This window comes from Stenotrophomonas sp. AC248 (genome assembly GCF_979258185.1).
Genome location: NZ_OZ409840.1, coordinates 793,590 through 848,972 on the forward strand (window position 1 = coordinate 793,590; position 55,383 = coordinate 848,972).

At 67.5% G+C, this 55,383-nt stretch carries 53 protein-coding genes and 5 tRNA genes (1 of these 58 cut by a window edge); 33 read left to right on the forward strand and 25 right to left on the reverse strand.

Annotated features, from left to right (window positions below):
- Positions 1-480, forward strand: partial view of a peptide-methionine (S)-S-oxide reductase MsrA gene (msrA, locus tag ACZ0AE_RS03525; protein ID WP_038692475.1) — the 3' portion only. It extends 171 nt beyond the left edge of the window; only the last 480 of its 651 coding nucleotides appear in the window; its start codon lies beyond the left edge, outside the window; the stop codon is at positions 478-480.
- A gap of 172 nt (positions 481-652) precedes the next feature.
- Here the strand turns inward: msrA and ACZ0AE_RS03530 are convergent, their stop codons facing one another.
- The 5 genes from ACZ0AE_RS03530 to ahpC form a co-directional block, all read right to left on the reverse strand.
- A complete protein-coding gene (locus ACZ0AE_RS03530; protein ID WP_463600414.1) occupies positions 653-1,615 on the reverse strand; it encodes a transaldolase in 963 nt (320 codons plus the stop codon).
- A gap of 46 nt (positions 1,616-1,661) precedes the next feature.
- Positions 1,662-2,069 carry a nucleoside diphosphate kinase regulator gene (rnk, locus tag ACZ0AE_RS03535; RefSeq protein ID WP_038690393.1) on the reverse strand — a complete coding sequence of 136 codons (408 nt, stop codon included), beginning with the start codon at positions 2,067-2,069 and terminating at the stop codon, positions 1,662-1,664.
- A gap of 139 nt (positions 2,070-2,208) precedes the next feature.
- Positions 2,209-3,159: a DNA-binding transcriptional regulator OxyR gene (gene oxyR / locus ACZ0AE_RS03540; protein ID WP_038690391.1), complete on the reverse strand. Its 951-nt coding sequence runs from the start codon at positions 3,157-3,159 to the stop codon at positions 2,209-2,211.
- An 86-nt stretch (positions 3,160-3,245) separates the two neighbouring features.
- On the reverse strand, positions 3,246-4,838 hold the full coding sequence (gene ahpF, locus ACZ0AE_RS03545; RefSeq protein WP_463600415.1) for an alkyl hydroperoxide reductase subunit F: 1,593 nt from the start codon (positions 4,836-4,838) through the stop codon (positions 3,246-3,248).
- A gap of 150 nt (positions 4,839-4,988) precedes the next feature.
- Positions 4,989-5,552, reverse strand: coding sequence for an alkyl hydroperoxide reductase subunit C (gene ahpC, locus ACZ0AE_RS03550; protein WP_038690387.1), 564 nt, complete (start codon positions 5,550-5,552; stop codon positions 4,989-4,991).
- A 419-nt stretch (positions 5,553-5,971) separates the two neighbouring features.
- On the opposite strand from ahpC, the gene prmC reads away from it, so the two are divergent.
- From prmC to pip, 3 genes are read left to right on the forward strand one after another with little or no spacing between them, the layout of a single operon-like run.
- Positions 5,972-6,826 (forward strand): peptide chain release factor N(5)-glutamine methyltransferase, encoded by an 855-nt coding sequence (gene prmC / locus ACZ0AE_RS03555; protein WP_463600416.1) that lies wholly within the window; start codon positions 5,972-5,974, stop codon positions 6,824-6,826.
- Between the two features lie 54 nt (positions 6,827-6,880).
- Positions 6,881-7,234: a DUF5713 family protein gene (locus ACZ0AE_RS03560; RefSeq protein WP_038690384.1), complete on the forward strand. Its 354-nt coding sequence runs from the start codon at positions 6,881-6,883 to the stop codon at positions 7,232-7,234.
- A gap of 41 nt (positions 7,235-7,275) precedes the next feature.
- Positions 7,276-8,220, forward strand: coding sequence for a prolyl aminopeptidase (pip, locus tag ACZ0AE_RS03565; protein ID WP_463600417.1), 945 nt, complete (start codon positions 7,276-7,278; stop codon positions 8,218-8,220).
- Between the two features lie 29 nt (positions 8,221-8,249).
- Here the strand turns inward: pip and ACZ0AE_RS03570 are convergent, their stop codons facing one another.
- On the reverse strand, positions 8,250-9,134 hold the full coding sequence (locus ACZ0AE_RS03570; RefSeq protein WP_463600418.1) for a LysR family transcriptional regulator: 885 nt from the start codon (positions 9,132-9,134) through the stop codon (positions 8,250-8,252).
- Between the two features lie 107 nt (positions 9,135-9,241).
- Here ACZ0AE_RS03570 and ACZ0AE_RS03575 point away from each other — a divergent pair, with 107 nt between their 5' ends.
- Positions 9,242-10,693 carry an MFS transporter gene (locus ACZ0AE_RS03575; RefSeq protein WP_463600419.1) on the forward strand — a complete coding sequence of 484 codons (1,452 nt, stop codon included), beginning with the start codon at positions 9,242-9,244 and terminating at the stop codon, positions 10,691-10,693.
- Entirely contained in the window at positions 10,690-11,340 is a 651-nt protein-coding gene (locus ACZ0AE_RS03580; protein ID WP_463600420.1) for a DUF7716 domain-containing protein, read from the forward strand. Before ACZ0AE_RS03575 ends, ACZ0AE_RS03580 begins: the two co-directional genes overlap by 4 nt.
- 37 nt (positions 11,341-11,377) lie before the next feature.
- On the opposite strand, the gene ACZ0AE_RS03585 is transcribed toward ACZ0AE_RS03580, so the two are convergent.
- From ACZ0AE_RS03585 to ACZ0AE_RS03600, 4 genes are read right to left on the reverse strand one after another with little or no spacing between them, the layout of a single operon-like run.
- Positions 11,378-12,172: an N-formylglutamate amidohydrolase gene (locus ACZ0AE_RS03585; RefSeq protein WP_463600421.1), complete on the reverse strand. Its 795-nt coding sequence runs from the start codon at positions 12,170-12,172 to the stop codon at positions 11,378-11,380.
- Positions 12,165-12,716: an NUDIX hydrolase gene (locus ACZ0AE_RS03590; RefSeq protein WP_463600422.1), complete on the reverse strand. Its 552-nt coding sequence runs from the start codon at positions 12,714-12,716 to the stop codon at positions 12,165-12,167. The genes ACZ0AE_RS03585 and ACZ0AE_RS03590 overlap by 8 nt, the downstream gene beginning before the upstream one ends.
- Positions 12,713-13,666 (reverse strand): 5'-3' exonuclease, encoded by a 954-nt coding sequence (locus ACZ0AE_RS03595; RefSeq protein ID WP_038690375.1) that lies wholly within the window; start codon positions 13,664-13,666, stop codon positions 12,713-12,715. The genes ACZ0AE_RS03590 and ACZ0AE_RS03595 overlap by 4 nt, the downstream gene beginning before the upstream one ends.
- 1 nt (position 13,667) lies before the next feature.
- A complete protein-coding gene (locus ACZ0AE_RS03600) occupies positions 13,668-14,243 on the reverse strand; it encodes a nitroreductase family protein (protein ID WP_038690373.1) in 576 nt (191 codons plus the stop codon).
- Positions 14,244-14,574: 331 nt separating this feature from the next.
- Between ACZ0AE_RS03600 and ACZ0AE_RS03605 the strand changes: the two genes are divergently transcribed.
- Positions 14,575-16,887: a DUF1631 domain-containing protein gene (locus tag ACZ0AE_RS03605; protein WP_463600423.1), complete on the forward strand. Its 2,313-nt coding sequence runs from the start codon at positions 14,575-14,577 to the stop codon at positions 16,885-16,887.
- 111 nt (positions 16,888-16,998) lie between these two features.
- Positions 16,999-18,084: an NAD(P) transhydrogenase subunit alpha gene (locus ACZ0AE_RS03610; RefSeq protein ID WP_463600424.1), complete on the forward strand. Its 1,086-nt coding sequence runs from the start codon at positions 16,999-17,001 to the stop codon at positions 18,082-18,084.
- 173 nt (positions 18,085-18,257) lie between these two features.
- Here ACZ0AE_RS03610 and ACZ0AE_RS03615 read toward each other — a convergent pair whose 3' ends face one another.
- The 3 genes from ACZ0AE_RS03615 to ACZ0AE_RS03625 are packed head-to-tail and all read right to left on the reverse strand — an operon-like array spanning position 18,258 to position 19,632.
- A complete protein-coding gene (locus ACZ0AE_RS03615) occupies positions 18,258-18,683 on the reverse strand; it encodes a DUF3106 domain-containing protein (protein WP_038690367.1) in 426 nt (141 codons plus the stop codon).
- A gap of 2 nt (positions 18,684-18,685) precedes the next feature.
- Positions 18,686-19,021: a hypothetical protein gene (locus ACZ0AE_RS03620; RefSeq protein ID WP_463600425.1), complete on the reverse strand. Its 336-nt coding sequence runs from the start codon at positions 19,019-19,021 to the stop codon at positions 18,686-18,688.
- Positions 19,018-19,632, reverse strand: coding sequence for an RNA polymerase sigma factor (locus ACZ0AE_RS03625; protein ID WP_463600426.1), 615 nt, complete (start codon positions 19,630-19,632; stop codon positions 19,018-19,020). Before ACZ0AE_RS03625 ends, ACZ0AE_RS03620 begins: the two co-directional genes overlap by 4 nt.
- A gap of 78 nt (positions 19,633-19,710) precedes the next feature.
- On the opposite strand from ACZ0AE_RS03625, the gene ACZ0AE_RS03630 reads away from it, so the two are divergent.
- Together ACZ0AE_RS03630 and ACZ0AE_RS03635 are read left to right on the forward strand one after the other, a co-directional pair.
- A complete protein-coding gene (locus tag ACZ0AE_RS03630) occupies positions 19,711-20,019 on the forward strand; it encodes an NAD(P) transhydrogenase subunit alpha part 2 (RefSeq protein ID WP_019182396.1) in 309 nt (102 codons plus the stop codon).
- A complete protein-coding gene (locus tag ACZ0AE_RS03635) occupies positions 20,016-21,470 on the forward strand; it encodes an NAD(P)(+) transhydrogenase (Re/Si-specific) subunit beta (RefSeq protein WP_463600427.1) in 1,455 nt (484 codons plus the stop codon). The genes ACZ0AE_RS03630 and ACZ0AE_RS03635 overlap by 4 nt, the downstream gene beginning before the upstream one ends.
- 228 nt (positions 21,471-21,698) lie before the next feature.
- Here the strand turns inward: ACZ0AE_RS03635 and ACZ0AE_RS03640 are convergent, their stop codons facing one another.
- The gene (locus ACZ0AE_RS03640) at positions 21,699-22,118 is read right to left on the reverse strand and encodes a hypothetical protein (RefSeq protein ID WP_038690360.1); all 420 of its coding nucleotides are present in this window, start codon (positions 22,116-22,118) and stop codon (positions 21,699-21,701) included.
- 118 nt (positions 22,119-22,236) lie between these two features.
- Here ACZ0AE_RS03640 and sufT point away from each other — a divergent pair, with 118 nt between their 5' ends.
- The 3 genes from sufT (at position 22,237) to ACZ0AE_RS03655 (ending at position 26,143) form a co-directional block, all read left to right on the forward strand.
- On the forward strand, positions 22,237-22,788 hold the full coding sequence (gene sufT, locus ACZ0AE_RS03645; protein WP_038690358.1) for a putative Fe-S cluster assembly protein SufT: 552 nt from the start codon (positions 22,237-22,239) through the stop codon (positions 22,786-22,788).
- Between the two features lie 57 nt (positions 22,789-22,845).
- The gene (locus ACZ0AE_RS03650; protein WP_038690356.1) at positions 22,846-23,943 is read left to right on the forward strand and encodes a branched-chain amino acid aminotransferase; all 1,098 of its coding nucleotides are present in this window, start codon (positions 22,846-22,848) and stop codon (positions 23,941-23,943) included.
- 454 nt (positions 23,944-24,397) lie between these two features.
- The gene (locus ACZ0AE_RS03655; RefSeq protein WP_038690355.1) at positions 24,398-26,143 is read left to right on the forward strand and encodes a S8 family peptidase; all 1,746 of its coding nucleotides are present in this window, start codon (positions 24,398-24,400) and stop codon (positions 26,141-26,143) included.
- A gap of 299 nt (positions 26,144-26,442) precedes the next feature.
- Here the strand turns inward: ACZ0AE_RS03655 and ACZ0AE_RS03660 are convergent, their stop codons facing one another.
- From ACZ0AE_RS03660 to wrbA, 4 genes are all read right to left on the reverse strand, one after another.
- Positions 26,443-27,357: an IS110 family RNA-guided transposase gene (locus tag ACZ0AE_RS03660; protein ID WP_463600333.1), complete on the reverse strand. Its 915-nt coding sequence runs from the start codon at positions 27,355-27,357 to the stop codon at positions 26,443-26,445.
- 625 nt (positions 27,358-27,982) lie between these two features.
- Positions 27,983-28,468 carry an asparaginase domain-containing protein gene (locus tag ACZ0AE_RS03665; RefSeq protein WP_038690351.1) on the reverse strand — a complete coding sequence of 162 codons (486 nt, stop codon included), beginning with the start codon at positions 28,466-28,468 and terminating at the stop codon, positions 27,983-27,985.
- Between the two features lie 103 nt (positions 28,469-28,571).
- Positions 28,572-28,907 (reverse strand): DUF2069 domain-containing protein, encoded by a 336-nt coding sequence (locus ACZ0AE_RS03670; RefSeq protein WP_128095670.1) that lies wholly within the window; start codon positions 28,905-28,907, stop codon positions 28,572-28,574.
- A complete protein-coding gene (gene wrbA / locus ACZ0AE_RS03675; RefSeq protein ID WP_038690347.1) occupies positions 28,904-29,494 on the reverse strand; it encodes an NAD(P)H:quinone oxidoreductase in 591 nt (196 codons plus the stop codon). Before wrbA ends, ACZ0AE_RS03670 begins: the two co-directional genes overlap by 4 nt.
- A gap of 83 nt (positions 29,495-29,577) precedes the next feature.
- On the opposite strand from wrbA, the gene ACZ0AE_RS03680 reads away from it, so the two are divergent.
- Both ACZ0AE_RS03680 and ACZ0AE_RS03685 read left to right on the forward strand, forming a co-directional pair.
- A complete protein-coding gene (locus tag ACZ0AE_RS03680; protein WP_038690345.1) occupies positions 29,578-30,852 on the forward strand; it encodes a YihY family inner membrane protein in 1,275 nt (424 codons plus the stop codon).
- The gene (locus ACZ0AE_RS03685) at positions 30,849-31,418 is read left to right on the forward strand and encodes a TlpA family protein disulfide reductase (protein ID WP_463600428.1); all 570 of its coding nucleotides are present in this window, start codon (positions 30,849-30,851) and stop codon (positions 31,416-31,418) included. Before ACZ0AE_RS03680 ends, ACZ0AE_RS03685 begins: the two co-directional genes overlap by 4 nt.
- Positions 31,419-31,714: 296 nt before the next feature.
- Here the strand turns inward: ACZ0AE_RS03685 and ppk2 are convergent, their stop codons facing one another.
- Genes ppk2 through hemA form a run of 5 tightly spaced genes read right to left on the reverse strand, consistent with a single transcriptional unit; the run spans position 31,715 to position 36,953 of the window.
- Positions 31,715-32,494 (reverse strand): polyphosphate kinase 2, encoded by a 780-nt coding sequence (gene ppk2 / locus ACZ0AE_RS03690; RefSeq protein WP_463600429.1) that lies wholly within the window; start codon positions 32,492-32,494, stop codon positions 31,715-31,717.
- Positions 32,495-32,544: 50 nt separating this feature from the next.
- Positions 32,545-32,883, reverse strand: a complete 339-nt coding sequence (locus ACZ0AE_RS03695; protein ID WP_463600430.1) for a hypothetical protein — start codon at positions 32,881-32,883, stop codon at positions 32,545-32,547.
- A gap of 23 nt (positions 32,884-32,906) precedes the next feature.
- Positions 32,907-34,604, reverse strand: a complete 1,698-nt coding sequence (locus tag ACZ0AE_RS03700; RefSeq protein WP_463600431.1) for an O-linked N-acetylglucosamine transferase, SPINDLY family protein — start codon at positions 34,602-34,604, stop codon at positions 32,907-32,909.
- Positions 34,605-34,606: 2 nt separating this feature from the next.
- On the reverse strand, positions 34,607-35,692 hold the full coding sequence (gene prfA, locus ACZ0AE_RS03705; protein WP_038690336.1) for a peptide chain release factor 1: 1,086 nt from the start codon (positions 35,690-35,692) through the stop codon (positions 34,607-34,609).
- Positions 35,670-36,953 (reverse strand): glutamyl-tRNA reductase, encoded by a 1,284-nt coding sequence (gene hemA / locus ACZ0AE_RS03710; RefSeq protein ID WP_463600432.1) that lies wholly within the window; start codon positions 36,951-36,953, stop codon positions 35,670-35,672. The genes prfA and hemA overlap by 23 nt, the downstream gene beginning before the upstream one ends.
- A gap of 64 nt (positions 36,954-37,017) precedes the next feature.
- Between hemA and ACZ0AE_RS03715 the strand changes: the two genes are divergently transcribed.
- The 8 genes from ACZ0AE_RS03715 to ychF all read left to right on the forward strand — a co-directional run bounded on the left by ACZ0AE_RS03715 (position 37,018) and on the right by ychF (position 43,947).
- On the forward strand, positions 37,018-38,715 hold the full coding sequence (locus ACZ0AE_RS03715) for a tetratricopeptide repeat protein (RefSeq protein ID WP_038690332.1): 1,698 nt from the start codon (positions 37,018-37,020) through the stop codon (positions 38,713-38,715).
- Positions 38,712-39,374, forward strand: a complete 663-nt coding sequence (gene lolB, locus ACZ0AE_RS03720; RefSeq protein WP_447592067.1) for a lipoprotein insertase outer membrane protein LolB — start codon at positions 38,712-38,714, stop codon at positions 39,372-39,374. The genes ACZ0AE_RS03715 and lolB overlap by 4 nt, the downstream gene beginning before the upstream one ends.
- Complete coding sequence (gene ispE, locus ACZ0AE_RS03725) at positions 39,371-40,240, forward strand: 4-(cytidine 5'-diphospho)-2-C-methyl-D-erythritol kinase (protein ID WP_463600433.1); 870 nt, start codon at positions 39,371-39,373, stop codon at positions 40,238-40,240. The genes lolB and ispE overlap by 4 nt, the downstream gene beginning before the upstream one ends.
- Before the next feature lie 9 nt (positions 40,241-40,249).
- Positions 40,250-40,326: transfer RNA gene (locus ACZ0AE_RS03730), tRNA-Gln, on the forward strand.
- Positions 40,327-40,459: 133 nt separating this feature from the next.
- Entirely contained in the window at positions 40,460-41,419 is a 960-nt protein-coding gene (locus ACZ0AE_RS03735) for a ribose-phosphate diphosphokinase (RefSeq protein WP_038692467.1), read from the forward strand.
- Positions 41,420-41,528: 109 nt separating this feature from the next.
- The gene (locus ACZ0AE_RS03740) at positions 41,529-42,143 is read left to right on the forward strand and encodes a 50S ribosomal protein L25/general stress protein Ctc (protein WP_038690326.1); all 615 of its coding nucleotides are present in this window, start codon (positions 41,529-41,531) and stop codon (positions 42,141-42,143) included.
- 81 nt (positions 42,144-42,224) lie between these two features.
- Entirely contained in the window at positions 42,225-42,803 is a 579-nt protein-coding gene (pth, locus tag ACZ0AE_RS03745) for an aminoacyl-tRNA hydrolase (protein ID WP_463600434.1), read from the forward strand.
- 52 nt (positions 42,804-42,855) lie between these two features.
- Positions 42,856-43,947, forward strand: coding sequence for a redox-regulated ATPase YchF (gene ychF / locus ACZ0AE_RS03750; protein ID WP_038690322.1), 1,092 nt, complete (start codon positions 42,856-42,858; stop codon positions 43,945-43,947).
- 99 nt (positions 43,948-44,046) lie between these two features.
- On the opposite strand, the gene ACZ0AE_RS03755 is transcribed toward ychF, so the two are convergent.
- Positions 44,047-45,084 (reverse strand): NAD(P)/FAD-dependent oxidoreductase, encoded by a 1,038-nt coding sequence (locus tag ACZ0AE_RS03755; RefSeq protein WP_463600435.1) that lies wholly within the window; start codon positions 45,082-45,084, stop codon positions 44,047-44,049.
- Between the two features lie 314 nt (positions 45,085-45,398).
- Here ACZ0AE_RS03755 and ACZ0AE_RS03760 point away from each other — a divergent pair, with 314 nt between their 5' ends.
- A complete protein-coding gene (locus tag ACZ0AE_RS03760) occupies positions 45,399-46,712 on the forward strand; it encodes a hypothetical protein (protein WP_463600436.1) in 1,314 nt (437 codons plus the stop codon).
- 665 nt (positions 46,713-47,377) lie between these two features.
- On the opposite strand, the gene ACZ0AE_RS03765 is transcribed toward ACZ0AE_RS03760, so the two are convergent.
- A complete protein-coding gene (locus ACZ0AE_RS03765) occupies positions 47,378-50,128 on the reverse strand; it encodes a TonB-dependent receptor plug domain-containing protein (RefSeq protein ID WP_463600437.1) in 2,751 nt (916 codons plus the stop codon).
- A gap of 198 nt (positions 50,129-50,326) precedes the next feature.
- On the opposite strand from ACZ0AE_RS03765, the gene ACZ0AE_RS03770 reads away from it, so the two are divergent.
- From ACZ0AE_RS03770 to nusG, 9 genes are all read left to right on the forward strand, one after another.
- Positions 50,327-51,298 carry a cyanophycinase gene (locus ACZ0AE_RS03770; protein WP_463602056.1) on the forward strand — a complete coding sequence of 324 codons (972 nt, stop codon included), beginning with the start codon at positions 50,327-50,329 and terminating at the stop codon, positions 51,296-51,298.
- A 122-nt stretch (positions 51,299-51,420) separates the two neighbouring features.
- Positions 51,421-52,434 (forward strand): isoaspartyl peptidase/L-asparaginase family protein, encoded by a 1,014-nt coding sequence (locus ACZ0AE_RS03775; RefSeq protein WP_463600438.1) that lies wholly within the window; start codon positions 51,421-51,423, stop codon positions 52,432-52,434.
- A 138-nt stretch (positions 52,435-52,572) separates the two neighbouring features.
- Positions 52,573-52,658: transfer RNA gene (locus ACZ0AE_RS03780), tRNA-Tyr, on the forward strand.
- A gap of 28 nt (positions 52,659-52,686) precedes the next feature.
- Positions 52,687-52,760, forward strand: a tRNA-Gly gene (locus tag ACZ0AE_RS03785).
- A gap of 47 nt (positions 52,761-52,807) precedes the next feature.
- A tRNA-Thr gene (locus tag ACZ0AE_RS03790) sits at positions 52,808-52,883 on the forward strand.
- Between the two features lie 40 nt (positions 52,884-52,923).
- A complete protein-coding gene (gene tuf / locus ACZ0AE_RS03795) occupies positions 52,924-54,114 on the forward strand; it encodes an elongation factor Tu (RefSeq protein WP_038690301.1) in 1,191 nt (396 codons plus the stop codon).
- A gap of 100 nt (positions 54,115-54,214) precedes the next feature.
- Positions 54,215-54,290, forward strand: a tRNA-Trp gene (locus tag ACZ0AE_RS03800).
- A gap of 44 nt (positions 54,291-54,334) precedes the next feature.
- On the forward strand, positions 54,335-54,742 hold the full coding sequence (gene secE, locus ACZ0AE_RS03805) for a preprotein translocase subunit SecE (protein WP_038690313.1): 408 nt from the start codon (positions 54,335-54,337) through the stop codon (positions 54,740-54,742).
- Between the two features lie 10 nt (positions 54,743-54,752).
- A complete protein-coding gene (nusG, locus tag ACZ0AE_RS03810; protein WP_017356001.1) occupies positions 54,753-55,313 on the forward strand; it encodes a transcription termination/antitermination protein NusG in 561 nt (186 codons plus the stop codon).
- Positions 55,314-55,383 lie beyond the last annotated feature (70 nt).

Consider the following 55,383-nt stretch of genomic DNA (forward strand, 5'->3'; position numbering starts at 1 on the left):
GCCGAGCGCAAGTTCTGGACGCTGCCGGGCGTGTACGCCACCTCGGTGGGCTATGCCGGCGGTTCCACCCCGAACCCGACCTACGAAGAGGTCTGTTCCGGCATGACCGGGCACACCGAGATCGTGGAGGTGGTGTTCGACCCGGCCATCATCTCGCTGGGCCAGGTGCTGCAGGTGTTCTGGGAGAACCATGACCCCACCCAGGGCATGCGCCAGGGCAACGACACCGGCACCCAGTACCGCTCGGCCATCCACGCCACCAGCCAGGCCCAGTTCGATGCGGCCCTCGCCAGCCGCGACGCGTACCAGCAGCGTCTGGAGGATGCCGGCCTGGGCGCGATCACCACCGAGATCGTGTTCCCGGCGCCGACGTACTTCTACGCCGAGGACTATCACCAGCAGTACCTGGCCAAGAACCCGAACGGGTACTGCGGCATCGGGGGTACGGGGGTGAGTTGCCCGATTGGTGTGGATGCGTGAGCGATGCGGTAGAGCCGACCGTTGGTCGGGTGCCCTTGCAGTGACGTGGGGGTAGCCGACCAACGGTCGGTGGGAGCAGCCGACCAACGGTCGGCTCTACCCCGTTGTTGAGGGTTGAGAAACCAAAAGGCCCCGCAGTGCGGGGCCTTTTGTCGTCCGCGAACCGGCGCGCTTACAGGCGCTCGCGGATGGTCTGGCGCAGCGCTTCCAGGTCCTTGGCGAACGCGTCGATACCGGTGGCCAGTTTCTCGGTAGCCATCGGATCGGCGGCCAGATCGGCTGCAAAGCGGGCCGCGTCAATCGCCGCCACCTGCACCGGCTCGGCTGCACCGGCCACCAGCTTGCGCGGCAGCGCACCGTGGTCGGCGTCCAGCTTCTCCAGCAGGTCCGGCGAAATGGTGAGCCGATCGCAACCGGCCAGCGCCTCGATCTGCGCGGTCGAACGGAACGATGCGCCCATCACCACCGTCGGCGAACCGCGGCGCTTGAACTCGGCGTACACCCCGCGCACGAACACCACGCCCGGGTCGGCATCGATGTCGGCCGGGGCCTGGCCGTTGGCCACGTACCAGTCCAGGATGCGACCGACGAACGGCGAAATCAGGAACGCGCCGGCTTCACTGCAGGCCAGCGCCTGGGTCGGGTTGAAGATCAGCGTCAGGTTGCAGTCGATACCCTCGGCCTGCAGCACCCGCGCCGCCTCCACGCCCGCCCATGTCGCTGCGATCTTGATCAGCACCTTGCTGCGCGGCACGCCGGCGGCGTCGTACATGGCAATGAACTGGCGCGCCTTGGCCACCGTCGCGGCGGTGTCGTGGGCCTGGTCGGCGTCCACCTCGGTGGACACCCGGCCCGGCACCAGCGAACTCAACAGCGTGCCCACGCCCACCGTCAGGCGGTCGGCCACGGCGTGCACGATGGTCTCGCGCTCGCCGGCCTGCTCGCGGCCCCAGGCCAGTTCGCGCTCGATCAGGTCCGCATACATCGGCAGGTCCAGCGCTTTCTTCACCAGGGTCGGGTTGGTCGTGCAGTCGACCGGCTTCAGGCGCTTGATCGCCTCATAGTCGCCGGTATCGGCTACCACGACGGACAGATCACGCAGCTGGCTGAGCTTGGACGGAGAAACGGTGTTCATTGCGACTCCTGGTACGAAAACGGGAACCTGCGCGGCGGCAGGAAGGTCAGGCGTGGGGCTGGTTGTGGACGGCGGTCACGCGCAGGCGCAGTTTGCGGCCACCCGGGGCGTCCCAATCCATGGTCTGGCCGACCGACAGGCCCAGCAGGGCGGTACCCACCGGCGCAAGGATGGACACCTTGCCCTGTTCAACATCGGCTTCGCGCGGATAGACCAGCGTCAGCACGTGCTTTTCGTTCTGCAGCTCATCTTCGCATTCCACGCGCGAATGCATCATGACGGTGCCGTCGGGAATCTGGTCCGGCGCCACCACCGTGGCACGGTTGAGCTCCTTGGCCAGCGCCACGGCGGCCGGGGTCTGGCTGACGGCGGGGGATTCAAGCATGGCGTCCAGACGATCCATGTCGTGGCTGGAAACGATGATCGACGGGGGAAGTCCGCTGGAAGTGGACATGTAAAGCTCCTTGCGAGTAATGATGGCCCATGCAAAAGGCGGCGCCTGCTGGCGCCGCCTGGGTTCTATTGTGCTGCCTATCGAAGACGGATGCGACCCGTGCGGTGCAGGGACCGATGCAGCCGGTTCATCCGGCCTGTCAGGCGTTGCCGCGCGCTGTCAGGGGCACGCCGGAATCGGCGTTGTCCAGGGTGAACAGCTCCTGCGGCAGGCGTTTGAACTGCTGCGCCAGCTGCTGCAGGAAACCGGTCATCGCCGAACTGCGCCGCCATGCCATCGCGATGCGGCGGCTGGGCCGGTCGTCGCCTTGGAAATCGAGCAGGCGGATGTTTTCCGAACGCGGCACCGGCGGCTTCACCGACAAGGTCGGCAACAGCGTGATGCCCACGTCGGCCGCGACCATCTGGCGCAGTGTCTCCAGGCTGGTGGCGCGGAACTCGGACTTCTCATTGGCGCCGAACAGCCGGCACACCGCCAGCGCCTGGTCGCGCAGGCAGTGCCCGTCTTCCAGCAGCAGCAGCTTCTGGGTGGACAGCTCCTGCACATCCAGGTGGTGCCGGCGCGCCAGTGGGTGCTGCCCGGAGACGGCCAGCAGGAACGGTTCCTCGAACAGGAATTCGGCGTGCAGCTGGTCGTCGTCCAGCGGTAGCGCCAGCAACGCGGCATCCAGCTTGCCTTCGCGCAGCCGCGCCAGCAGTTCGTCGCTCTTTTCTTCCACCAGCAGCAGCTCCAGCTGCGGGAAGCGTTCGCGGATGTTGGGAATCACGTGCGGCAGCAGGTACGGGCCCAGCGTGGGGAAAATGCCCAGCCGCACCGTCCCGGCTTCGGGATCGCGGCTGCGCCGTGCGGCTTCTTTCAGCTGCTCGACCTCGGCCACGATGGTGCGCGCACGCGCCGCCGCTTCGACCCCGGCGGGGGTCAGCATCACTTTGCGTGGAGCACGCTCGACCAGGGGCAGGCCCAGTTCGTCCTCCAGCTTGCGGATCTGGGTGGACAGGGTGGGCTGGCTGACGAAGCACGCCGCCGCGGCGCGGCCGAAGTGCCGGTGGTCGGCCAGCGCCACCAGGTATTTCAGATCACGTAGGTTCATTTCCTTGGACCTCTAAGCGGTAATGGACCGGGTGACGGCGTGGCTTACCCAGCAGGTGGGTCCCGGCGAACCGGGACCCTGACGTTTCAGGCAGCTTCGGCGACAGCGCCGCTGCTCTTGGGAACGGATGTGCGGATCAGGTGATCAAAAGCACTCAGTGCGGCGGTCGAACCGGCGCCCATCGCGATGATGATCTGCTTGTACGGAACGGTAGTGCAATCGCCTGCCGCGAACACGCCGGGCACGCTGGTCTGGCCACGGTCGTCGATCACGATCTCGCCACGCGGCGACAACGCCACCGACCCCTTCAACCACTCGGTGTTGGGCAGCAACCCGATCTGCACGAAGATGCCTTCGAGTTCGATCCGGTGCGCATCGCCACCGACGCGGTCCTTGTAGACCAGCCCGGTCACCTTCTGGCCATCGCCCAGCACTTCCTGGGTGAGGGCGCTGGTGATGATGGTGACGTTGCCCAGGCTGCGCAGTTTCTTCTGCAACACTTCATCGGCCCGGAGTTTGTCATCAAATTCCAGAAGGGTCACATGCGACACCAGGCCGGCGAGATCGATCGCCGCTTCCACGCCCGAGTTGCCGCCGCCCACCACCGCCACGCGCTTGCCCTTGAACAGCGGGCCATCGCAATGCGGGCAGTACGCCACGCCCTTGTTGCGGTACTGGTCTTCGCCGGGCACGTTCATCTGGCGCCAGCGCGCACCGGTGGACAGGATCACCGTGCGCGACTTCAACACCGCGCCGTTCTCCAGCGTGATCCCCACCAGCCCGTCATCGCCGGCCGGCGTCAACGCCGTGCCGCGCTGCAGGTTCATGATGTCCACCTCGTACTCGCGCACGTGCTGTTCCAGCGCGGTGGCCAGCTTCGGGCCCTCGGTTTCCTTGACCGAAATGAAGTTCTCGATCGCCATGGTGTCCAGCACCTGGCCGCCGAAACGCTCGGCCGCCACACCGGTGCGGATGCCCTTGCGCGCGGCATAGATCGCCGCGGCGGCACCGGCCGGACCACCGCCGATCACCAGCACGTCGAAGGGTGCTTTGGCGGCGATCTTCTCGGCGTCGCGTTTGGCCGAACCGGTGTCCAGCTTGGCCACGATCTGCTCCAGGGTCATGCGGCCCTGGTCGAACATTTCGCCATTGAGGTACACGGTGGGCACCGACATGATCTGGCGCGCCTCGACCTCGGCCGGGAACAGGCCGCCGTCGATCGCCACGTGCTGGATGCGCGGGTTGAGCACCGCGGCCAGGTTCAGCGCCTGCACCACGTCCGGGCAGTTCTGGCAGGACAGCGAGAAGTAGGTTTCGAACTTGAGCTCGCCTTCCAGCCCCTGCACCTGCTCGATCAGCTCGGCGGTGGCCTTGGATGGATGACCGCCCACCTGCAGCAGGGCCAGCACCAGCGAGGTGAACTCGTGGCCCATCGGCAGCCCGGCGAACGCCAGGTGGATGTCCTGGCCCGGGGTGGTCAGCGCGAACGACGGGGTGCGCTCGCTGCTGTCGCGGCGCACGTCCAGGGTGATCTTGTCCGACAGCGCGACCAGCGTGTTCAGCAGCTCCAGCATCTCCTGCGACTTGGCGCCGTCGTCCACGTGCGCCGTGATCTGGATCGGGCGGGTGACACGTTCCAGGTAGGTCTTCAGCTGGGACTGGAGGTTGGCATCCAACATCGAGAAACTCCTTGATTCAGGCAAGCAGACGGCGTCGACGAACCCCGTGGGTGCATCTGCGCGACATGGGGGTGAACCCAAACCGGCGCGTGCGCACCGGCTTGGGTTCACCCCCATTCCCGTCGAGCGGGAATGGGGATGGGAAACGACTTAGATCTTGCCGACCAGGTCCAGCGACGGGGTCAGGGTCTTTTCGCCTTCCTTCCACTTGGCCGGGCACACCTGGTTCGGGTTGGCGGCGGTGAACTGGGCAGCCTTCAGCTTGCGCAGGGTCTCGGAGACATCACGGGCGATCTCGTTGGAGTGGATCTCCAGGGTCTTGATCACGCCTTCCGGGTTGATGATGAAGGTGCCGCGCAGGGCCAGGCCTTCTTCTTCAATGTGCACGCCGAAGGCGCGGGTCAGCTGGTGGGTCGGGTCGCCGACCAGCGGGAACTGGGCCTTGCCGACGGCCGGCGAGGTTTCGTGCCACACCTTGTGCGAGAAGTGGGTGTCGGTGGTGACGATGTACACCTCGGCACCGGCCTTCTGGAACTCGGCGTAATGGTCGGCGGCGTCTTCAATCTCGGTCGGGCAGTTGAAGGTGAACGCGGCCGGCATGAAGATCAGCACGGACCACTGGCCCTTCAGGGTGCTGTCGGAAACCTTGATGAACTCGCCGTTCTGGTAGGCGTTGGCTTCGAACGGCTTGATCTGCGTATTGATGAGCGACATTGATGTTCCTCTTGGTGAAGGGGGTGGGTGAAGCGACCAACACAGGTTAGCGGCTCCGTTCCCATAAGGACAATCCATTGATTGCATCTATACGATAGTCACAGACTATCAATATGGGCTGATCGTGCGATGAATGTCAGCCCCTGTTTCGCCCGAAAGCGTTGCAGCGCAATGACATTCGGGCTGAATGGGGTAATCGGCGCAATAGCCGCTCCTTATTCCTGCGCGCGGTTGGCTGAACGGAATCGACTGGAAGACCCGGGCTGGCCGCGTAACGGCGATAGATCAGCTCAACCGAATATTGGTTCGTACATTGCTGCAATCAATGCCGAGGCGTCGCCACGGCCGGTCTTCGGACGTCCTGGGGTCCTGGCCCGGTGCACTACACTGCGCGCCCGCCCACTTTTCCAACCTGCCCGATGACCGCCGCTCCCCGTGACCTGCGCCAGCTGCTTGCCGATGCCGCCACGGCCCTGCCCGGGGTGGAGGGCCGGCATGAAGCCGAGCTGTTGCTGTTGCATGTCCTGGGCAAGCCGCGCAGCTGGCTGTTCGCGCACGCCACCGACCCGGTCGAGGCGGGCGATGTGGCGGCGTTTCACGCGTTGCTGGCCCGGCGCCTGGCCGGCGAACCGGTGGCCTACCTGCTGGGCCATCGGGGGTTCTGGACGCTGGACCTGGCGGTGAGCCCGGCCACCCTGATTCCGCGGCCGGAAACCGAGCTGCTGGTGGAACTGGCGCTGGCGCGCCTGCCGGTCGACACCGCGCTGGCGGTGGCCGACCTGGGCACCGGCAGCGGAGCGATCGCGTTGGCCCTGGCCAGCGAGCGCCCGCAGGCCGACGTGACCGCCTCCGATCTCAGCGCCGCCGCCTTGGACGTGGCGCGTGGCAATGCGGCGCGCAACGGGCTGGCGCGCGTGCGGTTCGTGCAGGGCGCCTGGTTCGCGCCGCTGCAGGGCATGCGCTTCGATCTGATTGCGAGCAACCCGCCGTACATCGCCAGCAACGACCCGCACCTGCAGCAGGGCGACCTGCGCCACGAGCCGGCCACGGCGCTGGCCTCCGGCATCGACGGCCTGGACGACATCCGCCTGATCGTCGCCGGCGCCGGCGCGCACCTGCTGCCCGGTGGCTGGCTGCTGATCGAACACGGCTGGGACCAGGGCGCGGCGATCCGCGCACTGTTTGAACACGCCGGTTTCGAGCAGGTGCACACCGAGCGCGACCTGGAACAACGCGACCGGGTGACGCGCGGCTGTCTGCCGGGCGTGCGCTGACGCTGCCTGAAACATCGCGCGGGTAGAATGGCGGTCCACTTGAAAGGAAGCGCCATGACCACTGCCAGCCCCTCTGTTTCCCACGCGCAGCTGCAGTCCCACGCGTTCCTCGCCGACATGGTCGAGGATGCGTACTTCCCGCCGGCACTGGTGGCCCAGGGCCAGCAGATCCTGCTGCGCCTGTGCGAACGCATCGAACGCGAACGCCCGGCCGACGGTGCCGCGCTGATGGCGCTCACCCATGCCGCCACGCTGGAGTTCAATGTGCTCGGCGAAGCGTTCGAAGCGCAGGACAGCGAGCTGGAAACCGCTGCCCGCGAGAACATCGGCGCCGATTTCGAGCTGATCGCGCGCAGCTACGGGTTCGATGTGGATGTTGATGATCTGACCAGCCCGCGCGAGTGGTGAACCCGCTCGTCCGCGCCTGTGCCCAACAACGGAGTTCTGTCATGCGTACGCTGTATCCCGCCATCACCCCTTACGACGTCGGCACGCTGAAGGTCGACGATCGCCACACGCTGTATTTCGAACAGTGCGGCAACCCCGACGGCAAGCCGGTGGTGATGCTGCACGGTGGCCCCGGTGGCGGCTGCAGTGAAAAAATGCGCCAGTTCCACGACCCGGCCAAGTACCGGATCATCCTGTTCGACCAGCGCGGTGCCGGGCGTTCCACCCCGCATGCCGACCTGGTGGACAACACCACGTGGGACCTGGTGGCCGACATCGAGAAACTGCGCGAGCACCTGAAGGTGGAGCGCTGGCAGGTGTTCGGCGGCAGCTGGGGGTCGACCCTGGCGCTGGCCTACGCTGAAACCCATCCGCAGCGCGTGACTGAACTGGTGCTGCGCGGCATCTTCATGCTGCGCCGCTGGGAGCTGGAATGGTTCTACCAGGAAGGCGCCAACCGCCTGTTCCCGGATGCATGGGAGCACTACCTCAAGCCGATCCCGGAAGTGGAGCGCCACGACCTGATCTCGGCCTTCCACCGCCGCCTCACCAGCGATGACGAGGCTACCCGCCTGGCCGCCGCCAAGGCGTGGAGCGTGTGGGAAGGGGCCACCAGCTTCCTGCATGTGGACGCGGACTTCGTGGACAGCCACCAGGACGCGCAGTTCGCGCTGGCGTTTGCGCGCATCGAGAACCACTACTTCGTCAACGGTGGTTTCTTCGAGGTGGAAGAGCAGCTGCTGCGCGACGTGCACCGCATCGCCGACATCCCCGGCGTAATCGTGCATGGCCGCTACGACGTGGTGTGCCCGTTGCAGAACGCGTGGGAACTGCACAAGGCCTGGCCGAAATCGACGCTGGAAATCAGCCCGGCGTCGGGCCATTCGGCGTTCGAAGCGGAAAACGTGGACGCCCTGGTGCGCGCCACGGATCGCTTCGCCGGCTGAATCGACGCGTGCCGACCAACGGTCGGCACCTACCAATGGCCGGCCAACAATGCGTCGGCCAATACCTTCATCTTCGGTGAGGCCTGCCGCGATGGCGGGTACACCAGCGACAACGCACGGCTGCGACCTTCGAACGGCTGCAGCACGCGTTGAAGCCGCCCTGCGGCGAGCGCGTCGGCCACCGCGAAATCCATCACCTGCACAATGCCCACCCCGGCCAGCGCGCCTTCTACCAGCGGGTCGCCGCTGTCGAACACCATCCGCGCCGGTGGGGTGAATTCACGCAGGTGGTCGTCTTCGCGGAACTGCCAGTCCACCAGTCGCCCGCTGCGCAGGTTGCGCACCGCCAGGCAGGTGTGGTCCTGCAGGGCATCCACGCTGGCCGGTGCACCGTGCCGGGCCAGGTAGTCCGGCGAGGCCACGGTGACCCAATGCAACGGCCGCAGCGGCCGCGCCACCATCCGCACGTCGCTGATCGTCCCGGTGCGCAGGGCGGCGTCGAAGCCTTCCTCCACCAGATCCACCAGCCGGTCGTTGAGCACCAGCTCGAACTGCAGCTGCGGGTGCGCCGCCATCAACTGCCCGGCCAGGGGCACCAGCACCTTGCGCCCGAACATCGACGGCGCGGTCAGCTTCAGCACGCCCGACGGCGTGCAGGGCCGGTCCCCGAGCCGGCGCTCGGCGTCGTCCAGCCCGGACAACAGCGGGGCGCAGTGGTCCACGAACTGGCGACCGTCCGGGGTCAGGCTGACGTTGCGGGTGTTGCGGTGGAGCAGGCGCACGCCCAGGGTGCCTTCCAGCCGGCTGATCGCCCGCGACAGCCCCGACTGGCTGATGCCGAGCTGGCCGGCGGCCACGGTGAAACTGCGGGCGTCGGCAACCTGCACCAGCATGCGCACGGCATTGAGATCCATGGCGGGCTCCGATTGATGCAAAAATGCATGACAGAAATCGAAGTATCCGGGTTTCTTTGTTTGGCGTCATCAATGAGACTGCCCGCCTTCCCCACGCACCGACCGGCATGACCCACTCCCCGCATTCCTTCCCGCCCCGGCTGGCGTTGACCCTGTTGGCCATGGCCCAGCTGATCATCGCGCTGGACGCCACCATCATTTTCGTCGCCCTGCATGAGATGGGCGTGCAGCTGCAGATCAACGCGCAGCAGCTGCAGTGGATCGTCAGCGGCTACACGGTGGCGTTCGGCGGCTGCCTGCTGCTGGGTGGGCGTGCGGCCGACCTGCTCGGTCGGCGCCGCATTTACCGGCTGGGCATGGGCCTGTTCGCGCTGGCCTCGCTGGTGGGCGGCTTCAGCACCAGCGCCTGGCTGCTGATCGGCGCGCGCGCGGTGCAGGGCATCGGCGCGGCGTTGCTGTTTCCGGCCACGCTGGCGCTGATCAACACGCTGTACGCCGAAGGCGCGCCGCGCAACCGCGCGCTGGCGATCTGGTCGATGGCCAGTGCGGGCGGGCTGGCGCTGGGCACGTTGCTGGGCGGCGTGCTCACCCAGAGCTTCGGCTGGTCCTCGGTGCTGCTGGTGATCGTGCCCTTTGCCAGTGCCTGCGCACTGCTGGGCGGCTGGTGGCTGCCGCGCGACCCCGCACCGCAGGTGGGGCGCTCGTTCGACCTGGCCGGCTGCTTCACCGTCACCCTGGGCGGCAGCCTGCTGGTCACCACCCTGGTGCAGGGCCCGGAGTGGGGCTGGCTGGCACCGCGCACGCTGGGGTGCCTGGTGGTGTCGGCGCTGCTGCTGGTCGCCTTCGTGCAGATCGAACAGCGCAGCCGCGACCCGCTGATGCAGTTCGCGCTGCTGCGCCTGCGCAGCCTGCGTGCGGCGATGCTGCTGACCTTGTTGTTCATGAGCAGCTTCGGCGTGCAGTACTACTTCCTGGCGCTGTATTTCCAGGACGGCTACGGCTGGAGCGCGCTGCAGGCCGGCCTGGCGTTCCTGCCGCCCACGCTGGTGTGCACCTTCGGCATCAAGATCACCGAACGCATGCTCACCCGGCGCTCGCCGCGGCAGGTGCTGGCGCTGGGCATGGCCGCCGGTGCGGTCGGCATCACCGCGGTGGCGATTGCGTTGCCTTTCGGGGCCACGTACTGGGCACTGCTGCCGGGCATCGTGGTGCTGAGCATCGGCCAGGGCATGACCTGGACGGCGATGTGGATCGTGGCCGGGCAGGGCGTGCCGGCCGCGCAGCAGGGCGTGGCGTCGGGCATGGCCGCTACCGCGCAACAGATCGGCGGCGCGTTGGGCCTGGCGGTATTGGTCATGCTGGCCAACGCCGGGCGCGGCGTGGATGCTGCAGGTACCAGCCCCGAAGCGCTGCATGGCCTGGTCAACGCGCAGTACGGCGCGGCGGTGTTCGCGCTGCTCGGGGTGGGCGTGGCGGTGTGGTTGCGGCCGCAGCCGCCGCAGCCGGATGACGCGGCGCTGCCGCTGTCGCGCGTCATCGATGGCAACATGGCGCCATGACTGACCTGTTGGATCTGCGCGGTTTGCTTGACCTGATCGTGGCCTGCAACGACGACGATGCCGTGTGGAAGACCTATGGCTGGGTCTGGGCCCAGGAGGGGGATGCCGCATCGGTCGGGTTCCATCCGCAGACCAGGCGCGGTGACGACGCCACCGACGACGGCGATGGCGAACCCGAGCCCCCGATCACCACTTCACCACGGCTGTGGCTCTATCTGGAGGCGATCACCGTTGCGAGCATTCTGGACGTGCAGAAGCTGTCCCGTCCCCTGTCCGGGCTGGACGACTATGCGCAGGCGCTGGATTACTACAGCCAGCACGACACGTTCCTCGACCACGGTGAGCCAGCACCGCGTGACCGCGAGGAAGCGGATCGGCAGGGGCTGTCGCCCGGGTTGTATGCCGCCTTCGACCTGACGTTGGAGACGGTTGAGCCGGCGCAGCGCAAAGCGGCGGCCAGCCTGGTGGCCGAGGTAAAGGCGCTATCGGTGGGCGAGGCGCTGGCGCAGGTGCGTGCACTGCCGCTGGCAGTGGCCCGCAACGTCGACCGCGCGGCAAGCGCCGAACTGCAGGCCCGCTTCGCGGCGATCGGACTGGCGCTGCAGGTCACCCGCTACCGTTCGTTCCCATGGCAACCCATCGGGTAGAGCCGACCGTTGGTCGGCTGCGGTACCACCACCGCGTTCAACCCAACCCCGGCGCCAACGTCTGCAACACCCGCGCCAACCGCCGTGCCCAGGCCTGCTGCCCGGCGGCGTCGGCAATCAGGTCCTGGCGGATCTCCAGTTCCACATGTGCCAGCCCGCGCGCTTCGGCGTGCACCGGGATCGCGTAATCCGTGGCGTCGCTGACCGCATAGGGCTGGTTGTCGCCCACCACCAGGTCACCTTCGGCCTGCAAGGCGTGCATCAACGCATGCGCAAAGCGCGCATCGCGCTGGTACAGCACACCGGCATGCCACGGCCGCGCCACGCCCTGCATCGCCGGCGTGAAGCTGTGCATGGCAATCAGCACGGTGGGCATGCCGGCTGCGGCGCGGGCATCCAGTTCGGTGGCAATGCGGCCGTGGTACGGCGCGAAGATGGCCTGCACGCGCGCGTCCTGTGCCGCTTCATCCAGCCCCTGGTTGCCCGGCACCACGGTGCCGTCGCTGAGCGGCGCGAACCGCCCCGGTGCACCCGGCGGGCGATTGCAGTCGATCACCAACCGCGAATAGGTCTGGGTGATCGCCCAGGCGTCCAGCAGGCGCGCTAGTTCCACCGTGACCCCGGCAATGCCGATGTCCCAGCCGATGTGGCGGTCCAGTTCGGACGCGGGCAGACCCAGGCTGCCCAGTGCGGCCGGCACCTGCTGGCCCGCATGGTCGGCGATCAGCAGGTACGGCGAGCGTCCCTGGGCCTGATGCACGATGAACGGTGCCGGGTCGGACGGTCCCAGCAGCGCGCCCGACGCGATCGGCGGAGCGAACGAATCAGCCACGCGGGGTGCCGTCCAGATGGTGCTCGATCATCCACAGCCCGGCCCACAGCTTGGCGTCCAGCTCGTAGCCCTGGCCGATCTTCTCCACCAGCCACGCCGCCGCACGTGCGCGCGGCACTTCGTGCACGGTGATGTTCTCGCTGGCATCGCCGCCGCCATCGCCCACCTTGCGCAGGCCGGTGGCGCGCACGAAGGCGATCTTCTCGCTGCTGGCGCCCGACGAGGTGGGGCCGATCATCAACACCTCGGCGTGGTCGGCGGTCCAGCCGGTTTCTTCTTCCAGCTCGCGCACCGCCGACACTTCGATCGACTCACCTGCATCGATGTCGCCCACCAGGCCGGCCGGCATCTCGATGGTGTTGGCCTGCAGCGGCACCCGGAACTGCTCGACGAACAGCACGTTGTCCTCCGGGGTGACCGCGATGATGATCGCGGCCAGACCGCCGGCATGGGTACGCTCGCTGTATTCCCACGTGCCGCGCACGACCATGCGCTGGTATTTGCCTTCGTAGACGACCTTCGGGGGTTGCGTGTTGGGGCTCATGCGAACTCGCTGGCAATGGAGGGGGAATCGGGCAGGCCGGCGGCGCTGAACAGCCGGCGCCGGGTCAACGGGCCGAACCGCAGCGCATCGCACAGGCCCTGCAGCATCTGCGGGTCGGCGCTGCCGCGGCGGAAATCGGCATCGGCGCAGTCCAGCGGCGCGTCCAGCGCGATGGTGGTCAGCTGCCGCCACAGCAGCGCGTGCTCGCGCTGTTCGCGCAGCCGCACCGCCATCTGCGCCGCGCCGCGCAGGCGCAGGAACGGCACTTCGTCCAGGCGTTCGTACAGCACGTCCATGCTGCCGAAGTGGGCCAGCAGCACCGCGGCCGACTTGGCGCCCACCCCGGTGACACCGGGAATGTTGTCCACCGCATCGCCGCACAGCGCCAGGTAATCGGCGATCTGGTGCGCATGCACGCCGTGGCGGGCCTTGACCCCGGCCATGCCCCAGCGCTGGTTGCGTGCGTAGTCCCACTGTTCGTCGTGTTCGTACAGCAGCTGCGACAGGTCCTTGTCGGCCGAGATGATCACCCCGCGCATGCCGGCGTCGCGGCGTGCGTGCAGGGCGCTGCCGATCAGGTCGTCGGCCTCGTACTCGTGGTGGGCCAGCACCGCCAGCCCCAGCGCCATGCACAGGGCCTTGCAGTGGGCGAACTGACGGCGCAGCGCGTCCGGGGCCGGATCGCGGTTGGCCTTGTAGGCGGCGTACAGCCGGTGCCGGAAGCAGCTGTCCAGGGCCTCGTCGAAGGCAATGGCGATATGCCGCGGGCGCTCGCGCTCGATCAGGTCCAGCAGGAAACGGGCAAACCCGTGCACCGCGTTGGTCGGCCAGCCCTGTTGGTCCTGGAATTCATCGGGCATCGAATGCCACGCGCGGAACACGTACAGGCTGGCATCGACCAGGTACAGCGGTGGGCGCGGCGCGGGGGGCGCGACAGACAACTCGGCCATCTCAGCCCACCCAGTCCTGCAGCAGCGCGGCGGGGTCGGGGCGGTCGCGCTCGGGGGCCGCGGTCTTCGGGGTGCCGATATGGATGAACCCGGCGATGCGCTCGCCCTCGGCCAGGCCCAGGTGGGCATGCACGGCCGGGTCGAAGGCCATCCAGGCGGTCAGCCACTGCGCGCCGAAGCCCAGCGCCTGCGCGGCCTGCAGCAGGGCAAAGCAGACGCAGCCGGCGGTCATCAGCTGTTCCTGCTCGGGTACTTTGGGGTTGGGGCGCGGGCTGGCCACCACGGTGATGATCACCGGCGCATGCGAGAACCGCTGGCGGTCCTTGTCCAGCTGGGCCTGCGCCACCTGGGGGTCACGCTGCTGGCTGCGCTCGGCCAGGAACGCGCCCAGACTGTGACGTGCATCGCCGGCGATGCGCAGGAAGCGGTACGGCACCAGCTTGCCGTGGTCAGGCACGCGCACCGCCGATGCCAGCATCCGCAGCAGGGTGTCCGGGTCCGGGCCGGGCTCGCCAAGCTGCTTGGCGGGCACCGAGCGGCGGGCGTCCAGGGCTTGCAGCGCAGGGGATTCGGACATGTTCACTCGATCAGTTTTCACGGTGCGCCCAGTATAGTCGCGGCAGTTTGTGACGCGCCCAGCGGCGATCTCCGATCGATTTGCGACAAAGCGTGATGAACATCACCTAATCAATGGCATTGCTTCACGTGGCTGTACTCGCTTCCCGCCGACGCTGGCCGTACGATACAAGGCCTGCCGGTACCCCGGTCGTGAGGTTCAAAGTGCGGACTGTTTCACTGTCCCTGACCGGTGGGGCGACCTACCATCCGGACGCGGGTGCCTGGGGGGCACCGGTATCTGTTGTTTCCATGCTGCATTCTGTGCCTGCGAAGGTGGGGAGCCTTTTCGCATGATCGCCACGCCCAATACATTGGGGCAGCCGGGTCATCACCCGGCACTGTTGAAGCTTGCCCGCGAGGCAGCGCTGCCCGCGCTGACCGAGTCGTTCGCGACCGTGCTGGCCCGCTTTGACGACGTTCTGTTCGACCGTGCCGGCACCGCCGGCGCGTCGCAACTGCTGTTCCTGGATGGCATGCGTGAACTGCGCCGCCGCCGCGAGGACATCGTGGCCGGCTTCCGTACCCACCTGGCGCAGGCCTGGGAGGCGCTGGAGCGCGGTCAGCCGCTGTCGGCCGAGGCCACCCTGGCCGGGCAGATCGAAGACGGTCTCAGCCTGGTGCCCGAGCATGTGCTGGAGTCGCGGCTGGCGGTGCGCAACTTCGCCACCGTGCTGCTGCGCGACTGGAAGCCGGTGCTGGCGCGGCTGGACCGCCGCCTGGGCTGGATCGCCGGCGGGCTGGAACTGAACGCCGACAGCAATCCGATCAGCCCCGAGCACATCGGCGTGGCCATCCATGAGGCCTTTGCCGATTGTGAACTGGCCCCGGAGGTGCGGCTGGTCCTGATCAAGTTGTGCGAGCGCGATCTGCACGCGCCGATCGGCAAGCGTTACGAAGCGCTGGACGAGCAGCTCGCTGCCGCCGGCGTGATGCCGCAGATGGCCGCGCCACGGCGCCCGGCACCCCGGCCGCCGAGCCCGCGGCACGAACTGGAGGCCCTGGTCGATGCGCTGGACCAGAACGGCCAGGGCGGTGACGACGATGCTGCTGCGCCGGCCTGGGCACGGCGGTTTGCCGATCGCTGGGCCGAAAGCCGCGGACGGATGCAATCGGCCGGCGCCAGTCAGGCCGCCGCAGCCGAGGCGGGCGAGAGCCTCAGTGGCAACCAGGGCATGCTGCTGGAAGCGCTGCACGAACTGCTGCAGCAGACCCGGCACGTACGCGAAGACGCAACCTCGGCGGCCAGCGTGGCCGTGGGTCAGCAGCGTCCGCTGAGCCAGCGCGAAATGATGTCGGTGCTGTCGCTGCTGCAGGCCACGCCGAGTGCCACCCTGCGCGCGGCCATCGGCGAAGACGGCGAATCGCTGGCCCAGCGCCTCAAGAGTGAAGTGCTGTCGGGCGCCACCCGGCTTGGCGTGGACCCGTCGCAGGCGCGGCTGGACCCGCAGGACGAAGATGCGATCGACCTGGTGGGCATGCTGTTTGACGTGATGCTCGATGAGCGCGACCTGGAAGGCCGCTCGCGCGAGCTGATCGGGCGGCTGGTGGTGCCCTTCGTCAAGGTCGCCATGCTCGACCGCCGCATGTTCGTGCAGAAGACCCACCCCGCGCGCAAGCTGCTCAACTCGCTGGCCGAGGCCTGCGAAGGCAACACCGGCGAGAGCCAGGCCGAGCGCGTGCTGATGGGCAAGGTCGAGGAAATCATCGAACGCCTGGTGGCCGAGTTCAACGAGAACCTGGCGATCTTCCTGACCCTGGAAGAAGAATTCCGCGATTTCCTGGCCCAGCATCGGCGCCGTATCGAAATCGCCGAGCGCCGCGCGGCTGAAACCCAGCGCGGTCAGGAAAAGCTGGAGATGGCGCGCAGCCGCTCGTCTGCCGAGCTGGACCGGCGCATTGCCGATGTGACCCTGCCGCAGGCGATTGCCGAATTCCTGCGCCAGCCCTGGCAGCACCACCTCACCCTGACCGTGCTGCGCGAAGGCGAGGACGGGGCGTCGGTGGGCGAGGCGCTGGCCCTGGCCGACGGCATGCTGGAAGAAGTGGCCGAGGCGCGCCGGCAGATCGTCGGCAAGCCGTGGCTGCAGGCCTGGCACCCGGCACTGCGCAAGGTGTTTGCCAGTGTGGGCGTGCACGCCGATGCCGCCACCGGGGCGATCGACGCCCTGCATGACACGCTGCAGGCCATCGCCGAATCACGCCCGGAACTGGAGCGCGCGCTGCCCGAACTGCCCCAGGTGGCGCTGCCCACCCCGCCCGTGCAGGAAAGCGCGGCGGTAGAGCTGGGCGGCAAGGTCGACGTGACCGATTTCGACAACGCCGACGCCGACCGCTTCCGCGGCCTGGAGATTGGCAGCTGGCTGGATTTCGTCGACAAGGACGGCAAGGTGCAGGCCGGCAAGCTGTCCTGGGTGAGCCCGATTTCCCAGCGTCTGCTGTTCGTCAACCGCCGTGGCGTGCGCTTCTGCGTGGCCTCGCCGGAAGAACTGGCGGTGATGGTGCGGCTGGGCCGCCTGCGCGCGCACATCGACGATGGTGCTTTCGACAGCGCCATGCAGGGTGTGATCGACCGGCTGGACAACAAGAACGCCACCGTTCACTGAGGCAGCGCCGGTTCTGCCCGGCCACGCCTGCCCCACCGCCGCATGGTTTCTACTCAAACCGAACCGGTAGGTTACGATCCCCCCACACTCTGCTGATCGTCGGGGACACGCATGGCTGTCGAGGTGTTGGTGGTATCCGAACGCGCGCCAGGGGAACGGCGCGTGGCGATGACGCCGGAAACGGCACGCAAGCTGGCCGCGCTGGGCGCGACCGTGTGGTTCGAACCCGGGGCCGGCCAGGCCGCCGGTTTTCCCGATCAGGCATACATCGACGTCGGCGCGCAGCCGGCCGATGACACGCGGCTGGGCGCGGCCGACATCGTGCTGTGCGTGCAGCCACCGGACAATGCACGGTTGGGCCAGCTCAAACCCGGCGCCAGCCTGGTCGGCATGCTGCACCCGCAGGCCGACGCCGAACGCGCCGGCCTGATCCAGTCGCGCGGGCTGCAGGCCTTTCCGCTGGAGCGCCTGCCGCGCACCACCCGCGCGCAGTCGATGGACGTGCTGAGCTCACAGGCCGGCATGGCCGGCTACAAGGCCACGTTGATTGCCGCGCAGCTGGCGCCGCGTTTCTTCCCGATGTTGACCACCGCCGCCGGCACCATCCGCCCGTCGCGGGTGCTGGTGGTGGGCGCCGGCGTGGCCGGGCTGCAGGCCATCGCCACCGCACGCCGACTGGGCGCGCAGGTGGAAGGCTTCGATGTACGGCCGGAAACCCGCGAGCAGATCGAATCACTGGGCGGCAAGTTCCTCGACCTGGGCGTCAGCGCCGTGGGCGAGGGCGGCTATGCGCGGCCGCTGACCGACGAAGAACGCGCCGAGCAGCAGCGCCGGCTGGGCGAGCACCTGCGCCTGGTGGACGTGGTGATCTGCACTGCGGCCGTGCCGGGCCGACCGGCGCCGAAGATCGTCAGTACCGCGATGGTGCAGGGCATGAAGCCGGGCAGCGTGATCGTGGACCTGGCCGCCGAAACCGGCGGCAACTGCGAGGCCACCCGCCCGGGTGAAACCATCGCGCTGGACGGGGTCACCGTGGACGGCCCGCTCGACCTGGCCAGCCGCGGCGCGGTGCACGCCAGCGAGATGTACGCGCGCAACCTGTACAACTTCGTGGCGCTGTTCCTCAAGGACGGGGCGATCGCCTTCGATTGGGACGACGAACTGCTGGCGAAAACCCGCTGGGTGGCCGCCGCTTGATCCAGGCAGCCACCCATGGGGTGGCTCTACCCGGCGGGAAACCGTCTGCGCCCCGGGATGCCACGAGGGGTTGATGTTGTGCAGCCACCCATGGGGTGCCGCAACCCCACGCCCGAGCCACCCCATGGGTGGCTGCACCACCTGGAAGCACCGCAACGCCGCCGCCCGGGACATCACCGCTTCGGTGGCGGCAGATCCTTCACCGGGTTGGCTTTCAACCATTCCTGGCGCTGCTCCGGGGTCATCTTCGACCAGCGCTCACGCAGCGCGTCGCGCTGGGCCGGGCTCAGCTCGCGCATCTGCGCGAACAGCGCGCGGGCCTGCTCGCGCTGCTCCGGGCTCATGTTCTCGAACCGATGGCGCCCGCGCCGGGCGAGCTCGCGCTGTTCCGGGGTCATGCCCTGCCAGCGCTGTCCGTGCTGCAGCATGCGCTCGCGCTGCGGCGGCGGGGCATCGTTCCAGCGGTCGCGCACGGGCGCGATCAGCGCCTCGCGCTGCTGCGGGGTCAGCCGATCCCACTCGGGCAGGGTAGGGGCCTGCGCCCCGCTGGCCGCGCTCGTCGACAGCAGCGCCAAGGCCAGGATCAGTCGCGGTGTCATGTTCACTCCATTGCCAGGTCGGTCGTGCCCAGCCACACGTACAGGTCGGGATTCTCGTCGAGCACATCGCTGCTGTCATCCACCGCCGATGCCACCGTGGGCGTGGCCGGGGTGCTGGGCGGGTTGGCGGTGAAACTGTAGCCCAACGCCAGCGCGGCCACCGCCGAGCAGGCGGTGGCCATCCACCAGCCATGCGCGCGGCTGCGGCGTGGCGCGGCCGCGTGGCGGGCGCTGCGCAGCCGCGCCAGGGTGGCCGGCGACACCTGCTGCAGGGCCTGCGCGTGCAAGGCGTGCAGGGCGTCATCATCGTGCAGGGGCGGGGTAACGGGGCGGCTCACAGGGCGATCTCCAGGTGCTGCTGCAGCGCCTGCCGGGCGCGCGAAAGATGGGTTTTGACCGCGCCCTCGCTGCAGCCCATGGCCGCCGCGGTGGTGGCGCCGTCCAGTTGCTGCAGCACGCGCAGGGTGAAGGCCTCGCGCTGGCGGGCGGGAAGCTCGCGCAGTGCACGCACCAACTGCGCGTACTGTTCGCGCTGCTCATGCGCCTGTGCCGGACCGGGGGCGTGGTCGGCCCAGTCGATGTCGTGCTCGCTGCCGGCCTCGTCGCTGCTGCGCCAGAAGCGCAGCCGGAAGCCGCGCCGGCGCTGCAGGTCGACCACCCGGCGGCGCAGGATGCTCCAGAACAACGGCGCCCAGTCGGCGGCCGGTTTGTCGCGGTAGGACAGCATCCGCAGCATGCTGTCCTGCACCGCGTCCAGCGCATCGTCGCGCTGGCGCAGACCGGCCTCGGCGAAGCGGAACGCGCGCGGCCCGATGCCGGCCAGGAACGCGTCCAGCGACACCGGCGGGGCGGGGTCGGCCTCGGTGGGCAGCGTTTGCAGGGTGGGGCTCACCAGCACAGGGTAGCGCTCGCGCAGGGGGGTACCTGTGACAACGCACCGGGGCGGCATCGGTTGACCGGCCTGCAGAACGGTTCAGCGCATGGTTATGATGGGGGGACGGGATCACCGCCTGGGAGACACACTGCAATGAGCGACGGGTTCGTGGCGTTGTACATCTTCATGCTGGCCGCGATCGCCGGCCACGTGATCATTTCACGGGTGCCGGTGATCCTGCATACCCCCCTGATGTCCGGGTCCAACTTCATCCACGGCATCGTGCTGATCGGCGCGATGGTGGTGCTGGGCCACGCGCAGACGCCGCTGGAGAAGATCATCGGCTTCATCGCGGTGGTGCTGGGCGCCGGCAATGCTGCCGGTGGCTACGTGGTCACCGAGCGCATGCTGGACATGTTCAAGCCGAGCGCCAAGCGCGACGCCGGGGAGAAGGCGCCTTGAACGTGAGCACCGCGCAACTGCTGCAGTGGCTGGTGCAGGTGAGCTACCTGGTGGCCGCCACCCTGTTCCTGCTGGGCCTGCAACGCATGGCCTCGCCGATGACCGCACGCAGCGGCATCCGCTGGGCCGGGCTGGGCATGCTGATCGCCACCGTGGCGACCTTCTTCCTGCCCGAGCTGCACAACATTCCGCTGATTCTGGCGGCCGTGGCGATCGGCACCGGCGTGGCCTGGTGGTCGGCCAAGCGCGTGGCGATCACCGACATGCCGCAAATGGTGGCCCTCTACAACGGCATGGGCGGCGGTTCGGCCGCGGCGATCGGCGCGGTGGAACTGCTGCGCTTCTCGTTCCTGGCCAACCGCGATACCACCCATTGGAGCGAGCAGGCGCTGGCCGACCTGGCCGCGCGCCAGCCGTCGGCCACCGTGCTGGCGCTGGCAGTGATCGGTTCGGCGATCGGTGCGGTGTCGCTGTCCGGCTCGATCATCGCCTGGGCCAAGCTGGACGGCCGACTCGACCGGCGCGTCACCTTCCCCGGGCAGCAGGCGTTCAACCTGCTGGTTGCCCTGGCGATGGTGGTGCTCGGCGTCTGGGCGGCGGTCACCCTGAGCCCGGTGGCGATCATCACCTTCTTCGTGGTCGCGCTGGCGCTGGGCGTGCTGATGACACTGCCGATCGGCGGTGCCGACATGCCGGTGGTGATCTCGCTGTACAACGCCTTCACCGGCCTGGCCGTGGCATTCGAAGGGTATGTGCTGGGCAACGAGGCCCTGATCATCGCCGGCATGATGGTCGGCGCCGCCGGCATCCTGCTGACCCGCCTGATGGCCAAGGCGATGAACCGGCCGATCAGCGGGGTGCTGTTCTCCAACTTCGGCGGCGGTGGCGTGGCGCAGGAAATCAGCGGCGCGCAGAAGCCGATCGAGGCCAGCGACGTGGCCGCCATGCTCGCCTTCGCCGAGCGCGTGGTGATCGTGCCCGGCTACGGCATGGCCGTGGCCCAGGCGCAGCACAAGGTATGGGAACTGGCCCAGCGCCTGATCGACCGCGGCATCAAGGTGAAGTTCGCCATCCACCCGGTTGCCGGGCGCATGCCGGGCCACATGAACGTGCTGCTGGCCGAAGCGGGCGTGCCTTACGACCTGATCGCCGACATGGACGACATCAACCCCGAGTTCCCCAACACCGACGTGGTGCTGGTGATCGGCGCCAACGACGTGGTCAACCCGGTGGCGCGCACCGACCCGGCCAGCCCGATCTACGGCATGCCGATCCTGGACGTGGTCAACGCGCGCAATGTGGTGGTGATCAAGCGCGGCAAGGGCACCGGCTTTGCCGGCATCGAGAATGCCCTGTTCTACGCCGACAACGCCCGCATGCTGTACGGCGATGGCGCCGGTGCGGCCAGCGCGCTGGTCAGCGAATTGAAAGCCCTCGACGGCGGACATTAAACAGAGAGGTAGTGCCGGCCGCTGGCCGGCTCCCACGATGCATCAGCGACCCGGTAGTGCCGGCCGCTGGCCGGCTCCCACGATGCATCAGCGACCCGGTAGTGCCGGCCGCTGGCCGGCTCCCACGATGCATCAGGCTCCCCACGATGCGTGAATACCCACGCGTTTCCGTCCGGGGGTCATGAAGAGCCGGCCAGCGGCCGGCACTACCGACGGCATGCAGGGCGGCTACTTCGCCACCCACCACCCGATCACCAGCGCCACGCCCAGCCACAGCCATTCCACCGCGCCGTTGGCCAGGCCGAGCAGCGTCCAGGCCATGAATGGGCCCATGCGCAACGCTGAATCCCACGGATTGAGGCCCATCGAGCCGCCCAGGTAGGCCGAGGCGATGCCCCAGTTGGCCGCCAGCGCCACCAGCAGGGTCGCCAGCAGGGTCACCACCACCCGGGCCGGCCCGGCGCGGAAGGTGCCCAGGCGCAGCATGAAGGCGATATCCAGCGCCGCCAGCACCGCCATCCAGCCGGCCTGGCGGCCGCTGAGCAGGGCAATGAACAACCAGGCCAACGTGGCCGTGACGACACCAAGCAGCAACATCGGGGGCCAGAGCCAATGGCGGCTCCGGACAGGCACGGACGTGGGCGACATGCAATCTTCCTGTGAGTGCCCACAGGATACCGGCTTGCGGGGTGACCGGCGCGTGGGCGGCCGCTGGGCTAAAATGGTCGCCTTGCGGGAATTGGCCGCGACCCCCATATCGATCCACATGTATTCCCGTAGCAGTGAACCTGTCCACTTCGAACGCGACTGCGAGGCCGTCATGGTCCCGCAGGGCGAAACGGTCACGCTGCCCGCTGGCAGCTATGGCTACATCACCCAGGCCCTGGGTGGCAGCTATACCGTCTTCGTCGAAGGCAATCTGTTCCGCATCGCCGGCAAGGACGGCGACGCCATCGGCAAGGAACCGCCGCCGGCGCTGGAGCTGCCTGAAAACGCCTCCGATGACGAAGTCGAAAAACTGGTGTGGCAGCAGCTGCGCACCTGCTTCGATCCTGAAATCCCGTTCAACATCGTGGACCTGGGCCTGGTGTACGAGGTCGACCTCAAGCACCTGGACGATGGCCGGCGCGAGATCGACGTCACCATGACCCTGACCGCGCCCGGCTGCGGCATGGGCGATATCCTGGTCGATGACGTGCGCAGCAAGCTGGAGATGATTCCGACGGTGGCCCAGGCCGACGTCGAGCTGGTGTTCGACCCGCCGTGGGGCCGCCACATGATGTCCGAGGCCGCCCGGCTCGAAACCGGCATGTTGTAACCGCCCACCGCCAGCAGGCGTCGCGGCGTTCCCCGTAACCAGAACAGGAAATATCCGGTGTCCCAGTCTTCCGTGAGCTTCAACACCACCCGTTCCGCCACCCCGCGCAGCAGCGAGGAGCGCGAGCGCATCCTGGCCGCCCCCGGTTTTGGTCTGCATTTCACCGACCACATGGTGGAAGTGCGGTGGGACAAGGACACCGGCTGGCACAACGCGAACGTACGCCCGTACGGCCCGCTGCAGCTGGACCCGGCCGCGGCGGTGCTGCATTACGGCCAGGAAATCTTCGAAGGCATCAAGGCGTACCGCCACGCCGACGGCTCGATCTGGACCTTCCGCCCGGACGCCAACGGCCGCCGCCTGCAGCGCTCGGCGCAGCGCCTGGCGCTGCCGGAACTGCCGGTGGACATCTTCGTCGAATCGCTCAAGCAGCTGATCGCCGTGGATGCCAGCTGGGTGCCGTCGGCCGACGAATCCAGCCTGTACTTCCGTCCGTTCATGATCGGCGATGAAGCCTTCCTGGGCGTGCGCGGCGCGCACAAGGCCGGCTACTACGTGATCGCCAGCCCGGCGGGCCCGTACTTCGCCAAGGGCGTGGCCCCGGTGTCGATCTGGCTGTCCACCGAGTACGCACGTGCGGCCAAGGGCGGCACCGGTGCGGCCAAGTGCGGTGGCAACTACGCCGCCTCGCTGCTGCCGCAGCAGAAGGCGCAGGCCCAGGGCTGCTCGCAGGTACTGTTCCTGGACCCGGTCGAGGGCAAGTACCTGGAAGAACTGGGCGGCATGAACGTGTTCCTGGTCTACAAGGACGGCACCCTGGTGACCCCGGCGCTGTCGGGCAGCATCCTGGAAGGCATCACCCGCGAGAGCATCCTGCAGCTGGCCCGCGACCGTGGCATGAAGGTCGAAGAGCGCAAGGTCACCATCGACGAGTGGAAGCAGGGCGTGACCTCCGGCGAGATCGCCGAGGTGTTCGCCTGCGGTACCGCTGCGGTGGTCACCCCGATCGGCCAGCTCAAGGGCGAGGGCTTCTCGGTCGGCGACATCAACGCGCCGGCCGGTGAAGTGACCATGTCGCTGCGCAAGGAGCTGACCGACATCCAGTACGGCCGCCTGCCGGACCGCCACGGTTGGCTGGTGCGTCTGGACGCGTAAGCGCCCCGCACCCGGATGACTCCTGAAAAACCCGCCTGGCAACAGGCGGGTTTTTCATGGGCGTCGTACTGGCGGCCGCACGCGGAGGCGCATTGTCCAGCGGTGGCAGCGCCGCGCAGGCCCCGTTGCGCAAGGCTTGTCCGCCGTTTTCCGATGCAGACAGCCGAAACAGACATTCGATGGCGCGATGTGACCGGTCGGAAGGCGCCAAGTTCCTTCACTTTCACAAACCTTCGACACGAAAAGTCTCAGATCCGACATTTCATGTCGCTGAAGTGCGGCTGAAACATTGTTGAACCCGCAGCGACCCACTAGGTTCGCGATGGGCGGTTTGATTTCAGGGGAACCGATCCAACAACCGGTCTCGATCCGCGCCATCGCGTTCAACAGCCCCCGGGTCGGGACTGGAAATTCAGCCGCGTTCGCGGCATCCACAGTCTGAAAGGGAAATCCGATGTCTCATGATTCGCAACCCCGTTTGCGTCAGCGTGCATTGGTTGTACTCGGCGCGTCCGTCCTGTCCACCCTGCTGCTGGCCGCCCCGGCATTCGCCGGCGATGTGCAGCTGAGCGGCTTGTCGTCGGCACCGACGCACCAGCGTTTCATCGTCAAATACAAGGATGGCGCCAACCTGGTCGCCACCCCGACCGCACTGGCCAGCTCGTTGAAGGCGGCGGCCTCGGCCGTACCGGCTGCGCAGGGTCGCGCGCTGGGCCTGCAGAAGCTGCGCCAGCTGGCCATTGGGCCGACCGTGGTCAAGGCCGACCGTCCGCTGGATGCGGCCGAGTCGGAACTGCTGATGCGCCGCCTGGCGGCCGACCCGAACGTGGAATACGTCGAAGTCGATCAGCTGATGCACGCCACCCTGGTGCCCAACGACGCGCGCCTGTCCGAACAGTGGGGCTTCGGCACCAGCAACGCCTCGATCAACGTGCGCCCGGCATGGGACAAGGCCACCGGTACCGGCGTGGTGGTGGCGGTGATCGACACCGGCATCACCAATCATCCGGACCTCAACGCCAACATCCTGCCCGGCTATGACTTCATCAGCGACGCGGCGATGGCGCGCGATGGTGGCGGCCGTGACAACAACGCGAACGATGAAGGCGACTGGTACGCCGCCAACGAGTGCGGCTCGGGCATTCCGGCGTCGAACTCGAGCTGGCACGGTACCCACGTGGCCGGCACCATCGCGGCGGTGACCAACAACAGCACCGGCGTGGCCGGTACGGCATTCAACGCGAAGGTTGTGCCAGTGCGTGTGCTCGGCAAGTGCGGCGGTTACACCTCCGACATCGCCGATGCGATCGTGTGGGCCTCCGGCGGCACGGTCAGTGGCGTGCCGGCCAATGCCAACCCGGCCGAAGTGATCAACATGTCGCTGGGCGGCGGTGGCACCTGCTCGACCACCTACCAGAACGCGATCAACGGCGCGGTGTCGCGCGGCACCACGGTGGTGGTAGCGGCGGGCAACAGCAACACCAACGTGTCTTCGTCGGTGCCGGCCAACTGCGCGAACGTGATCGCGGTGGCGGCCACGACGTCGGCCGGTGCGCGCGCGAGTTTCTCCAACTACGGTGCGGGCATCGATGTTTCGGCCCCGGGCCAGGCGATCCTGTCCACGCTCAACAGCGGCACGACGGTGCCGGGCACGGCGTCCTACGCGTCCTACAACGGGACGTCGATGGCGGCGCCGCACGTGGCCGGCGTGGTGGCGCTGGTGCAGTCGGTGGCACCGACGGCGTTGACGCCGGCGGCGATCGAGACGTTGCTGAAGAACACGGCACGGGCATTGCCGGGCGCATGCAGCGGCGGGTGCGGCGCGGGCATTGTGGACGCCGATGCGGCGGTCACGGCGGCGCTGGGCGGGACCAATCCGAACCCGGGCACGGGGACGGTGCTGCAGAACAATGTGCCGGTGAGCGGTCTGGGCGCGGCCAGCGGGGCATCGCTGTCCTATACGGTGGTGGTGCCGTCGGGCCGTTCGCAGCTGAAGGTGAGCATCGCCGGTGGCAGTGGTGATGCGGATCTGTATGTGCGTTCGGGCAGCGCGCCGACCGACACGGTGTACAACTGCCGTCCGTACCTGAGCGGCAACAACGAGACCTGCACGATCACTTCACCGGCGGCCGGTACCTGGCACGTGCGGGTGAAGGGCTATTCGACCTTCTCCGGGGTCACTCTGACCGCGCAGTACTGAGCCCAGATCCCTCTCCAATGGGCACGCCCCGGCTTCGGTCGGGGCGTTTTTTTTTGGGGGGATTTTTTTTTAGAAGCTGAAAGCCGAAGCCAGAGCCAGGGCTTGAGCCGAAGCAGGATCAACGGCCGGGCGTTTGTGCCTGCGCTGGCTTGGCCGGGTACGGGTGGGTTGGCGGGACACGCCGCAAGTACGTCCGTGTAGCAACTGTGTTGCTGGAGGAGGCTTCGGCCCCTCCAGCAGACGGGCACGGTAGTGCCGGCCGCTGGCCGGCAGCCGTTGGAGATGTGCCCGGGCGCGCTTCAGGCGGGGATCGGTCCGCTTTGAGCGTCGCGCACGCGGGCGTTGAGGATCACCAGCATCTTTCGCATTACCGCCACGATGGCTACTTTGGCCTCCTTGCCGCGGGCCCGTAGCGACCGGTAAAAGTCCCGTATGCGCGGTTCGTGCTGCAGGGCTGACATGCCGGCCATGTAAAGCACCTGACGGATCTCGGCTCGACCGCCGTGGATGCTTCGTTTTCCACGCATCGTCCCGCTGTCGTGGGACATCGGCGCCACGCCCACCAGGCTGGCGATGGCCTTTCCACTGATATGGCCCAGCTCAGGCAGGTAGCTGGCCAGCACCGCCTGTACCACCGGCCCCACGCCCTTCATCGACTTCAGAACCGTGAGCTGGGGCTGTTGAGCGAGCTGCTCGGCAATCTGCTTTCCCAGGCGTTTGACCAGTGTCTTCAGGTGGGTGATGTTGGCCTGCAAAAGCCGGCGCAGTTCACGATCACCCACCATTTCCTGCTGCTGTCGCGCGACGGCCAAGGCCTGGATCATCTGTCGACGTGCCCGCACAAACTCCCGCAGTTTCTGCTGCCAAGGCTCCAACGGCTGATAGGCCGGCAGCTTCACCAGCGTGGCCATCTGTGCCAATGCATAGGCATCCAAGCGGTCGGTCTTGGCCCTCTGGCCCAGCCCCTGAGCAAGCTTCCGCGCCCGCAAGGCATTGGCCCGAACCACCGGATGACCGGCCTTGTGCAGAAAATCCAGCACAGGCTGTTCGTAGCCACCGGTGGCCTCCAGCACGATCTGGTTACTCGGGCGCTGCCTCAGCCAGAGGTCCAATTCAGCGAAACCGGAGGGGTCATTGCTGACCTGCAGGGTTTGGCCGTCGGAGGTTCCAACATCCAGCCGGCGCTTGCTTACATCAATCCCGATCCCGTTCATCGCCCGACTCCGTATAGTCTGGAAGGGTCGAGAGCTCCCCCGCTTGCCCAGTCTTATCGCTTCGAGTGACAGCTCCAGCAACTGTTCGGGCGGATCAAGGGAGATTCCGGCGTGGGCGCCAAGCTACACGGCGATCGTCGAGATCCAGGCTCACACGGCGGCCCACGCCGGCTCTCGACACCTAAACTGCCAGATTCCGATCAGATAAGGCTCGTGAGCGCCATCCATGGCGCCCAACGGTCCCGCCAACCCACCCGTACCCAGCCTTTGACAGTGTGCTGGTACGCAACGAAGAAGCGGCATCTTAGAGCGCAGACGTGTTGCTCTGCTCTGTGCTGCTCTGTGCTGCTTTGGCCTTGCCCAGGCCACCGACTGACTATCTGGGGTGGGGGTGTGTGAGTTCGCGGGACCGTTGGGCGCCATGGGTCCGGCGCATGCGCCGGACGGGTTGGGCAGGACGCCCAACCCCGGTCTTGCCGTTTGTGCAGGACTGCACAAACGAGCGAGGCGCTCACGAGCCTCCAGGGATGGATTTACGGCGTGTCCCGCGGACTCACACACCCCCACCCAGCCAGGTGCGGCTGGGAATGCAGCTTTTAGAGGCGCAAGCCGATCAGGCTTTTTCTCAGGCTTCTTCGAACCGGTTCGCTGCGACGTTCTTGCGCACGTGCTCCGGGTTCCAGATGCGGCCGTTCATGGCGATGTACACGCCGCTGGCCAGCGACTGCACTGCGCCGATCGCGCAGCCGATGTTGAACTCTGCGTCTGAACCACGGAAGCGGGCCGGGCTCAGTGCGCCGGTCATCACGATCGTCTTGTCGGCGATGCTCCGCAGCACCTGGCCGGTCTGCACCATCGAATCGGTGCCGTGCGTCACCAGCACGTGGCGGGTCGGCTGCGCGGCGATGGTCGCGCGGATCAGCTCGCGGTCCTCATCGGTGATGTGCAGCGAATCCTTGCGCAGGATCGGAATCACATTGAAACGGAACGTCACGCCCAGCTCGCGCAGGATCATCCCGATCTGCGGATCGCCGATCTGGTAGTCCGACTTGTCGTCGAAGTAGATCTTGTCGATCGTGCCACCGGTGGTGATGATCAGTAGTTCGTCCATTGCAGGCTTCCTGGATAGCGGTCAGAACCGTGCGGGCAGCCCGCGCCGGGATGCAGATGATACGACCGCCAGCGCCGCCCCGCAGCCGCAGGCCGCCAACCGGTCAGCGTTTCCCGAAGCGGCGGCGCAGCCCCGGGCCACTGCCCACCCCGATCACCGCCAGCGCCAGCAGCAGCTCCGCCCATGCCCAGCCGGCTGTTTCCGGGTGGCTCCAGGCGCTCATCACCCCGTGGCTGAACCAGAACAGCGCCAGCACCCCCGCCCAGAAGGCCGCCTTCCCGCGCCGCAACCATACCCCCAGCGCCAGCAGCAGCGGCGGCAGGGTGAACACCAGTTGCGTGGCCAGCCAGTGCCGGTCCTGCGCGAACCACAGCGCGTACACCGCCGCCAACGCCACCAGCAGCAGCGCCAGGATGGCGTCCTGCGCGCGGCCGTTCATGCCAGCCGCCGCGCGATGTCGGCCACGCGCCGGCCCAGCGCGCGCGCCAGGATCGCCTCATCTTCGCTCGGTACCGGGTTGTCGTCGGCCCCTGCAACGTGGCTGGCGCCGTACGGCGTACCGCCGGTAGTGGTGTGGCTCAGCGCCGGCTCGGTGAACGGAATGCCGACGATCAGGCAGCCGTGGTGCAGCAGCGGCACCTGCATCGACAGCAGGGTCGATTCCTGGCCACCGTGCAACGACGCCGTCGAGGTGAACACCGCGGCCGGCTTGCCGACCAGCGTGCCATTGACCCATTCGGCGCCCAGCCCATCCAGGAAATGCTTCACCGGCGCGGCCATGTTGCCGAAACGGGTCGGGCTGCCCAGGATCAGGCCGTCGCACTCGGCCAGATCGCCGATGTCCACGTAGGGCGCGCCATCCTCGGGTACCGGCGGGCGGGCAGTCTGCGTCACCGCCGCCACCGGCGGCACCGTGCGCAGCCGCGCGCTCATGCCCGGCACCTCGCCGATGCCCCGTGCGATCTGGCGGGCCAGCCGGGCCACCGAACCACCGCGGCTGTAGTAGAGCACCAGTATTTCCGCCATCGCGCGTCATCTCATCCGGACCAGCGGCCAGTATGGCGATGCGATGCAGTCCCGCACACCCCTCTTCGGGTACCCTTGCGCCGATGGAACCCCTCGACACCGTGAACCTCTGGATGGAGCGCGTGCGCGATCGCAAGCGTGCCGCCAGCTTCGGCCGCTTCCTCTGGCGGCGCTTCCTGGACGACCGCCTGTTCCAGGCCGCGGCCTCGCTGGCCTACACCACCGTGTTCGCGCTGGTGCCGCTGGCCATCGTGGTATTCGGCGTGCTGTCGGCGTTCCCGGTGTTCGACCGCTGGAGCGACCAGCTCAGCGACTACGTGTTCTCCAACTTCGTGCCCAACGCCGCGCGCGCTGCCGAAGGCTACCTGCGCCAGTTCTCGGCCAGCGCCGGCCAGCTCACCGCCGCCGGTTTCATCGCGCTGGTGGTGTCGCTGCTGATCACCCTCAACAGCGTGGAAGAAACCTTCAACCAGATCTGGCGCGTGGGCTCCACCCGGCCCAAGCTGACCCGCTTCCTGGTCTACTGGACCGTGCTGACCCTCGGCGCGATGTTGGCTGCCGCCTCGCTGGCGGTATCGGCGCGGGTGTTCGCGCTGCCCCTGTTCGGCACCAGCGAAGGCCGCTGGCTGGCCAATTTCTCGCTGACCGTGGCGCCGATCCTGATCGAGTTCGTCTGCATCACGCTGGTCTACCGGGTGGTGCCGCACCACACGGTGAAGTGGCGGCATGCCATTCCCGGCGCGATCCTGGCCGCGGTGATGCTGGAACTGGTGAAGTGGGGCATGGGCGCCTACCTGGGCAGTTTCCAGTCCTACCAGAAGCTCTATGGCACCGTCGCCTTCGTGCCGATCCTGCTGCTGTGGATCTACCTGTGCTGGGTGTCGGTGCTGCTGGGGGCCTCGCTGGCGTCCTCGATCGCCGCCTTCCGCTACCAGCCGGCCGAGCTGCGCCTGCCCACCGGCTACGAGATCTATGGCCTGCTGCGCCTGATCGGGCGGTTCCAGCAGGCCCGGGCCGAAGGCCACAGCCTGGACGATGACGAGATCCTGCGGCTGGAGCCCATGCTCACCGATTCGCTGCTGCAGACCATGTTGTGCGATCTGGAGGCCATCCGCGTGGTACGGCGCGACGAGCGCGGCGAATGGCTGCTGGCGCGCGACCTGGACAAGCTCACCCTGTCTGACCTGTACGAGACCACGCAGATGCGCATTCCGGTACGCGAAGCCTACCTGCCGTACCGCGACGACAGTCTGGGCCAGGCCTCCGTACTGGCGCTGGATGCCTTGCGGCTGCCACTGCGCGAACTGCTCAAGCGCCGCGTCAGCGATATCTATTCGACCCCCGGAGATACACCATGACCGCCAAGCCCCTGCTGCTGGCCGTGGGCCTGCTGGCCCTGGCCGCCTGCAACAAGCCCGCGCAACCGGATGCCACCGCGCCCGCCCCCGCCACGCCTCCTGCCGCCGTCGCAGAGCCGGCCACGCCGGCGGCCGGTGAGGTCGCGCCGACCGATCGCAAGACCGTCGAACGACCCACCCTGACGTTGCCGGCCCTGGATGGCAGCACCTATGACCTGGCCGCACATCGCGGCAAGTGGGTGGTGGTCAATTTCTGGGCCACCTGGTGCGCGCCGTGCCGCAAGGAGATGCCGGAGCTGTCGGCGCTGCACGCAATGCGCACGGAGATCGAGGTGGTCGGCCTGGCGTACGAGGACATCGAGCCGGCCGAGATGACGGCGTTTCTTGAAAAGCGCCCGGTGACCTATCCCATCGTCATCGTGGACACCTACAACCCGCCCGAGGATTTCGCCATCCCGCGCGGCCTGCCGTTGACCTACCTGATCGCGCCCGATGGCAAGGTCGCCAAGGAGTTCCTCGGCCCGGTCACCGCGCACGACATCGAAGCGCGCATCAAGGAAGGCTGAGCCGTAGAGCCGGGCTCTGCCGCGCCGCGGGGTACGTACGCGCCATGACGTTGAACGCATCGCCATGCGCCCATGACGTGCCGCACCCCACGTAGAGCCGGGCTCTGCCCGGCTGCTTTCCAAGACGGTACGCCTGCAGCAGGTGTCCGCGGCGCTCCTGTGAAGCTGCCGGGCAGAGCCCGGCACTACGTTTCGTCGCCATGCGGCAGGTCCCGGATGCATGGCGATGCGTTGATCTCACGGCGCCTGGTCACCACGCGGCGCGGCAGAGCCCGGCTCTACGTGGGGGCGCGGCGTTACGGGATCTCGAACCCCTCGATCGGCGGCAGCACCCCGAACTGCTCCTTGTGCAGCTTGCCCTTCAACGGCGGCAGCGCCAGTTCCGGTTCGTCCACGCGGGTATCGGGCAGGCGGTCGAGCAGGTTGCGGATCAGCGCCAGCCGGCCGCGCTTCTGGTCGTTGAAGTCCACCAGCGTCCATGGCGTCTCGTCACGGTGGGTCGCGCGCAGCATCGCTTCGCGCGCGTCGGTGTAGGCGCTGTACTTGCTGCGTGACTCCAGGTCCACCGGCGACAGCTTCCAGCCCTTGAGCGGGTCAATGTGGCGCTCGGCAAACCGCTTTTCCTGCTGCGCCTGGTCCACGCCCAACCAGTACTTGAACAGCAGGATGCCATCGTCCACCAGCAGCTTCTCGACCACCGGCGCCTGGGCCAGGAACGCCTTGTACTCCGGTTCGCTGCAGTAGCCCATCACGTGCTCGACCCCGGCGCGGTTGTACCAGCTGCGGTCCATCAGCACGATTTCGCCGCCGGCCGGCAGGTGCGCGATATAGCGCTGGAAATACCACTGGGTGCTTTCGCGGTCGGTCGGCTTGGGCAGCGCCACCACCTTGCATTGGCGCGGATTGAGGTGCTCGGCGATGGCCTGGATCGCACCGCCCTTGCCGGCGGTATCGCGGCCTTCGAGCAGCACCAGTACGCGTTGCCCGGTGTGCTGCACCCAGCGCGCCATCGCGATCAGCTCCAGCTGCATGGGTTCCAGCAGGGCCTCGTATTCCTTGCGCTTGAGCTTGCCCATCCACGTGCCTCGGTCATCGTCGGGAACCCCGAGCCTAGCGCAGCGAAAGTTCAGCCGTTGTCGGCGTCGCCGGGTAGCGCACGCGGCCGGTGCACGAGGAGGTCGCCCGGCAGCAGGACCACCGGTTCGCCGGCCCTCTGCAGCATGCGGTCTGCCACCGGCTCACCCTCATCGTTGCATTCGACCACGGCAAACGACCCGAACGCGTCGGCCGGCCAGGGAAGCGCCGTGGCCACGGCACGACCATCGATCGCGTGCTGTGCGCACCACTGCAGGCGGGCGATGGCCAGGTCGAGCTCGCACTTCCACGCCAACGCGGCAGGGTCGCCAGCCGTGTCGCGTAGCGCCGCGATCGCTTGTACGCGCTGCTCTTCCAGCAGCGCGAGCACGCGTGGCGATCCCGCGCCGGATGTCACGCTGCTCCCTGCCAACCGCGTTCGCGCGCCAGGTCTTCCACCACCGTGCTGAAGTCACTGGCGAACCCGGCCATGTCGAACAGGCCGCTGTCGCCGCGGCGCAGCGCCAGTTCCGCGCGCAGCGCCTGCAGCGCCGGGGCGTCGTTGCCCAACGCGATGGCGGTGGCTACGAAGGCGCGGTCGTCGGCCACGTTCATGTGTGCCAGCCCCAGGTGATGGTTGAGGCTGCCCGCCACGCGCGAGGCAAACGTCGCCCCGGGGCAGGTCAGCACCGGGCAGCCGGCCCACAGGGCATCGGACGCGGTGGTGTGTGCGTTGTAGGGGTGGGTGTCCAGGAACAGATCCGCATGCTGGTAGCGCGCCAGATAGTCCGGGTGCGGCAGCTTGTGCATGAACACCAGCCGTGCCGGATCCAGCTGCGCCTGGCGCGCCGCGCTGCGCAGTCGCGCATCGGCGTTGCCCGGGCCGGACAGCAGCCACAGCACGCTGCCGGGCACGCCGTGCAGCACCGCGAACAGGCGCTGCACGCTGCGCGGATTGAGCTTGTAGCTGTTGTTGAAGCAGCACAGCACCACGCCCTGTGCCGGCAGCCCGCACGCTTCGCGCGACGGCGGCGCGGCGAGCACGCGGGTGTTGTCCGACGGTTGGAACGCCCGCGGCAGGTACCGCACCAGTTCACTGAACCCGGCCGCCAGCGGCGCGGGCAGCACGAAGGCGTCGGCCAGCACATGGTCGATCCAGTCCGCGCCGGAGGTGCCCGGATAGGCCAGCCAGTTCACCTGGACCGGGGCAGGGCGCATCGCCAGCACCTGCGGGGTACCGCCGCCGCCCCAGCCACGCAGATCGAACAGCACGTCGATGGCGGTGTCACGGATGCGCGTGGCGATCTGCTGGTGCGACTGTGCGCCCACCTCGTGCACTTGCGTGGCGGCCGCCTGCAGGCGTGCCCGGAGGGTGCTGCCATCGTCGCCGGTCAGCGCGAACAGGTGCAGGTCCAGGCGGCCGGCGGCGGCCAGCTGTTCCAGCAGTGCCACGATCAGCAGCCCGGTGGGATGTGCGCCGAAGCCGTTGGACAGAAAGCCCACGCGCAGACGGCCCTGGCGGCGCACCGCGGTCGCCGGCAACGGCGTCACGCTGGCGCGGATGGCCGCCGCGCGCTGCCGCGCGCAGGCCAGTTGTTCGGCGGCGCTGCCGTCTTCACTCAGGAATGCGAACGGCTCAACCGCAGCCTGGCCCTGCGCGACGGCCTGGCGCACCTGCGCCGACAGGCGCTCGATGTTGCGCCAGTCGCACAGCCGACGCTGCCAGTTGAGCAGCTGGGCGGTGATGTAGGGCTCGCCTGGCAGCAGCGTGTGCGCATGCCGGTAGGCGTCGGCGGCGGCCTCCGGCTGGCCGGCATCCTCCAGCGCGTGGCCGAGCCACAGGGCGATTCCGGGGTGTTGGGGTGCGCTGTCGGACGCCTGGCGCAGCAACGCTGCCGCCTCGGCGTGGCGCGCCTGCATCCAGCGTGCACGGCCCAGCCGGGCCAGCGCTTCGGGGTGGTGGTCGCGCAACTGCAGGGCACGCGTGGCGGCGTGCTCGCCGGCTGCTACATCGCCGGCCTCCAGTTCGGCATCGGCCAGCATGACCCAGGCGATGAAATCGGCCGGCTGGCGTTGCACCGCCAGGCGCAGCTGCTGCCGGTCCGCGTTCATGGTCAGGTGCCCGCCGCCAGCTGCGCCAGCTCGTCGGCCTGGTGCTCGTGGATCAGCCGTTCCACCAGCGTGTCCAGCTCGCCGGCGATGATGTTGGGCAGGTCGTACAGGGTCAGCCCTTCCACGCGGTGGTCGGTGATGCGCCCCTGCGGGAAGCTGTAGGTGCGGATGCGCTGGCTGCGGTCGCCGCTGCCCACCTGCAGCCGGCGGCTTTCGGCCGTGGCCGCGGCCTGCTTGCTGCGTTCGGCATCCAGCAGCTGGGCCTTCAGGCGCTTCATCGCCTTGTCGCGGTTGGCATGCTGGCTGCGCTCGGTCTGGCATTCCACCACCACCCCGGAGGGCACGTGGGTGATGCGGATCGCCGATTCGGTCTTGTTGACGTGCTGGCCACCGGCGCCGGACGAGCGGAAGGTATCCACGCGCAGGTCGGCCGGGTTGATCACCACGTCATCCACTTCGTCGGCTTCGGGAATGATCGCCACCGTCGCCGCCGAGGTGTGGATGCGGCCCTGCGATTCGGTGGCCGGCACGCGCTGCACGCGGTGCGTCCCGGACTCGAACTTCAATTTGGAATAGGCCCCGCGGCCAACTACGCGCGCTACGATTTCCTTGTAGCCGCCGTGTTCGCCGGGGCTGTCCGATTCGATCTCCACCTTCCAGCCCTGGCGCTCGGCGTAGCGGGCGTACATGCGGAACAGGTCGCCGGCGAAGATCGCGGCCTCATCGCCCCCGGTACCGGCCCGCACTTCCAGGAACAGGTTGCCGTCGTCGCGCGGGTCGCGCGGCACCAGCAGCAGCGCCAGTTCCTGGTCCAGCTGCTGCAGGCGCTGCTGCGCAGCGGTGATTTCTTCTTCGGCCAGCTCGCGCAGGTCCGGGTCGCTGCGCATGGCTTCGGCAGCGGCCAGGTCGGCCAGCGCACGGGCTTCGTCGGCCAGGGCCGTGGCGATGGGCTGCAGCTGCGCGAACTCGCGCGAGTACGCGCGGAAACGATCGTTGTCGTTCACCACGGCCGGGTCGGCAAGCAGGCGTTCCAGTTCTTCGCGGCGTTCGGCCAGCGCTTCCAGCTTACGGCGCAGGGTCGGCGTCATCAGTCTTCACAGCAGGATGTTGGTAGCCCGGCTTGGCCGGGAACAGGCGCTCGGCGGCGCGGGTCAGCTCAGTATCGCCGCTCAGCGCAGCGGCGCGCAGCGCGGCGGTGGGCGGGTGCAGCAGGCGGTTGGTCAGGCCATGGGCCAGCAGTTCCAGCACTTCGTCCGGTGATTTGCCGTGGGCCAGCTGCTGGCGGGCCTTCTCCAGCATTTCCACGCGGGTCGCTTCGCCGTACGCGCGCAGTTGCCGCAGCGGCGCCTGGTGGGCGCTGGCCTGCAGGGTTTCCACGAAGCGGGCCACCTGCAGTTCGATGATCGCTTCGGCTTCGGCAGCGGCCTCGCGGCGGCTGCGGCGGTTGTCTTCCACCGCCCGTTCCAGATCGTCCACGGTATACAGGAACGCATCGGGCAGCTCGCCCACGCCCGCCTCGATATCGCGCGGCACGGCCAGGTCGAACAGCAGCATCGGCTTGTGCTTGCGGGCCTTCAGCGCGGCGGCCACATGCGCGCGGGCAATCACCGGCTCGCGTGCGGCGGTGGCCGAAAACACCACGTCGGCCTCGCCCAAGTGGCGCTCCAGTTCGGTCAGCGGCAGGGCCACGCCGCCATGTCGGCTGGCCAGTTCCTGGGCGTGGGCCAGCGTGCGGTTGGCCACCAGCAGGCGGCGCACCTTGCCTTCGCTCAGGTGGCGGGCGGCCAGTTCGATGGTTTCGCCGGCGCCCACCAGCAGCACGGTGGAATCTTCCAGCCGCGCGAACGAGTTCTGGGCCAGGCGCACCGCGGTGGAGGCCACCGAGATCGGGTTGGCGCCCACGCGGGTATCGGTACGCGCGCGCTTGGCCACCGAGAAGGTCTGCTGGAACAGCCGGTCCAGGCGTTGGCCCAGCAGGCCGTGGTCACGCGCGATGGCCCAGGCGTCCTTGACCTGGCCCAGGATCTGCGGCTCGCCCAGCACCATCGAGTCCAGCCCGGTGGCCACGCGGAACAGGTGGCGCACCGCGTCGGCGTCGGCGTGCTGGTAGAGGTAGCCGTGCAGCTGCCCGGCGTGGGATTCCAGCCACTGCGCCAGCGCGTCACCGGACTCGGCCACGGCGTACAGCTCGGTGCGGTTGCAGGTGGACAGCAGCACGGCCTCGGCCACCTGCGGGGTATCGCGCAGCGACGCCAATGCCTGGGGCAGGGCGTCGCCGCCAAAGGACGCGCGTTCGCGCAGTTCCACTGGCGCGGTCTGGTGATTCAGTCCGAGCACCCACAGGGTCATTGTTCAGTTGCTTGCGATAAGCTGCTGGCCATTCAAGTCGTCATTTTAAGGCCAGAAGCCCCCGATGCCCGCATTGATTCGCATCTCCAGCGTTCTGTTGCTGTCCTTGTCCGTCGCCAACGCCCTGGCGGCGGCGCCGCCGGCCCCCGCTGCAGCCCCGGCAGCCAAGGCCACAGCGGCCCAGACCGCGCCGTTGACCCCGGTCATGGCCGGTGAGTTCGCCCTGCAGGCCGGCAAGCTCGGCGACGCCGCGCGTTGGTACCTGGAGGCCGCCGAGGCCGGCACCGACGACGCCGGGCTGGCCGAGCGCGCCACCCGCATCTCCATGCTGGCCGACGACGACAAGCGTGCCGCCCGGGCGCTGGCGCTATGGGAGGCCCGCGCCCCGCGCAGCCTGGCCATGCGCAGCGCCGCCGCCGCGCTGGACATGCGCCAGGCCGATATCGCCGGCGCGCGCACCGAACTGGGGGCGCTGCTGAAGGACCCGGACCCGCGCGGCTGGAAGTTCGCCATCGCCGCGCTGATCGGCGGCGGGCGCGACCCCGCCGTGCCGGCCCAGGTGCTGGGCGGGCTGGTGGACGACAACGCGATTCCCGATCAACTGGAGGTCTGGCAGGAGCTGGGCCGCCTGGCCATGCGCATGGAGCGCCCGGACCTGGCCAAGCGGATGGTCGATGAAGTGGTCAAACGCTTCCCGAACGAACCGCGCGTGGCGCTGTTGAATGCCAGCCAGCTGGCCCAGGCCGGCAAGCAGGAGGACGCGCTGGCGCTGCTGCGCGGGGTCGAGCCCAAGAGCCGGCAAGACCCGGAACTGCGCAACGCGCTGGCCATCGCCTATGACAGCCTCGGCGATCCGCGCTCGGCCGCGCGCGTGCTGGCCGTCGGACCGCAGGACGTGCAGACCTGGGGCATGCGTGCCTCGCTGCTGGCCAAGCAGAAGGACGACGCGGGCCTGCTGCTGCTCTACAAGGACCTGTCGGCCAAGGCCGCCAAGCCCGACCCCGCCCAGCGCCTGCTGCTGGGCAAGATCGCCGAGTACCTCAAGCGCCCGGCCGAAGCGGTGGACTGGTACCACAGCGTGCCCGGGGGCGAGGAGCTGCCGGAAGCGCGCCTGCGTGCCGCCAACGCCCAGTACGACGCGGGCCGCCCGGACAAGGCGTTCGCCGAAGTGCATGCCATCCAGTCCGACGCCACCGTCGACGACGAAGCCCGGCGCGATGCCTACCTGCTGGAGGCCGAACTGCGCCAGCGCGGCGACGACCTGCCCGGTGAGCTGGACGCCCTGGCCCGTGGCCTGGCGGCGTACCCGGATGAGAACGCGCTGCTGTATGCCCGCGCCCTGGCCTGGGAGCGCCGCGACGATGTGCCGCGCGCCGAAGCCGACCTGCGCAAGATCCTGGTGACCGACCCGGAGAACGTGGCCGCGCTCAATGCGCTGGGCTACACCCTGGCCGACCGCACCCAGCGCTACCAGGAAGCGCTGGAGCTGATCGACCGCGCCCGCGTTGCCGAGCCGGACAACGCGGCCATCGTCGACAGCTACGGCTGGGTGCTGTATCGCCTGGGCCGCAACGAAGAAGCGCTGGTGCAGCTGCGCCGCGCCTGGACCCTGAGCAAGGACGCCGAGGTCGCCGCACACGTCGGCGAGGTGCTCTGGGTGCTGGGCCGCAAGGACGAGGCACGGCGTTTCCTCGACGAGGCACGCAAACTGGACCCTGACAACCGCGCCCTGCAGCGCGTGATCGAGAAATACGGCGTATGACGTTGAACCTGTTCAAGGCCGGCGCCGCGCTGGCGATGGCCGCATCCTTGTCGGCCTGCGTGTCGCTGGACGAGCGCAAGGCCCCGGCCGCGCCCACCGTGGTGACCACCGTGTCGGCCGAGGCCGAGCAAGCCGAGGCATCCCGCGTGGCCGCCGTCCGCGCGCAGCCGCAGTGGAGCTTCCAGGGCCGCGTCGCGGTCAACAAGGGGCGCAACGGCGGCAACGGCCGCATCGACTGGCAGCAGGATGCGCGTCGCTACGTGGTGGAGCTAAGTGCACCGGTCACCCGCCAGAGCTGGAAGCTGACCGGCGACAGCCATCACGAAGGCGGGCGCCTGGAAGGCCTGGAGGGCGGTCCGCGTGAAGGCGAGGACGCCCAGCAGGTGCTGCTGGAGGCGACCGGCTGGGACATCCCGGTCAACCAGCTGCCCGACTGGGTGCGGGGCCTGGTCGCCGATGACACCGGCGCCGCCGAGCGCGTTGAGCGCGACGGCGACGGCCGGCCGCGTCGGGTCGAGCAAATGGGCTGGCAGATCCAGTACCTGGACTGGTACCCGGCCGAGGGTGACCGCCCGGTGCTGCCGCGGCGGATCGAAGCGACCAGCGGCGACGCCAAAGTGCGCGTGGTCGTCGACAGCTGGACACTCGGCCGTCCATGAGCGCTCCGGACCTGAACGCGGGCTGGTCGCAGTGGCCGGCCCCGGCCAAGCTCAATCTGTTCCTGAACATCACCGGCCGCCGGCCCGATGGCTACCACCAGCTGCAGACCGTGTTCGCGCTGCTGGCGTGGGGCGACCAGATCCGGCTGCGCGTGCGTGAAGACGGCCAGGTGCGCCGCGATGGCCCCTCGCTGGCGGGCGTGGCCGAGGCCGATGACCTGGCGGTGCGTGCCGCGCTGTTGCTCAAACGTACCGCCAATGTCGCCCAAGGTGCGGATATCGGCGTGGAAAAGCACATTCCGGCCGGCGGTGGATTCGGCGGCGGGTCGTCCGATGCCGCCACGGTGCTGGTGGGCTTGAACCGCCTCTGGAACGCCGGCCTGGACGTCGATGCGCTGGCCGCGTTGGGGCTGCAGCTGGGCGCGGATGTGCCGGTTTTCGTCCGGGGACACAACGCCTGGGCCGACGGGGTGGGCGAGCAGCTCACCCCGATTGCCCTCGCGCCGGCCTGGTATGTGGTCGCCGATCCGGGGGTGCACGCCCCGACCGCCGGACTTTTTGCAGATCCGCATTTGACGCGCGACGCCCCAGTGGCGAAAATAGCGGACTTCGCTTCCGGGTCTTTGCTCGGGAATGCGTTCGAGCCGGTACTGCGCCGTCGCGAACCTGCCGTAGAGGCAGCGTTTGCAGCGTTGAGCAGGATCGGCCGGGCACGACTCACCGGGTCGGGAAGCGGTTGTTTCGTCGCCTTCGCCACGCGCGCTGCTGCAGAGCAGGGCCTGGCGCAGTTGCCGGAAGAACTGCGGGCATGGGTGGCTGCGGGCGTGGAGCGCTCGCCACTGCTTGATGTACTCGAGCGTTATTGATTTTGATGCAGGGGCGTCGCCAAGAGGCCCAAGGCACCAGGTTTTGATCCTGGCATTCGGAGGTTCGAATCCTCCCGCCCCTGCCACTTGCGGATGTCAGCCGCGTTCCCATGCGCATGCCTGCGCGGGCACGGCCGATGATCCGCGGTGTTGTCACCGCAGACACTCCAGGGTGCCGGCGGCCGAGTTCTCCAATCGCTCCCGCCCGAGACCGTCATGATGCAAGATCACCCCAACCTGCTGGTATTTTCCGGCAACGCCAACAAGCGCCTTGCGCAGAGCATCTGCAAGGAACTGGGGGTGCGACCGGGCAAGGCGTTGGTGTCGCGCTTCTCCGACGGTGAAGTCCAGGTCGAGATCGAGGAAAACGTCCGCAAGCAGGACGTGTTCGTGATCCAGCCGACCTGCGCGCCGAGCGCCGAGAACCTGATGGAGCTGCTGGTGCTGATCGATGCGCTCAAGCGCGCCTCGGTCAACAGTGTTACCGCGGTGGTGCCGTACTTCGGCTACTCGCGCCAGGATCGCCGCATGCGCTCCTCGCGCGTGCCGATCACCGCCAAGGTGGCCGCCAAGATGTTCAGTGCCGTGGGCGCCGACCGGGTGCTGACGGTGGATCTGCATGCCGACCAGATCCAGGGCTTCTTCGACATGCCGGTCGACAACGTATATGCCTCGCCGCTGCTGCTCGCCGATATCTGGCGCGCCTACGGCACGGAAAACCTGATCGTGGTGTCCCCGGACGTGGGCGGCGTGGTGCGCGCACGTGCGGTGGCCAAGCGGCTTGACGATGCGGACCTGGCGATCATCGACAAGCGCCGTCCGCGCGCCAACGTCTCCACCGTGATGAACATCATCGGTGACGTCGAAGGCAAGACCTGCGTGATGGTCGATGACATCGTCGATACCGCCGGCACCCTGTGTGCGGCTGCCGCGGCGCTGAAGGCGCGTGGCGCCCTCAAGGTGGCCGCGTACTGCACCCACGCCGTGCTCTCGGGCCCGGCGGTGGACAACATCAACAACTCCCAGCTCGATGAGCTGGTGGTGACCGACACCATCCCGCTGCGTGAAGAGGCGCGGGTGTGCAGCAAGATCCGCCAGCTCAGCGTGGCGGAAATGCTGGCCGAAACGATGCGCCGCATCGCCTTCGGCGAGTCGGTCAGCTCGCTGTACGTGGACTGATTATTTTTCCGCCCGCCGGCAACGGTGGGCGGGCCCCGGGTACGTCTGGTCGCGGACGTGCCCTTCATCGCCAAGCCATCCGGCAAGGCACCAACTGGTAGTCAATACAATGTCCAAGACCCATGAAATCAAGGTCACCGCTCGTGACGTGCAGGGCAAGGGTGCGAGCCGCCGCCTGCGTCACGCCGGCGTGATCCCGGCCGTCGTCTACGGCGGCGACGCCGCTCCGATCAACATCAACCTGGACCACAACGCCACCTGGCTTGCCCAGCAGAACGAGTGGTTCTACTCGTCGATCCTGGACCTGAACCTGGATGGCCAGATCACCAAGGTCCTGCTGCGTGACATGCAGCGCCACCCGTTCAAGCAGCTGATCATCCACCTGGATTTCCTGCGCGTGAACGAGAACGAAGCGCTGACCGCCAACGTCCCGCTGCACTTCATCAACGAAGACACCTCGCCGGCTGGCAAGGCTGCCGACGTCGTGGTCACCCACGAACTGAAGGAAGTGACCGTGTCCTGCCTGCCGAAGGACCTGCCGGAGTCGATCGACGTCGACCTGGCCGACCTGAAGGCTGGCGATGTGATCTACCTGTCGGACATCAAGCTGCCGAAGGGCGTCGAGATCCCGGCCCTGGCCCAGGGCAAGGACCATGACGACGCGATCGTCACCGCCAAGCTCGGCAAGGAAGAAGCTGCCGACGAAGCGCCGGCTGCAGAGTAAGTGATTGCGGCGCCTGTCCTTCGGGGCAGGCGCCGTTTCTGTATGTGCCGGCACAGGGCCGGTACCGACGAAAGAAGAGTGATGACAGGATTGCGATTGATCGTTGGTCTGGGCAATCCCGGACCCGAGCACGCCCAGACCCGGCACAATGCCGGGTTTCGTTTCATTGACGCCCTGGTTGAACAGGCCGGCGCGCGCTGGAGCGTGGACAGCAAGCTGTTCGGCGAGACCACCAAGGTCGACATCGCCGGGCACTCGGTGTGGCTGCTCAAGCCCGCCACCTTCATGAACCTCAGTGGCAAATCGGTCACCGCCGCGCAGCGCTTCTGGAAGATCGAACCGGAAGAAACCCTGCTGGCGCACGACGAACTGGACCTGCCGCCTGGCGTGGCCCGGCTCAAGTTCGACGGTGGACACGGCGGCCAGAATGGCCTGCGCGACACCATCCGCCTGCTCGGCCACGGCAAGTTCCACCGCCTGCGCATCGGCATCGGCCATCCCGGCCACAAGGACCGCGTGGTCCCGTGGGTGCTGGGGCGTGCCAGCAAAGACGATGATGTGCTGATTGGTCGTGCCATCGAAGATGCGATCGACGTGCTGCCGCTGGCGGTATCCGGCGATTACAGTGAGGCGATGAAGCGCCTCCACACCCCGAAATAACCACGGTGTACCGACCAACGGTCGGTACCTACCACCCCAGAGGTTGTCAAAGATGGGTATCAAATGCGGCATCGTCGGTCTGCCCAACGTCGGCAAGTCGACCCTGTTCAATGCGCTGACCAAGGCGGGCATCGCCGCGGCCAACTTCCCGTTCTGCACGATTGAACCGAACGTCGGCATCGTGCCGGTGCCGGATCCGCGCCTGAACGAGCTGGCCGCGATCATCAACCCGCAGAAGGTCATCCCGACCGCGGTCGAGTTCGTCGACATCGCCGGCCTGGTGGCCGGTGCCGCCAGCGGTGAAGGCCTGGGCAACAAGTTCCTGGCCCACATCCGCGAAGTGGATGCGATCACCCACGTGGTGCGCTGCTTCGAAAACGCCGACGTCATCCACGTCAACAACAAGGTCGACCCGCTGTCGGACATCGACACCATCGACACCGAGCTGGCCCTGGCCGACCTGGACAGCGTCGAGAAGGCGCTGAACCGCGCCGAGCGCGCCGCCAAGGGGGGCGACAAGGAAGCGGCGGCACGCAAGCCGGTGCTGGCCAAGCTGCAGGCCGCGCTGGCCGACGGCAAGGCCGGTCGTTCGGCGGGCCTGGACGAGGAAGAGAAGGCGCTGGTCCGCGACCTCTTCCTGCTCACCCTCAAGCCGGTCATGTACATCGCCAACGTGCTGGAAGACGGCTTCGAGAACAACCCGCACCTGGACGCCGTACGCGCCCGCGCTGCCACCGAAGGCGCGCAGGTGGTGCCGGTGTCGGCGGCCATCGAAGAAGAGTTGTCGCAGCTGGACGACGAAGACCGCGACACGTTCCTGGCCGACCTCGGCCTGTCCGAGCCGGGCTTGAACCGCGTGATCTACGCCGCCTACCAGCTGCTGGGTCTGCAGACCTACTTCACCGCAGGCGTGAAGGAAGTCCGTGCCTGGACCGTGCGCAAGGGCGCCACCGCCCCGCAGGCCGCCGCGGTGATCCACACCGACTTCGAGAAGGGCTTCATCCGCGCTGAAACCATCGCCTATGACGACTTCATCAAGTACAAGGGCGAAGCCGGTGCCAAGGAAGCGGGTCGCCTGCGCCTGGAAGGCAAGGAATACCGCGTCCAGGAAGGCGACATCCTGCACTTCCGCTTCAACGTCTGATTCCATCGCACGTTGATGTCGGTACAAGAGAGGCCCCGCAGCGCGGGGCCTTTTCTTTGCCCGCGCATACCACCTCGCGGAAGCGCCCCGTACCCGCGCTCAATCGGCAACGATCTCCTGCGCGGCCAGCCGGCCCAGCCACGGCGCCAGCATGACGCCCGGGTGGCCTATGACAGCGTAGAGACCGTCAATGCCCGGCATGAAACCCCGGATCGGCATGCCCGTGGAAGTCAACGGCCGTTGCACGGCCCTCACCGAGCGCAACACCAGTACGGCAGGGGCAGCGAGCAGGGCCTGCGTATCGGCCATGCACTGACGGGCGAGGCTGTCCAGCCCGGCATCGCCCTCGACGGGCATGTCGGCCGCAACCAGCATTCCACCGCCGAGGCGTGGCCGGACTTCGTGGTCCGCAGCGCACAGCAGGTGATGGAGACGCCCGGGCAATGCGTCGAACGCCAACAGCACCGCGGGCGCCTCACGCACGGGCAGGTGGATATCCAGGCGTGCCGCCAGGGGCACGGCGCTGGCGGCATTGGCAAGCACCACGGCGTCCACGGCATGCGACCCTTCCGCTGTCACCACCCGCGTAACCCGGCCGTTGCGCGTCTCAATGGCCGACACCTCCAGATCGAAGGCAACGCGTGCGCCCGATGCCTGTGCACTGGCCAGCAGCTGCGCGGTCAGCAGGGCGGGTTCGAGGGCGAAATCCCCGGGCACCCATGCGGCCAGTGCCGGCGCCTTCAGATGCGGCTCCAGTGCCGTGATTCCTGCGCCATCCAGCAGCTCGATACCGATACCGGCCTCTCGCTGCTGGGCTACAAACGCGTCGGTTTCAGCGTCCGTGCCGGACCATACGAGCGCACCGCGCGCCGCGATCGGTAATGGCCCCAGCGCGTTCGCCAGCCGGGCAAATTCCGGCAAGGCGTCGCGGATCATGGCAAAGCGCGACGGCGAATCGCCCGGCAGCATGCTGCCCGTACCCACCCAGCCATACGAGCTGCCGGTCGCCCCGCTCGACGCATCGGCGCTGCGCTCCAGCACCGTGACGGCTGCACTCGCGCGCGTCAGATGCCACGCTACGGAGGCGCCGATGATGCCGGCACCGACAACGGCGATGCGGGGATTGCTCCTGCGCAAGCTGTTTTCTCCATCGACAACGGGTAGCGCAGCATAGTCCGGACGGTGGAGCCGATCTGCGACGGGCTGTCGGCTGGATTGCAATCGGTGGTCATTAATTGACCACTCCTGGAAACGCTTGCCGCATTTGCTTCCTGCCTACTTATCCACAGCAAACACCCACCGCTTTCCACGCACGCTGTGGAAAAACCCTGTGTTCCGCTTGGCGGCACAGCCATTTGCAACTAATCGGATGGAAAGCAGGGCAGGGCAGCAGTAAGTATCAGGGAGCCCCGGCAGCGCACCGGCCGCCACCCCTGATGGAGCGTCATCCGATGAGCGAACCCTTCTCCCTGGCTGCACAGATCCAGGTTCCACAGAAAACCTTCCAGGCATGGCTGAAGCTCGCACTCGCCGATGGCCAGACCGTGCTGGACGTACTCGCCGCATTCGTGGACGACGCAGACCGCGACCCCGACGCGCCCTTCCTCTGTCAGTACCTGCCGGATCAGCAGCTGCTGCTGTTCTTCCAGAGCGGGGGCAGGAATCTGGACGATGCCGCACCGGCGCTGGCGCTGTTCAATGCACTGGCACGGCTCACGGCCTCAGCAGGGCACGTCTGCGCGGGCCGGTATCCCTACGGGGACGTGGATGAGCTGGCCTGTTGGCGCATTGGTCACGGCAGGGTGCACGACGCCGCATGCCTTCCGCCCGGGGCACTGACGGCGCTGATGCCGCGGGTCGACACGCTGCTCGGGTGGGTGCCGGAGCAGCGCAGGCACCAGAAGGCGCTGTACTTCCGCGCGTTGGTGCTGCGTTTCCAGAGGCTGGGAAACGCGTGGGTGCGCAGGGCATCGCCCGACAACATCCTCCTGTACGACGACTACGACCCCTACGCTACCGATGGCGAGACGGTCTACTACGGCGGCGTACACGCCGACAACGTCGTGGTGGACGCCGACCCCTACAGATTCCGCCGGCTGGCAGGACGACTCTGGGCCGATGACGGTCAGCTCTACTACAACGGGCGACGCGTCGTGGCATTGGCGTGTGCGCCGCGCGTGGTCGGCCAGGCCGTGATCGTTGATCGCCGCGCCTACCTTGCCCACCGCGATGGCGGTGGTCTGCACGCGGACGATGTCGATCCGGTGCGGTTCAAACGGCTTGCCTCCAGCGACGACTACTATGCCGACGAAGTCCACGTCTGGCACGACATGTGCCGCCTGCCCGAGTTGCCGGCGAGCTTCGAGGTGCTAGGCGATGGCATGGCACGCGGGCAGCAGGGCGTCTATCTGCATGGTCGCCTCTGCGACGGCGCCGATCCTCGCTCGATCGTTGGGCTGGGCCAGGGCTACTTCCAGGACGCCTCTCACCTGTGGTTCCACGACGTCACCGGCGCCACGTTCACGCGGCTGGGGCCGAGCGCGCCGGGAAGCGCTGCTGTGCAGGGGCCGTGGTGCATCGGCCAAGGCGCTGTCTGGTTCGACGGACACCTGTTGCAGGGGGCCGACCCGGCGTCGTTCCAACCCGTGCATCTGTTCTACGCGGCCGACGCCGGGGGCGTCTGGAACCAGCAGCATGCGGTCGAGGATCCGGCGGTGTGCGCCATCATGCGAGAGGCCTGGCGGAAGCTGACCTGTAGCGCCTAGCGCATGACCAGGGCGCCAGGCCGGGGCCTGCGCGCGGAAAGAACCGCATGACGTGTGCAGAAAACCGACATCCTGCGCGCCCCATTGCTGCGCTGGACAAAAAAACACCAGCGCTGAAAACGCCTGCCGCACATGGCTCGGCACTACTTGTCCACAACAAACACCCACCGCTCTCCACGCCCCATGTGGAAAACCCCGGCCCCGGTAGTGCCGGCCGCTGGCCGGCAACCCGCACACCCACCCCGCAAGCAACGTGGACAATTTATGACCACCGCTGGAAACCCTTGCAGCGTATCGCTCGTACCGGGTTGTCCACAGTAAACCCCCATCGCTCTCCACGTGCGATGTGGAAAACCCTCTACACGCGTGGACAAAAAATCACCACGCCCTGAAAGCCTTGCGGTGGTTGGCTTGCACCTACTTGTCCACACCAAACCCCCACGCCTCTCCACGTCGGGTGTGGAGAACCGCGAGGGACGCATTCGGGATGGTGAGGAGCCGGCCAGCGGCCGGCACTACCCGCTTGGGTCTCTGCATGGTCGGCCCCGCGCAGTCGCCAGCACACCGTGATCGCTTGTGCCTTGTCGCTTGGGAAGTGCATCGCCAAAAAAAAGACGGAGGCACTGCCTCCGTCTTTTCGCCCGCATCCGCTGCAACCGCGCCGCTTACAGCGCCGTGCCGCCGAACTTGTGCGTGTACTGCAGGTTGATCGTACGGCCCACCGTATCGAACCACGACACGTCGTAGTACGGGTAGGACGTGTAGGTCGCGTCCTTCGGCGGCATCTTGTTGCCCACGTTCACCACCGACAGGGACAGGCGCGAATGGTCGTCCACGCGGTACTGCACCGACACGTTGTACCGGTACGTCGCCCCGATCCACGGGCTGTCGCCGCTCTCCGGATCGAAACTCTCGTCATAGCTGTCGTAGGTCGGCAGCTTGCCCAGCCGCGACCCGTACAGCGTCGCCGACCACGTATCGTTCTCCCACGTGATGCTGGCGCTGGTCTTGGTGCGCGGAATGTCGAACCCGCTGTTCACCGCGAACTTGTCCTCCACCACATCGCCGTCGAACTGCTGGAAATCGTGCGTCTTCACCCAGGTGTGGTTGCCACTCAGGATGAAATCGCCGATGCCCGTGGTCAGCCGGTAACGCACGCCCACGTCGATGCCCTGCGTGGTCTCGCGCGCGATATTGACCGGGTTGACGTGCACCCCGTACAGGCGGCCGTCGCTGGTGCGGGTGACGCGGCTGATCGCATCGACACAGGTCGGCGAATTCGCATCGGCGCCGCCCAGACGGCAGGCCGCTTCATCCCGCAGGATCGTGCCCACGTCCATGTCCTTCACCTGGTCGCGCATGTCGATGTCGAACCAGTCCACCGACAGGTCCAGACCCACCGCCGGCGACCACACAAACCCGGCGCTCCACGACGTGCTGGTCTCCGGGTCGAGCTTCCGGTTGCCCTCGCGCGTGCGGATCAGGTTCTCTTCGTAGTCCGAGCAATCATCCGCGCCGTCCAGCTGGCAGGCGTAGTAGTCGTTGTTGCTGGTTTCATCGTTGCCCGGCCCGGCGTACACGTAGTGCAGGTCCGGCGCGCGGAACGCGGTGCCGTACGAACCCCGCACCAGCAGGCTGTCGATCGGGCGCCACTCGATACCGCCGCTCCAGGTTGCCTTGCCGATGCTGTTGCCCGAATAGCGGTACTGGTCGTAGCGGCCGGCCACGCTCACGTTGAGCGTGTCGTGCAGCGGCAGGCGCAGCTCGGCCGCAGTGGCCCAGCGGTTGCGGCTGCCATGGCCGTCCGAGTCCTTCCAGCTGTAGTAGTAGTATTCGGTCGCCCGCGGATCGGGGTTCAGCGCGTAGGACTGGTTGCCGAACTCGGCGGTGGCGGCGAACCCGGCCTTGCCGCCCGGCAGTTCGAACAGCTCGCCGTTGGTCAGGGTCAGTGCGGCCGTATCGGTGCGCGACTTCGGCGTGTAGGTCGTCTTCGCGGCGATCGAATCGTACTCGCTGCGGCTCAGTGGCCGGTACAGGCGCGCCGGGTCGGCGTTGAACACCGGGAACACGTTGTCGTCCTCATCGGTGTACTCGCCCAGCTGCTCGCCCAGGAACAGCGCGTTGGCCTTGGACGCGATGATCTGCGGCCAGCGGATCGACGACTGGTACTGCGAATGGCTCAGCGAGGCCTCGTAGTCCCAGTTCGGGCCCAGGCTGCCCTTGAAGCCGGTGGTCACGCTGAAGGTCTTCTGGGTGCTGCGGATCATGCCGTTGCGCAGGCCGCCCATTTCCTCGGGCGAGAACTGGCGCTGCCAGAACTCCACCTGGTCGGTGGCCTGGTTGTAGAAGTAGCCGTCTTCGTTGCCGTCGGCGGCCATCCGGCCCCACTGGGTCACGTCGCGCATCAGCGCGATGTCGTGGTAGCCCATCTGCACGTCGGCAAACCACTGGGTGCCATTGTCGAAGGCATAGTTGAGCGAGGCGTAGCCGTTCACGCCGCGGCGCTTGCTCAGGATCGTGCCGTAGCCGATCGACCGGTCGCTGCCGCAGTAGAAGCCGTAGCGCGGGCGCTCGGCATACTGGGTGCTGCCGCGGTTCTGCCCGGCCAGCGCATCGCAGGTGGCCTGGCCCGGGTCCAGGTAATCGTCGTTGTAATCGGTGCGCAGGTAGGCACGGCGCGCGGCGCGGGCGCTCTCGGTGGGGGCGTCCAGGGTGGAATCCTGCTGGCTGCGCTCGTAGGCCCACAGCGGCGTCTGCGACTGCAGTTCCAGGCTGTACACCGCACTGAAGCGACCGGCATCGAAGCCGCTGGCCAGGCTGATGTCGAACGAATCGGCGCCGCCTTCGGTGGCCGTGCCCATCCGCACGTCCACCGTGGTGCCATCCACGTGCTTCTTGAGGATGAAGTTGACCACGCCGGCAATCGCGTCCGAGCCGTAGATCGCCGAGGCGCTGCCGGTGAGCACTTCGATCCGCTCGATCATCCCGATCGGGATGTTGGACACGTCGGTGAAGTTGCTGCGGCCCTGGAACGGCATCGGGAAGTCGGCGATGCGGCGGCCATTGACCAGCACCAGGGTGTGGTTCGGGCCCAGCCCGCGCAGGTCGACCTGCTGCGCACCCGGCGAGAAGTCCGCGCCGCTGGAGGACTGCTGGCTCTGGGTCTCACCGCCGTTCTGGGACATCGACCGCAGCACGTCCGGCACGCTGGTGAAGCCGCTGGCCTGGATCTGCTCGGCGGTGATCACCGTGACCGGTGCCGGGCCCTCGACCTGGGCGCGCGGAATGCGCGACCCGGTGACCTGCACCGTGTCCAGTTGCTGCACCCCGGACGCGGCCGGCGCCTGGGCGCCTGCGGTTGCGGCCACACCCATCAACGCCAGCTGGATCGACCACGCCATCGCCTGTTTACGCATGAGAATTCTCGAGAAGAAAGTGTCGGCCTCGAGGGAGGCCTGTCCCCCATTCACATTTCGCGAATGGACGGCGCGCATTTAACGCCTTTTTTACGGGCTTGACCACTACCGATTTCTCTGGCAAAGAGTGAAAGCGCTTACACCCGGTTTTTGTTCAGGGAGATCAACGTGCACAAGGCTTTCCGCCCGTTCGCGCCGATGCTGGGGCTGCTGCTCAGTCTGCCCCTGCCCAGCCACGCACAGTCTGTCCTGGACCCTGGCTACCACTACTACGAGGTGGGTGATCTCGATGCCGCGCCAGCCGCCCACACCGAACCGGCCATGATGCTGATGGGCGGGGGTGAATGGGTTCCCGAGGCCTTCCAGTGGTGGCTGCAGCGCGCCGGGCACGGGCGCGTGGTGATCCTGCGCGCCTCCGGCGCCGACGACCTGCAGGAGCGCCTGTACCGCGATATCGGCGGTGCCGCCTCGGTGCAGACCGTGGTCTTCGACAGCCGCCGGGGCGCCGATGATCCGGCGGTGCTGCGGGTGGTAGCCGCGGCCGATGCGATCTTCATCGCCGGCGGCGACCAGTCCCGCTATATCCGCTTCTGGAAAGGCACCGCGCTGAACGAGGCGCTCAACGCGCACGTCCGTGCGGGCCGACCGATCGCCGGCACCAGCGCCGGCCTGGCCATCCTGGGCGGTTACAGCTACGGCGCGATGGATGGCGGCAGCATCACCTCGGCCCGCGCACTGCGCGATCCGATGGGGGGCGAGGTCACCCTGGACAGCGACTTCCTGACCATGCCGTACCTGTCCAACGTGGTCACCGACACCCATTTCGGCAAGCGCGACCGCCTCGGCCGGTTGATCGTGTTCGTGGCCCGGGCGGCGCAACAGGCCGGGCGCGAGGACATGGTGGGCATCGGCGTGGACGAGGACACCGCCCTGTGCGTGGAAGCCGATGGGCGCGGCCGCGTGCTCAGCAGGAATGGCGGCTACGCCTGGCTGGTGATGCCGCGGCACACCGCCGACCGCCTGCGCGATGGCGAACCGCTCGACTTCCACGCCATTCCGGTCACCGGCGTGGGCAGTGGCAGCCTGCTGCACCTGGACGGGTTCCGCGTGGACGACGCGGCCTTCCAGGTCACCGCCGACATCCGCGACGGCGGCCTGGAGCTCCGGTAGCCCACGCCCGTTGCCCGTGGGGACGCCCCGGCCACGCACGCGCGCCGGCAGGGCAGGGCGCGGGCCTACCCGCACCGCGCATCTGCGGCCATGATGGGTGTCCCAACCTGCCGGTGCCGCCCATGTCCCGTTCAACCGCGTTGCTGTTGTCGCTGTGCCTGTCGATGCCGCTGGCGGCCACCGCCGCCGCACCGGTGCTGGTCATCCACGGCGGCGCCGGTGTGGAGCGCAAGGACCTGACCCCGGCAGAAGAGAAGGCCGCGCGTGCCGCGTTGCGCCAGGCGCTGCTCCGCGGCCACCAGGCGCTGGAGGCCGGCAAACCCGCGCTGGATGCGGTGACCGCGGCGATCACCGTGCTCGAGGACGATCCCACCTTCAACGCCGGCAAGGGCGCGGTGTTCACCCATGACGGCCGCAACGAACTGGATGCGTCGCTGATGGACGGGGCCACGCTGAAGGCCGGCGCGGTGGCCGGCGTGCAGCGGGTGCGCAACCCGATCCTGCTGGCCGAAGCGGTGATGCAGCACTCCGCGCACGTGATGATGGTGGGGCAGGGCGCGGAAACCTTCGCCGCCAGCCAGGGCATCGCGCTGGTCGATCCGGCCTACTTCCGCACTGAAAAACGCTGGCAACAGCTGCAGAAGGCGCTCAAGGAAGAGGCCAGCGGCCAGGCGCACGCCGACCTGGAAACCGCGCGCCACTTCGGCACCGTCGGCGCGGTCGCACTGGATGTAAGCGGCCATCTTGCCGCGGGCACCTCGACCGGCGGCATGACCAACAAACGCTACGGTCGCGTGGGGGATTCGCCGATCATCGGCGCCGGCACGTATGCCAACGCCACCTGTGCGGTGTCGGGGACCGGTTGGGGCGAGTACTACATCCGCACGGCGGCCGCGCATGACATCTGCGCGCGCATGCAGTACCTCAAGCAGGGGCCGGTGGAAGCGGGACGTGCGGTGATCAACGAGCGCATTCCCGCACTCGGTGGCGACGGCGGCGCGATCGTGCTCGCGGCAGACGGTCGCGTTGCTGCGCCGTTCAATACGCAGGGCATGTATCGGGGCTGGATCGGCGCCGATGGCGTGCCGCACGTGGCCATCTTCGCCGACGAATCGCTGCCGCTGCCCGGGCAATAGCCCGCTACGTCAGGGCTTTTTGCACTTCGTGTGAAAAAGTTGAAAAAGAGTGTTGACAGAGCCCCTGTTTATCCCCAAAATTCACGGCTCTTCCACCCCACACCGAAAACGCTTCGGCGCCACGGGACAGGGTGGTAAGGAGGGATACCCAAGCGGCCAACGGGGGCAGACTGTAAATCTGCTGGCTTACGCCTTCGGTGGTTCGAATCCACCTCCCTCCACCAGTTTCATGTTGTGGCAAAGGCTTCCGATGCGGGAGTAGTTCAATGGTAGAACCTCAGCCTTCCAAGCTGATGGTGCGGGTTCGATCCCCGTCTCCCGCTCCATTGAATGAGTTTGAATCTAATCAAATTCGTGCCATAATACAAAACTCGCTCACGTAGCTCAGTCGGTAGAGCACCTCCTTGGTAAGGAGGAGGTCGAAGGTTCGATTCCTTTCGTGAGCACCATCTAAGTGCCACCATTCAGACGATTTCGAGATAAGCAGCCATGGCCAAGGGTAAGTTCGAGCGCACCAAGCCGCACGTCAACGTCGGCACCATCGGTCACGTCGACCACGGCAAGACCACGCTGACCGCCGCACTGACCAAGATCGGTGCTGAGCGCTTCGGTGGCGAGTTCAAGGATTACTCCTCGATCGACGCCGCGCCGGAAGAAAAGGCACGTGGCATCACGATCTCGACCGCGCACGTCGAATACGAATCCACCGAGCGTCATTACGCCCACGTGGATTGCCCGGGCCATGCTGACTACGTCAAGAACATGATCACCGGTGCCGCACAGATGGACGGCGCGATCCTGGTCTGCTCCGCTGCTGACGGCCCGATGCCGCAGACCCGCGAGCACATCCTGCTGTCGCGCCAGGTCGGTGTGCCGTACATCGTCGTGTTCCTGAACAAGGCCGACATGGTGGACGACGCCGAGCTGCTGGAACTGGTCGAAATGGAAGTCCGCGAGCTGCTGAGCAAGTACGACTTCCCGGGCGACGACACCCCGATCATCGCGGGTTCGGCCCGTCTGGCGCTGGAAGGCGACCAGAGCGATATCGGCGTGCCGGCCGTGATCAAGCTGGTCGAAGCTCTCGACAGCTGGATCCCGACCCCGGAGCGTGACATCGACAAGCCGTTCCTGATGCCGGTGGAAGACGTGTTCTCGATCTCGGGCCGCGGCACCGTGGTGACCGGTCGTATCGAGCGCGGCGTGATCAAGGTCGGCGAAGAAATCGAAATCGTCGGTATCCGTCCGGTCCAGAAGACCACCGTCACCGGCGTGGAAATGTTCCGCAAGCTGCTCGACCAGGGTCAGGCAGGCGACAACGCCGGTCTGCTGCTGCGCGGCACCAAGCGTGACGACGTCGAGCGTGGCCAGGTGCTGGCCAAGCCGGGTTCGATCAAGCCGCACACCCAGTTCGACGCTGAAGTGTACGTGCTGTCGAAGGACGAGGGCGGCCGTCACACCCCGTTCTTCAAGGGCTACCGTCCGCAGTTCTACTTCCGTACCACCGACATCACCGGCGCTTGCGAACTGCCGGAAGGTGTGGAAATGGTGATGCCGGGCGACAACGTGAAGATGGTTGTTACCCTGATCAACCCGGTCGCCATGGACGAAGGTCTGCGCTTCGCGATTCGCGAAGGCGGCCGTACCGTCGGCGCCGGCGTGGTCTCCAAGATCCTCGCGTAATTTCGTAATACCGGCGGTTGCATAGCTCCGCCGGTCTCGCGAATGGCGGGCCGGGAACCTCGGTCCGCCTTCGCCGTCTAAGGGAAGGCAGTTTTTCAGTACGCCAGTAGCTCAATTGGCAGAGCAGCGGTCTCCAAAACCGCAGGTTGGGGGTTCGAGTCCCTCCTGGCGTGCCACTTCTCCCTTCCAGCGGCCATGCCGCCTTAGCAGCCAGAGCCGGATGAACAGCAAGATCGAGCATTCCAAAGACAACACCTCCACTGGAGGTGACATCGTCAAGTACGCCGCCGCAACCATCCTGGTGCTGGCGGGTCTTTTTGCTTGGTACTGGTTCGGCACCCCTGAGCATGCGTCCCAGAGTGCATGGGCCGGTCCGCTTCGCGGTCTGGCCGTTGTCGTTGGCCTGGTGGCCGGCGTAGGCGTGTTCCTGATGACCGGCAAAGGTCGCGACACGCGTGAATTCCTTTCCGAATCGCGTTTCGAACTGCGCAAGGTAGTCTGGCCGACCCGCCAGGAAGCCATCCGCATGACCTGGGTGGTGATCGTTGTCGTGATCATCCTCAGCCTGCTGCTGGGCGGATTTGATTTCCTGATTCAGAAAGCGACCCAGTGGTTCCTGGGTCGATAAGGAGAAACCAGTGAAGCGTTGGTACGTCGTTCACGCCTATTCGGGCTTCGAAAAGTCGGTTGCGCAGGCTCTGCGCGATCGCATCGTGCGTGACGAGATGCAGGAGCGCTTCGGTGATGTCCTGGTCCCGACCGAGGAAGTGGTCGAAATGCGTTCCGGCCAGAAGCGCCGTTCCGAGCGCAAGTTCTTCCCGGGTTACGTGCTGGTCCAGATCGAGACCCACGAAGAAAACGGCATTCCGCGCATCGACAATGAAAGCTGGCACCTGGTGAAGGATACGTCCAAGGTGATGGGCTTCATTGGCGGTACCGCTGACCGTCCGTTGCCGATCCGCGACGAAGAGGCTGCTGCCATCCTGGACCGCGTTCAGGAAGGTGTTGAAAAGCCGCGTCCGAAGGTGCTGTTCGAGCCGGGCCAGATGGTCCGCGTCACCGAAGGCCCGTTCAACGACTTCAATGGCGTGGTCGAGGAAGTCAACTACGAGAAGAGCCGTCTGCGCGTCTCGGTGCTGATTTTCGGTCGTGCCACCCCGGTCGAGCTCGAGTTCGGCCAGGTCGAAAAGGCCGTCTGACCGCGCGTGTAGAGCCGGGCTCTGCCCGGCTGAACAGCCCGCCCGGCTGAATGTGAACGTCCAGCGGGGC

Bases quoted from the DNA above. Each gene is read 5' to 3' on its own strand.
- ACZ0AE_RS03530 (WP_463600414.1), bottom strand. From the start codon at position 1,615: ATGAACACCGTTTCTCCGTCCAAGCTCAGCCAGCTGCGTGATCTGTCC.
- rnk (WP_038690393.1), bottom strand. From the start codon at position 2,069: ATGTCCACTTCCAGCGGACTTCCCCCGTCGATCATCGTTTCCAGCCAC.
- oxyR (WP_038690391.1), bottom strand. From the start codon at position 3,159: ATGAACCTACGTGATCTGAAATACCTGGTGGCGCTGGCCGACCACCGG.
- ahpF (WP_463600415.1), bottom strand. From the start codon at position 4,838: ATGTTGGATGCCAACCTCCAGTCCCAGCTGAAGACCTACCTGGAACGT.
- ahpC (WP_038690387.1), bottom strand. From the start codon at position 5,552: ATGTCGCTCATCAATACGCAGATCAAGCCGTTCGAAGCCAACGCCTAC.
- prmC (WP_463600416.1), top strand. From the start codon at position 5,972: ATGACCGCCGCTCCCCGTGACCTGCGCCAGCTGCTTGCCGATGCCGCC.
- ACZ0AE_RS03560 (WP_038690384.1), top strand. From the start codon at position 6,881: ATGACCACTGCCAGCCCCTCTGTTTCCCACGCGCAGCTGCAGTCCCAC.
- pip (WP_463600417.1), top strand. From the start codon at position 7,276: ATGCGTACGCTGTATCCCGCCATCACCCCTTACGACGTCGGCACGCTG.
- ACZ0AE_RS03570 (WP_463600418.1), bottom strand. From the start codon at position 9,134: ATGGATCTCAATGCCGTGCGCATGCTGGTGCAGGTTGCCGACGCCCGC.
- ACZ0AE_RS03575 (WP_463600419.1), top strand. From the start codon at position 9,242: ATGACCCACTCCCCGCATTCCTTCCCGCCCCGGCTGGCGTTGACCCTG.
- ACZ0AE_RS03580 (WP_463600420.1), top strand. From the start codon at position 10,690: ATGACTGACCTGTTGGATCTGCGCGGTTTGCTTGACCTGATCGTGGCC.
- ACZ0AE_RS03590 (WP_463600422.1), bottom strand. From the start codon at position 12,716: ATGAGCCCCAACACGCAACCCCCGAAGGTCGTCTACGAAGGCAAATAC.
- ACZ0AE_RS03595 (WP_038690375.1), bottom strand. From the start codon at position 13,666: ATGGCCGAGTTGTCTGTCGCGCCCCCCGCGCCGCGCCCACCGCTGTAC.
- ACZ0AE_RS03600 (WP_038690373.1), bottom strand. From the start codon at position 14,243: ATGTCCGAATCCCCTGCGCTGCAAGCCCTGGACGCCCGCCGCTCGGTG.
- ACZ0AE_RS03605 (WP_463600423.1), top strand. From the start codon at position 14,575: ATGATCGCCACGCCCAATACATTGGGGCAGCCGGGTCATCACCCGGCA.
- ACZ0AE_RS03610 (WP_463600424.1), top strand. From the start codon at position 16,999: ATGGCTGTCGAGGTGTTGGTGGTATCCGAACGCGCGCCAGGGGAACGG.
- ACZ0AE_RS03615 (WP_038690367.1), bottom strand. From the start codon at position 18,683: ATGACACCGCGACTGATCCTGGCCTTGGCGCTGCTGTCGACGAGCGCG.
- ACZ0AE_RS03625 (WP_463600426.1), bottom strand. From the start codon at position 19,632: ATGCCGCCCCGGTGCGTTGTCACAGGTACCCCCCTGCGCGAGCGCTAC.
- ACZ0AE_RS03630 (WP_019182396.1), top strand. From the start codon at position 19,711: ATGAGCGACGGGTTCGTGGCGTTGTACATCTTCATGCTGGCCGCGATC.
- ACZ0AE_RS03640 (WP_038690360.1), bottom strand. From the start codon at position 22,118: ATGTCGCCCACGTCCGTGCCTGTCCGGAGCCGCCATTGGCTCTGGCCC.
- sufT (WP_038690358.1), top strand. From the start codon at position 22,237: ATGTATTCCCGTAGCAGTGAACCTGTCCACTTCGAACGCGACTGCGAG.
- ACZ0AE_RS03655 (WP_038690355.1), top strand. From the start codon at position 24,398: ATGTCTCATGATTCGCAACCCCGTTTGCGTCAGCGTGCATTGGTTGTA.
- ACZ0AE_RS03660 (WP_463600333.1), bottom strand. From the start codon at position 27,357: ATGAACGGGATCGGGATTGATGTAAGCAAGCGCCGGCTGGATGTTGGA.
- ACZ0AE_RS03665 (WP_038690351.1), bottom strand. From the start codon at position 28,468: ATGGACGAACTACTGATCATCACCACCGGTGGCACGATCGACAAGATC.
- ACZ0AE_RS03670 (WP_128095670.1), bottom strand. From the start codon at position 28,907: ATGAACGGCCGCGCGCAGGACGCCATCCTGGCGCTGCTGCTGGTGGCG.
- wrbA (WP_038690347.1), bottom strand. From the start codon at position 29,494: ATGGCGGAAATACTGGTGCTCTACTACAGCCGCGGTGGTTCGGTGGCC.
- ACZ0AE_RS03680 (WP_038690345.1), top strand. From the start codon at position 29,578: ATGGAACCCCTCGACACCGTGAACCTCTGGATGGAGCGCGTGCGCGAT.
- ACZ0AE_RS03685 (WP_463600428.1), top strand. From the start codon at position 30,849: ATGACCGCCAAGCCCCTGCTGCTGGCCGTGGGCCTGCTGGCCCTGGCC.
- ppk2 (WP_463600429.1), bottom strand. From the start codon at position 32,494: ATGGGCAAGCTCAAGCGCAAGGAATACGAGGCCCTGCTGGAACCCATG.
- ACZ0AE_RS03700 (WP_463600431.1), bottom strand. From the start codon at position 34,604: ATGAACGCGGACCGGCAGCAGCTGCGCCTGGCGGTGCAACGCCAGCCG.
- prfA (WP_038690336.1), bottom strand. From the start codon at position 35,692: ATGACGCCGACCCTGCGCCGTAAGCTGGAAGCGCTGGCCGAACGCCGC.
- hemA (WP_463600432.1), bottom strand. From the start codon at position 36,953: ATGACCCTGTGGGTGCTCGGACTGAATCACCAGACCGCGCCAGTGGAA.
- ACZ0AE_RS03715 (WP_038690332.1), top strand. From the start codon at position 37,018: ATGCCCGCATTGATTCGCATCTCCAGCGTTCTGTTGCTGTCCTTGTCC.
- lolB (WP_447592067.1), top strand. From the start codon at position 38,712: ATGACGTTGAACCTGTTCAAGGCCGGCGCCGCGCTGGCGATGGCCGCA.
- ispE (WP_463600433.1), top strand. From the start codon at position 39,371: ATGAGCGCTCCGGACCTGAACGCGGGCTGGTCGCAGTGGCCGGCCCCG.
- ACZ0AE_RS03735 (WP_038692467.1), top strand. From the start codon at position 40,460: ATGCAAGATCACCCCAACCTGCTGGTATTTTCCGGCAACGCCAACAAG.
- ACZ0AE_RS03740 (WP_038690326.1), top strand. From the start codon at position 41,529: ATGTCCAAGACCCATGAAATCAAGGTCACCGCTCGTGACGTGCAGGGC.
- pth (WP_463600434.1), top strand. From the start codon at position 42,225: ATGACAGGATTGCGATTGATCGTTGGTCTGGGCAATCCCGGACCCGAG.
- ychF (WP_038690322.1), top strand. From the start codon at position 42,856: ATGGGTATCAAATGCGGCATCGTCGGTCTGCCCAACGTCGGCAAGTCG.
- ACZ0AE_RS03760 (WP_463600436.1), top strand. From the start codon at position 45,399: ATGAGCGAACCCTTCTCCCTGGCTGCACAGATCCAGGTTCCACAGAAA.
- ACZ0AE_RS03765 (WP_463600437.1), bottom strand. From the start codon at position 50,128: ATGCGTAAACAGGCGATGGCGTGGTCGATCCAGCTGGCGTTGATGGGT.
- ACZ0AE_RS03770 (WP_463602056.1), top strand. From the start codon at position 50,327: ATGCTGGGGCTGCTGCTCAGTCTGCCCCTGCCCAGCCACGCACAGTCT.
- ACZ0AE_RS03775 (WP_463600438.1), top strand. From the start codon at position 51,421: ATGTCCCGTTCAACCGCGTTGCTGTTGTCGCTGTGCCTGTCGATGCCG.
- tuf (WP_038690301.1), top strand. From the start codon at position 52,924: ATGGCCAAGGGTAAGTTCGAGCGCACCAAGCCGCACGTCAACGTCGGC.
- secE (WP_038690313.1), top strand. From the start codon at position 54,335: ATGAACAGCAAGATCGAGCATTCCAAAGACAACACCTCCACTGGAGGT.